Annotated in this window: 55 protein-coding genes and 2 pseudogenes (1 of these 57 running past the window's edge); 29 read left to right on the top strand and 28 right to left on the bottom strand. The window is 71.7% G+C overall.

The annotated features are described in order from the left end of the window. The 6 genes in view from ACFWXC_RS44420 to ACFWXC_RS44395 are tightly spaced (at most 25 nt apart) and all read left to right on the top strand, a layout consistent with a single transcriptional unit that may run on beyond the window. Positions 1-17, top strand: the 3' end of a protein-coding gene (locus ACFWXC_RS44420; RefSeq protein ID WP_384488452.1) for an NAD-dependent succinate-semialdehyde dehydrogenase. 1,432 nt of this gene lie to the left of the window's left edge; only the last 17 of its 1,449 coding nucleotides appear in the window; its start codon lies beyond the left edge, outside the window; its stop codon occupies positions 15-17. Beyond that, a complete protein-coding gene (locus ACFWXC_RS44415; RefSeq protein WP_384488450.1) occupies positions 14-784 on the top strand; it encodes a fumarylacetoacetate hydrolase family protein in 771 nt (256 codons plus the stop codon). Before ACFWXC_RS44420 ends, ACFWXC_RS44415 begins: the two co-directional genes overlap by 4 nt. After that, on the top strand, positions 781-1,152 hold the full coding sequence (locus tag ACFWXC_RS44410; RefSeq protein ID WP_351711210.1) for a VOC family protein: 372 nt from the start codon (positions 781-783) through the stop codon (positions 1,150-1,152). The genes ACFWXC_RS44415 and ACFWXC_RS44410 overlap by 4 nt, the downstream gene beginning before the upstream one ends. Before the next feature lie 25 nt (positions 1,153-1,177). Further along, a complete protein-coding gene (locus ACFWXC_RS44405) occupies positions 1,178-1,963 on the top strand; it encodes an alpha/beta fold hydrolase (RefSeq protein WP_384488447.1) in 786 nt (261 codons plus the stop codon). Continuing rightward, the gene (locus tag ACFWXC_RS44400; protein WP_384488445.1) at positions 1,960-2,418 is read left to right on the top strand and encodes a heme-binding protein; all 459 of its coding nucleotides are present in this window, start codon (positions 1,960-1,962) and stop codon (positions 2,416-2,418) included. The genes ACFWXC_RS44405 and ACFWXC_RS44400 overlap by 4 nt, the downstream gene beginning before the upstream one ends. Before the next feature lie 4 nt (positions 2,419-2,422). After that, positions 2,423-3,427: a methionine synthase II (cobalamin-independent)-like protein gene (locus ACFWXC_RS44395; protein WP_384488443.1), complete on the top strand. Its 1,005-nt coding sequence runs from the start codon at positions 2,423-2,425 to the stop codon at positions 3,425-3,427. Between the two features lie 175 nt (positions 3,428-3,602). Here the strand turns inward: ACFWXC_RS44395 and ACFWXC_RS44390 are convergent, their stop codons facing one another. Then, positions 3,603-3,890: a putative quinol monooxygenase gene (locus ACFWXC_RS44390; protein WP_384488441.1), complete on the bottom strand. Its 288-nt coding sequence runs from the start codon at positions 3,888-3,890 to the stop codon at positions 3,603-3,605. A gap of 180 nt (positions 3,891-4,070) precedes the next feature. Between ACFWXC_RS44390 and ACFWXC_RS44385 the strand changes: the two genes are divergently transcribed. The 9 genes from ACFWXC_RS44385 (at position 4,071) to ACFWXC_RS44345 (ending at position 14,668) form a co-directional block, all read left to right on the top strand. Then, positions 4,071-5,513: an aldehyde dehydrogenase family protein gene (locus ACFWXC_RS44385; protein WP_384488439.1), complete on the top strand. Its 1,443-nt coding sequence runs from the start codon at positions 4,071-4,073 to the stop codon at positions 5,511-5,513. A gap of 26 nt (positions 5,514-5,539) precedes the next feature. Further along, positions 5,540-6,739 (top strand): L-2-hydroxyglutarate oxidase, encoded by a 1,200-nt coding sequence (lhgO, locus tag ACFWXC_RS44380; protein WP_384488437.1) that lies wholly within the window; start codon positions 5,540-5,542, stop codon positions 6,737-6,739. 152 nt (positions 6,740-6,891) lie between these two features. After that, the gene (locus tag ACFWXC_RS44375; RefSeq protein ID WP_384488435.1) at positions 6,892-7,752 is read left to right on the top strand and encodes an amidohydrolase family protein; all 861 of its coding nucleotides are present in this window, start codon (positions 6,892-6,894) and stop codon (positions 7,750-7,752) included. A 13-nt stretch (positions 7,753-7,765) separates the two neighbouring features. Further along, positions 7,766-9,466 carry a thiamine pyrophosphate-dependent enzyme gene (locus ACFWXC_RS44370; protein WP_384488433.1) on the top strand — a complete coding sequence of 567 codons (1,701 nt, stop codon included), beginning with the start codon at positions 7,766-7,768 and terminating at the stop codon, positions 9,464-9,466. 132 nt (positions 9,467-9,598) lie between these two features. Next, complete coding sequence (locus tag ACFWXC_RS44365) at positions 9,599-10,642, top strand: Ldh family oxidoreductase (protein ID WP_384488431.1); 1,044 nt, start codon at positions 9,599-9,601, stop codon at positions 10,640-10,642. A gap of 134 nt (positions 10,643-10,776) precedes the next feature. Then, the gene (locus ACFWXC_RS44360) at positions 10,777-11,298 is read left to right on the top strand and encodes a MarR family winged helix-turn-helix transcriptional regulator (RefSeq protein ID WP_384488429.1); all 522 of its coding nucleotides are present in this window, start codon (positions 10,777-10,779) and stop codon (positions 11,296-11,298) included. A 97-nt stretch (positions 11,299-11,395) separates the two neighbouring features. Beyond that, positions 11,396-11,785, top strand: coding sequence for a DoxX family protein (locus ACFWXC_RS44355; protein WP_384488427.1), 390 nt, complete (start codon positions 11,396-11,398; stop codon positions 11,783-11,785). Then, on the top strand, positions 11,786-12,253 hold the full coding sequence (locus ACFWXC_RS44350) for a peroxiredoxin (RefSeq protein WP_384488425.1): 468 nt from the start codon (positions 11,786-11,788) through the stop codon (positions 12,251-12,253). Positions 12,254-12,307: 54 nt separating this feature from the next. Then, entirely contained in the window at positions 12,308-14,668 is a 2,361-nt protein-coding gene (locus ACFWXC_RS44345; protein ID WP_384488423.1) for a SpoIIE family protein phosphatase, read from the top strand. Between the two features lie 13 nt (positions 14,669-14,681). Here the strand turns inward: ACFWXC_RS44345 and ACFWXC_RS44340 are convergent, their stop codons facing one another. Continuing rightward, positions 14,682-15,116 carry a cupin domain-containing protein gene (locus tag ACFWXC_RS44340; RefSeq protein WP_384488421.1) on the bottom strand — a complete coding sequence of 145 codons (435 nt, stop codon included), beginning with the start codon at positions 15,114-15,116 and terminating at the stop codon, positions 14,682-14,684. 135 nt (positions 15,117-15,251) lie between these two features. After that, a complete protein-coding gene (locus ACFWXC_RS44335) occupies positions 15,252-16,082 on the bottom strand; it encodes an aldo/keto reductase (RefSeq protein WP_384488419.1) in 831 nt (276 codons plus the stop codon). A 157-nt stretch (positions 16,083-16,239) separates the two neighbouring features. Here ACFWXC_RS44335 and ACFWXC_RS44330 point away from each other — a divergent pair, with 157 nt between their 5' ends. Continuing rightward, entirely contained in the window at positions 16,240-17,214 is a 975-nt protein-coding gene (locus tag ACFWXC_RS44330) for a TauD/TfdA dioxygenase family protein (RefSeq protein ID WP_384488417.1), read from the top strand. 1 nt (position 17,215) lies between these two features. Here ACFWXC_RS44330 and ACFWXC_RS44325 read toward each other — a convergent pair whose 3' ends face one another. The 4 genes and pseudogenes from ACFWXC_RS44325 to ACFWXC_RS44310 all read right to left on the bottom strand — a co-directional run bounded on the left by ACFWXC_RS44325 (position 17,216) and on the right by ACFWXC_RS44310 (position 21,809). Beyond that, positions 17,216-18,247 (bottom strand): LLM class flavin-dependent oxidoreductase, encoded by a 1,032-nt coding sequence (locus tag ACFWXC_RS44325; RefSeq protein WP_384488415.1) that lies wholly within the window; start codon positions 18,245-18,247, stop codon positions 17,216-17,218. 66 nt (positions 18,248-18,313) lie between these two features. Then, entirely contained in the window at positions 18,314-19,816 is a 1,503-nt protein-coding gene (locus tag ACFWXC_RS44320) for a metallophosphoesterase family protein (RefSeq protein ID WP_384488413.1), read from the bottom strand. 282 nt (positions 19,817-20,098) lie between these two features. Further along, positions 20,099-20,983: pseudogene (locus tag ACFWXC_RS44315) on the bottom strand (MHYT domain-containing protein); the annotation flags it as partial. A gap of 175 nt (positions 20,984-21,158) precedes the next feature. Continuing rightward, positions 21,159-21,809, bottom strand: a complete 651-nt coding sequence (locus ACFWXC_RS44310; RefSeq protein ID WP_384488411.1) for an NADPH-dependent F420 reductase — start codon at positions 21,807-21,809, stop codon at positions 21,159-21,161. A 172-nt stretch (positions 21,810-21,981) separates the two neighbouring features. On the opposite strand from ACFWXC_RS44310, the gene ACFWXC_RS44305 reads away from it, so the two are divergent. Both ACFWXC_RS44305 and ACFWXC_RS44300 read left to right on the top strand, forming a co-directional pair. Continuing rightward, entirely contained in the window at positions 21,982-22,425 is a 444-nt protein-coding gene (locus ACFWXC_RS44305) for a GNAT family N-acetyltransferase (protein WP_384488409.1), read from the top strand. 257 nt (positions 22,426-22,682) lie between these two features. After that, complete coding sequence (locus tag ACFWXC_RS44300) at positions 22,683-25,085, top strand: M4 family metallopeptidase (RefSeq protein ID WP_384488407.1); 2,403 nt, start codon at positions 22,683-22,685, stop codon at positions 25,083-25,085. 58 nt (positions 25,086-25,143) lie between these two features. Here the strand turns inward: ACFWXC_RS44300 and ACFWXC_RS44295 are convergent, their stop codons facing one another. The 3 genes from ACFWXC_RS44295 to ACFWXC_RS44285 all read right to left on the bottom strand — a co-directional run bounded on the left by ACFWXC_RS44295 (position 25,144) and on the right by ACFWXC_RS44285 (position 27,990). Further along, a complete protein-coding gene (locus tag ACFWXC_RS44295; protein WP_384488405.1) occupies positions 25,144-26,343 on the bottom strand; it encodes a glycoside hydrolase family 64 protein in 1,200 nt (399 codons plus the stop codon). Between the two features lie 158 nt (positions 26,344-26,501). Continuing rightward, complete coding sequence (locus tag ACFWXC_RS44290) at positions 26,502-27,257, bottom strand: dienelactone hydrolase family protein (protein ID WP_384488403.1); 756 nt, start codon at positions 27,255-27,257, stop codon at positions 26,502-26,504. Positions 27,258-27,369: 112 nt separating this feature from the next. Continuing rightward, positions 27,370-27,990: an L-threonylcarbamoyladenylate synthase gene (locus ACFWXC_RS44285; RefSeq protein WP_384488401.1), complete on the bottom strand. Its 621-nt coding sequence runs from the start codon at positions 27,988-27,990 to the stop codon at positions 27,370-27,372. Positions 27,991-28,441: 451 nt separating this feature from the next. Here ACFWXC_RS44285 and ACFWXC_RS44280 point away from each other — a divergent pair, with 451 nt between their 5' ends. Continuing rightward, a complete protein-coding gene (locus tag ACFWXC_RS44280; protein ID WP_384488399.1) occupies positions 28,442-29,971 on the top strand; it encodes a helix-turn-helix domain-containing protein in 1,530 nt (509 codons plus the stop codon). A 147-nt stretch (positions 29,972-30,118) separates the two neighbouring features. Here ACFWXC_RS44280 and ACFWXC_RS44275 read toward each other — a convergent pair whose 3' ends face one another. From ACFWXC_RS44275 to ACFWXC_RS44245, 7 genes are all read right to left on the bottom strand, one after another. Beyond that, positions 30,119-31,351, bottom strand: coding sequence for a cytochrome P450 (locus tag ACFWXC_RS44275; protein WP_384488397.1), 1,233 nt, complete (start codon positions 31,349-31,351; stop codon positions 30,119-30,121). Beyond that, entirely contained in the window at positions 31,348-32,574 is a 1,227-nt protein-coding gene (locus ACFWXC_RS44270) for a cytochrome P450 (RefSeq protein ID WP_384488395.1), read from the bottom strand. Before ACFWXC_RS44270 ends, ACFWXC_RS44275 begins: the two co-directional genes overlap by 4 nt. Beyond that, complete coding sequence (locus ACFWXC_RS44265; RefSeq protein ID WP_384488393.1) at positions 32,571-33,194, bottom strand: ATP/GTP-binding protein; 624 nt, start codon at positions 33,192-33,194, stop codon at positions 32,571-32,573. The genes ACFWXC_RS44270 and ACFWXC_RS44265 overlap by 4 nt, the downstream gene beginning before the upstream one ends. After that, positions 33,166-33,528 (bottom strand): DUF742 domain-containing protein, encoded by a 363-nt coding sequence (locus ACFWXC_RS44260; RefSeq protein WP_384488391.1) that lies wholly within the window; start codon positions 33,526-33,528, stop codon positions 33,166-33,168. The genes ACFWXC_RS44265 and ACFWXC_RS44260 overlap by 29 nt, the downstream gene beginning before the upstream one ends. Beyond that, the gene (locus tag ACFWXC_RS44255; protein ID WP_384488389.1) at positions 33,525-33,947 is read right to left on the bottom strand and encodes a roadblock/LC7 domain-containing protein; all 423 of its coding nucleotides are present in this window, start codon (positions 33,945-33,947) and stop codon (positions 33,525-33,527) included. The genes ACFWXC_RS44260 and ACFWXC_RS44255 overlap by 4 nt, the downstream gene beginning before the upstream one ends. After that, a complete protein-coding gene (locus ACFWXC_RS44250) occupies positions 33,944-35,422 on the bottom strand; it encodes an ATP-binding protein (protein ID WP_384488387.1) in 1,479 nt (492 codons plus the stop codon). Before ACFWXC_RS44250 ends, ACFWXC_RS44255 begins: the two co-directional genes overlap by 4 nt. A gap of 217 nt (positions 35,423-35,639) precedes the next feature. Next, the gene (locus tag ACFWXC_RS44245) at positions 35,640-36,887 is read right to left on the bottom strand and encodes a serine hydrolase domain-containing protein (protein ID WP_384488385.1); all 1,248 of its coding nucleotides are present in this window, start codon (positions 36,885-36,887) and stop codon (positions 35,640-35,642) included. 222 nt (positions 36,888-37,109) lie between these two features. Here ACFWXC_RS44245 and ACFWXC_RS44240 point away from each other — a divergent pair, with 222 nt between their 5' ends. Further along, the gene (locus ACFWXC_RS44240; RefSeq protein WP_384488383.1) at positions 37,110-37,283 is read left to right on the top strand and encodes a hypothetical protein; all 174 of its coding nucleotides are present in this window, start codon (positions 37,110-37,112) and stop codon (positions 37,281-37,283) included. A gap of 5 nt (positions 37,284-37,288) precedes the next feature. Here ACFWXC_RS44240 and ACFWXC_RS44235 read toward each other — a convergent pair whose 3' ends face one another. Further along, the gene (locus ACFWXC_RS44235; protein WP_384488381.1) at positions 37,289-37,756 is read right to left on the bottom strand and encodes a hypothetical protein; all 468 of its coding nucleotides are present in this window, start codon (positions 37,754-37,756) and stop codon (positions 37,289-37,291) included. Between the two features lie 334 nt (positions 37,757-38,090). Here ACFWXC_RS44235 and ACFWXC_RS44230 point away from each other — a divergent pair, with 334 nt between their 5' ends. Together ACFWXC_RS44230 and ACFWXC_RS44225 are read left to right on the top strand one after the other, a co-directional pair. Then, positions 38,091-39,440 carry a transaminase gene (locus ACFWXC_RS44230; protein WP_384488379.1) on the top strand — a complete coding sequence of 450 codons (1,350 nt, stop codon included), beginning with the start codon at positions 38,091-38,093 and terminating at the stop codon, positions 39,438-39,440. Positions 39,441-39,460: 20 nt separating this feature from the next. Further along, complete coding sequence (locus tag ACFWXC_RS44225; protein ID WP_384488476.1) at positions 39,461-39,901, top strand: Lrp/AsnC family transcriptional regulator; 441 nt, start codon at positions 39,461-39,463, stop codon at positions 39,899-39,901. A gap of 21 nt (positions 39,902-39,922) precedes the next feature. On the opposite strand, the gene ACFWXC_RS44220 is transcribed toward ACFWXC_RS44225, so the two are convergent. From ACFWXC_RS44220 to ACFWXC_RS44195, 6 genes are all read right to left on the bottom strand, one after another. Further along, positions 39,923-41,020 (bottom strand): PP2C family protein-serine/threonine phosphatase, encoded by a 1,098-nt coding sequence (locus ACFWXC_RS44220; RefSeq protein WP_384488377.1) that lies wholly within the window; start codon positions 41,018-41,020, stop codon positions 39,923-39,925. A 261-nt stretch (positions 41,021-41,281) separates the two neighbouring features. Further along, positions 41,282-42,169: a Gfo/Idh/MocA family protein gene (locus tag ACFWXC_RS44215; protein ID WP_384488375.1), complete on the bottom strand. Its 888-nt coding sequence runs from the start codon at positions 42,167-42,169 to the stop codon at positions 41,282-41,284. A gap of 47 nt (positions 42,170-42,216) precedes the next feature. After that, entirely contained in the window at positions 42,217-43,200 is a 984-nt protein-coding gene (gene tgmB, locus ACFWXC_RS44210; RefSeq protein ID WP_384488373.1) for an ATP-grasp ribosomal peptide maturase, read from the bottom strand. Positions 43,201-43,215: 15 nt separating this feature from the next. Beyond that, a complete protein-coding gene (tgmA, locus tag ACFWXC_RS44205) occupies positions 43,216-43,407 on the bottom strand; it encodes a putative ATP-grasp-modified RiPP (protein WP_351711126.1) in 192 nt (63 codons plus the stop codon). A gap of 176 nt (positions 43,408-43,583) precedes the next feature. Further along, a complete protein-coding gene (locus ACFWXC_RS44200; RefSeq protein ID WP_384488371.1) occupies positions 43,584-44,450 on the bottom strand; it encodes a fructosamine kinase family protein in 867 nt (288 codons plus the stop codon). A 27-nt stretch (positions 44,451-44,477) separates the two neighbouring features. Beyond that, positions 44,478-44,945, bottom strand: a complete 468-nt coding sequence (locus ACFWXC_RS44195; protein WP_384488369.1) for a hypothetical protein — start codon at positions 44,943-44,945, stop codon at positions 44,478-44,480. Positions 44,946-45,252: 307 nt separating this feature from the next. On the opposite strand from ACFWXC_RS44195, the pseudogene ACFWXC_RS44190 reads away from it, so the two are divergent. The 3 genes and pseudogenes from ACFWXC_RS44190 to ACFWXC_RS44180 all read left to right on the top strand — a co-directional run. Then, positions 45,253-45,897: pseudogene (locus ACFWXC_RS44190) on the top strand (tRNA-dependent cyclodipeptide synthase); the annotation flags it as partial. After that, the gene (locus tag ACFWXC_RS44185; protein ID WP_384488367.1) at positions 45,894-46,370 is read left to right on the top strand and encodes a hypothetical protein; all 477 of its coding nucleotides are present in this window, start codon (positions 45,894-45,896) and stop codon (positions 46,368-46,370) included. The pseudogene ACFWXC_RS44190 and the gene ACFWXC_RS44185, both read left to right, overlap by 4 nt. Then, the gene (locus ACFWXC_RS44180; protein WP_384488365.1) at positions 46,295-46,891 is read left to right on the top strand and encodes a cytochrome P450; all 597 of its coding nucleotides are present in this window, start codon (positions 46,295-46,297) and stop codon (positions 46,889-46,891) included. Before ACFWXC_RS44185 ends, ACFWXC_RS44180 begins: the two co-directional genes overlap by 76 nt. A gap of 213 nt (positions 46,892-47,104) precedes the next feature. Here the strand turns inward: ACFWXC_RS44180 and ACFWXC_RS44175 are convergent, their stop codons facing one another. After that, positions 47,105-47,332 (bottom strand): hypothetical protein, encoded by a 228-nt coding sequence (locus ACFWXC_RS44175; protein ID WP_384488363.1) that lies wholly within the window; start codon positions 47,330-47,332, stop codon positions 47,105-47,107. A 421-nt stretch (positions 47,333-47,753) separates the two neighbouring features. Here ACFWXC_RS44175 and ACFWXC_RS44170 point away from each other — a divergent pair, with 421 nt between their 5' ends. The 4 genes from ACFWXC_RS44170 (at position 47,754) to ACFWXC_RS44155 (ending at position 51,233) form a co-directional block, all read left to right on the top strand. After that, positions 47,754-49,142, top strand: a complete 1,389-nt coding sequence (locus ACFWXC_RS44170) for a glycoside hydrolase family 43 protein (RefSeq protein ID WP_384488361.1) — start codon at positions 47,754-47,756, stop codon at positions 49,140-49,142. A gap of 235 nt (positions 49,143-49,377) precedes the next feature. Continuing rightward, on the top strand, positions 49,378-49,983 hold the full coding sequence (locus ACFWXC_RS44165; protein ID WP_384488359.1) for a hypothetical protein: 606 nt from the start codon (positions 49,378-49,380) through the stop codon (positions 49,981-49,983). 101 nt (positions 49,984-50,084) lie between these two features. Next, positions 50,085-50,774 (top strand): class F sortase, encoded by a 690-nt coding sequence (locus tag ACFWXC_RS44160; protein WP_384488356.1) that lies wholly within the window; start codon positions 50,085-50,087, stop codon positions 50,772-50,774. Between the two features lie 144 nt (positions 50,775-50,918). Next, entirely contained in the window at positions 50,919-51,233 is a 315-nt protein-coding gene (locus ACFWXC_RS44155; RefSeq protein WP_384488354.1) for a cytochrome P450, read from the top strand. Between the two features lie 69 nt (positions 51,234-51,302). On the opposite strand, the gene ACFWXC_RS44150 is transcribed toward ACFWXC_RS44155, so the two are convergent. From ACFWXC_RS44150 to ACFWXC_RS44140, 3 genes are read right to left on the bottom strand one after another with little or no spacing between them, the layout of a single operon-like run. Next, positions 51,303-52,310, bottom strand: a complete 1,008-nt coding sequence (locus ACFWXC_RS44150) for a LacI family DNA-binding transcriptional regulator (protein ID WP_384488352.1) — start codon at positions 52,308-52,310, stop codon at positions 51,303-51,305. 2 nt (positions 52,311-52,312) lie between these two features. Further along, the gene (locus ACFWXC_RS44145; RefSeq protein ID WP_384488350.1) at positions 52,313-53,614 is read right to left on the bottom strand and encodes a glycoside hydrolase family 27 protein; all 1,302 of its coding nucleotides are present in this window, start codon (positions 53,612-53,614) and stop codon (positions 52,313-52,315) included. A 17-nt stretch (positions 53,615-53,631) separates the two neighbouring features. Beyond that, complete coding sequence (locus ACFWXC_RS44140; protein ID WP_384488348.1) at positions 53,632-55,155, bottom strand: alpha-N-arabinofuranosidase; 1,524 nt, start codon at positions 55,153-55,155, stop codon at positions 53,632-53,634. Positions 55,156-55,295 lie beyond the last annotated feature (140 nt).

Genomic DNA, 55,295 nt, shown 5'->3' with positions numbered 1-55,295 from the left:
ACCTGCTGACGCCATGAGGTACGCACGCGTGTCCGTCGACGGCCGGGCGGTGTGGGGCCGGGTGGCGGAGACGGACGTCGAACTCCTCTCCGGCTCGCCGCTGACCGCCGACCCCGATGTCCTCGGCACCGTTCCGATCGCCGAGGCCGTCTGGCTGCCGCCCGTCGTACCCGGCGTGTTCTACGCCGTCGGCCACAACTACCCACGGCACATCGAACACGCCGGCGCCTCGACACCCGACCGCCCCGAGGTCGGCTACCGGGCCAACAACGCCCTCACCGGCCACCGTTCGCCGATCGTCAAGCCGGCCGGGGTGACCGGGCGGTTCGAGGCCGAGCCCGAACTCGTCGCCGTCATCGGCCGTACGCTCCGGTACGCGACCTACGACGACGCCCGGAAGTCGGTCTTCGGCTGGACCGTCGGCAACGACGTGAGCGCCCGCACCTGGCAGCACCAGGACCGCACCTTCTGGCGCAGCAAGAACAGCGACACGTTCAAGCCCATGGGGCCATGGATCGAGACCGACGTCGACGCCCTCGCCCAGACCACCACGCTGCGCGTCAACGGCGAGGTCCGCGCCGCGTTCCCGACCGGGGACATGGTCTTCGACCCCTTCGACCACATCGTCGAGATCACCCGGCACATCACCCTGCACCCCGGTGACGTGCTGTGGATGGGCGCCGAGTCCACCTGCCAGATCGAGCCCGGCGACACCGTGGACGTCGAGATCAGCGGCATCGGCGTGCTGTCCAACCCCGTACACCTGGAAGGGAACCACTCATGAGCGCGGAACCCCGTTACATCCACCACGTCAACTTCCCCACCACCGACCCCGACCGGACCGCCGCCTGGTACACCAAGGTCTTCGGGATGAAGCGCATCATGCCCAAGTCCAACACCCGGGTCGTCCTCATGACGCGGGGCACCTTCGACCTGCACTTCACCCCGGTCGAGGAGATGGAGCGCATGGCGCCCTACCACTTCGCCGTCGAGGTCGACGACTGGGACGAGTTCCTCGCCCACCTCAAGGAGCTGGGCATCCGGCACACCCGGCCGATCGAACGCCCGGAGAACCAGTCCAAGTTCTGCTACATCCACGACCCCGACCACACCATGATCGAGCTGGTCTACCACGCCCGCCGCCCCAACTAGCCGCGCCAGTACGGGAGTTCACCCCATGCCCTTCGCCGACTCCGACGGCACCTCCATCTACTACGAGCGCCACGGCAGCGGCCCGGCGATCCTGTTCGTGCACGGCAGCGGCGGTCACCACGCCGCCTGGTGGCAGCAAGTGGCCGCGCTGCGCGAGGAGTTCACGGTCGTCACCGTGGACCTGCGCGGCTTCGGCAAGTCCGACTCGTCCATGGCAGAGTTCGACGGCCAGGACTTCCCCGGCGACGTCGTAGCCGTCCTCGACCAGGCGGACATCACCGACGCCATGCTGGTCGGCCAGTCCATCGGGTCCGTCGCCGCGCTGCGCGCCGGTCTGCTGCGCCCCGAGCGGGTCTCCTCGGTCGTCCTCGGCCACTCCCTCGGCGGTATCAGCCACCCCGAACTGAAGGAACTGGCCGCCGCCGACCGGGCCGAGGCCGTGAAACTGCCGGTGATCGACCGGCTGCTCACCAAGACGTTCCAGCGGGAGCGGGCCGACCTCACCTTCCTGTTCCAGCAGATGGGCACGTTCAACGTCGCCAGGATGCAGGACCTGCGCAACCTCGACACCGACGGACCCTCCCTGGAGGAGATCCAGGGCTCCGGCGTCAAGGTCGCCTTCCTCGCGGGCGAGAAGGACGCCGTCCTCAGCGTCAAGACCGTCACCCGCGCCCACGAACTGCTGCCCGGCTCGCACCTGGAGATCGTCCCGGGCGCCCCGCACTCCATGTACTGGGAGACGCCCCAGCCGTACAACACGGCCGTCGCCCGGCTCCGCCGCACCCTCACCGCACCGAAGGAAGCAGCATGAGCAGCCTCACCCTGGCCGCCGCCGAGGAGATCATCGACGCCGCCCACCGGCGTGCCCGGGAGATCGGCAAGGCGGTGAGCGTCGCCGTCGTGGACGCCGGCGGCTTCCCGATCGCCATCCGCCGCCCCGACGGCGCCCGCCCGCTCACCCCCGACATCGCCCGCGCCAAGGCCTACACCGCGGCCGTCATGCAGCGCCCCGGCCCCATGCTGAAGAAGTGGCAGGAGAGCCAGCCCGTCTTCTTCTCCCAGCTCTCCCAGCTCCCCGGCGCCGCCCTGCCGATCATGGCCGCCGAGGGCAGCGTCACCGTCAAGAAGGACGGCGAGATCATCGGCGGGCTCGGCATCGCCGGCGGCACCGCGGACGAGGACCAGCGGATCGCCGAGGAAGTCCTCAAGGACCTCGGCTACGAGCTGGAGTTCGCCGCGTGGGGCGTCACCGGCGGAAAGGACTGACACCATGGCCGACACGTTCAACTACCGGATCGACCACCACGGCAGTCTGGTCCGGCCGGCAGGCCTGTCGACCGCCGACCCCGAGGCCGTCGACGCGGCCGTCCGGGAAGCGGTCGCCCAGCAGCGCAAGCTGCGCACCACCGTCGTCACCGACGGCGACTTCCCGCGCGAGGACTTCCGCAGCGCGGTCCTCGACGGCGTGTCGGGCCTCCGCCGTACCGACGAGGCGGGCCCGGACGGCCTGGTGCGCTGGGTCGCCGAGTCGCTGCCCAAGGCCGACGGCCCGCTGCTCGCCGACTGGGCCGCCCGGCTCGCCGAGCTGACGGTGATCGCCCCGAAGGCCGCGCTGCCCTCCCCGGCGTATCTGGCGGCCACCACCTTCCAGCCGGGGCTCGGCGTCTCCTCGGCGCGTGACCTGGGCGAAGCCTTCGCGGAGCTCGTCCGGGCGGAGATCGCGCTACTGGTGTCGCGGGGCGTCCGCCTGATCCAGCTCGACAACCCGCTCCTCCTGGACCAGTTGAGCACCGACCCGGCAGACCCCGGCGCACTCTCCTTCGAGGACGCGCTCGCCGTCGACGCGCTCGCGGTACGCCTGGACGAGCGCCCCGAGGGCGTACGGATCGGCGTGGCTCCCGGCTGGGCGGCCCCGGCCGAGGTGGACCGGGCCCGAGCCGAACGGCTGTACGCCGAGATCGACGCCGACCGCTGGATCCTCCCCTTCGACCAGGGCATACCGGCCGAGCTCGACCTCGTCAAGGCGCTGCCGGACGACCGCGACTTCTGCCTGGGCGTGGTCGACGCGACGACCGCCGAACTGGAGGACATCGACACGGTGATGTCCCGCATCGACGCGGTAGGCGAGTTCAAGGACCTGGAGGACGGGGCCGTATCGCCGTCACGGGGCTTCGCGGACGTGGCGTCGAGGCCACTGCTGACCGTGGAGGACCAGCGCCGCAAGCTCGTATTGGTCGAGACCATCGCCCGGTACTGCTGGGGCAACGAGTTCTGAGCGCTCCGCCGGACGGGCGGCCGTCTGCCGACTGCGGCGCCGTCGTGGCTGGTCGCGCAGTTCCCCGCGCCCCTTCAGGGGCGCGGGGCGGTAGTCGATTTGCGGCTACCGCCGCGTGGGCGCGAGCAACCACAGTCCACCCGCGCCCTCTCCACCCACACCAGCCCGGCAGACGCTAAAGCACCTCAGCGAAAGTCACCGTTCGCTCGGTCAGCAACGGCCACACCACCCCCACGACGACCTCCTTGAAGTGCTCGGCCGCCTTGTGCGCCTCGAACCCCTCCCGGTCCACATACCGCTCGTACAGCAGAAACCCACCCGGCTCGCCCTCCACCACGTGCACCTCGTACATCAGGTTCGCGGGCTCGGCGCGCGTGGCCTCCCGTGCCTTCAACAGCGCGGCGCGCACCGCAGCCTCGTCGGCGGGTGCGCAGCGGTAGTGGGCGACAACTGCGTATGCCATGCGGTTCCTCCAAGAGTCGTGTCCGGTCCGCCGATTCCAGCACGGATCATGCGCCCGCCGACCCGCGCACAGCGCAATCAATGCCTGCCCCCACGGGGCTGGTGAACCCCCTCCCACATGGTGTGTTGTCGCAAACGGCCCGCATGGCCGGCACCGCGGACGACAAAGGAAGTGATCTCCATGCGCACTCTGGAAACCCTCTCCGGCGGGGAGTGGACGAGGACCGGCGAATGGATCGACGTCCACGACCCCGCCGACGTCCGCACCCCGCTCGCCCGGGTCCCGGCCCTGTCCGCCAAGGACGTCACCCGCGCCTACGACCACGCCGAGCGCGGCTTCGCCGCCTGGAAGCGCACCAGCCCCTTCGAACGGGCCCGCGTCTTCACCGAGGCGGCCCGGCTGATCCGGGAGCGGGCCGGGGAGATCGCCGCCGACGTCACCGCCGAGAACGGCAAGACCCTGGCCGAGGCGACCGGCGAGACCCTCAAGGCCGCCGACTTCCTGGAGTACTACGCCGGACTGGCCCGCCAGGGCTACGGCACCCTCCTGCACGACGTACGCCCGCACCACCGTACGCACACCCAGCGCGAGCCGATCGGCGTGATCCTGGTGATCAGCCCCTGGAACGACCCGCTGATCACGCCGGCCCGCAAGCTCGCCCCGCTGCTCGCCACCGGCAACGCGGCCGTGTTCAAGCCCGCCACCGAGACACCGTTGTCGGGCCTGCACTTCGCCCGGGCTCTGCACGACGCGGGCCTGCCCGCCGGGGTCCTCAACGTCGTCACCGGCCGGACCGCCGAGATCGAGGAGGCGCTCCTCGACGACCCCCGGATCGCCGGCATCACCTTCACCGGTTCCAACGCCGTCGGCAACCGCATCCGGCGCCGCCTGGCCGACCGCAACGTCCGCTTCCAGGGCGAACTCGGCGGCAAGAACGCCTCGGTGGTCCTGCGCGACGCCGCCCTGCCGGCCGCCGCGAAGGCCGTCGTGGCCGCCTCCTTCGGCCAGGCCGGGCAACGCTGCACCGCCACCAGCCGGGTGATCGTCGAGCGGCCGGTGTACGACGAGTTCGTCGCGCTGCTGGTCGCGGAGGTGGCGGCGCTGACGGTCGGCCCGGGCAGCGACCCGGCGACCACCCTGTGCCCGCTGTCCAGCCCGAAGCAGCGCGACAGCGTCCTCGCCGACCTGAGCCGGGCGGTCGAACAGGGCGCGACCGTCCTCACCGGCGGCCGGGCGGACACCGGGCGGCCCCACGGCTGCTACGTACAGCCCACCGTCCTCGCCGGTGTCACCCCCGAGATGGCCGTCTGGCGCGAGGAGGTCTTCGGGCCGGTCCTCGCCGTCCGCGCGGTCGACGACTTCGACGCGGCGGTCGACGCGGTCAACGACTCCGCCTTCGGCCTCGCCGCCGCCGTCTTCACCCGGGACCTCGCCGCGGCGTACCGCTTCACCGACGAGGCCGAGTGCGGACAGGTCGGCGTCAACACGACGACCACCGGCTGGGACGTCCACCTGCCGTTCGGCGGATTCCACGACTCCGGCACGGGCTACAAGGAGCAGGGCGAGGAAGTCCTGAGGTTCTCCACGCGCGTCAAGACGGTGGCCGTCCACTTCGGCGCGTGAGCACTGTACGAGAGAGGAGGACGCCGATGGCTGACGAGACGATCGGCGTGGTCGGTGCCGGCATCGTGGGCCTCGCCACGGCCCGTGAGATCGCCCTGCGCCGCCCCGGCACCCGGGTCGTGGTGTTCGAGAAGGAGCAGGAGGTCTCCCGGCACCAGACCGGCCACAACTCCGGTGTGGTGCACGCGGGCATCTACTACACACCGGGCAGCCTCAAGGCCGACCTGTGCGTGCGGGGCGTGGCGCTGCTGCGCGAGTACTGCCAGGACCGGGAGCTGCCGTACCAGGAGATCGGCAAGCTGGTGGTGGCCGTCCGCGAGGACGAGCTGAGCCGGATGGAGAACCTCTACCAGCGGGCCAGGAACAACCACGTGCCGGAGCTGCGGAGGATCTCCCGCGAGGAGATCAAGGAGCTGGAGCCGCACGCCGGTGGCATCGCGGCCCTGCACTCCCCGCGCACCGCGATCACCGACTACCCGGCGGTCGCCAGGGCCTTCGCGACGGACGTCACCGACTCCGGCGGTGAGGTGCGGCTGGGCTTCCCGGTCACCTCGATCACCACCGTGCCCCGCGGCATCGAGGTCGCGTCCGGGCAGGACCGCGTCCGCGTGGACCGGCTGATCCTCTGTGCCGGCCTGCAGTCCGACTCCGTCGCCAGGCTCGCCCAGGACAGGCAGGAGCCCCGGATCATCCCGTTCCGCGGCGAGTACATGCTGCTGAAGCCGGACCGGACGGATCTGGTGCGGGGCCTCATCTACCCGGTGCCGGACCCCCGCTACCCCTTCCTCGGCGTGCACTTCACCCCGCGTGTCGACGGCTCCGTGGAGGTCGGCCCCAACGCCGTCCTCGCCCTCGCCAAGGAGGGATACCGGCGCAGCACGGTCTCGCCCCGGGACCTTCTCGGGCTCGCCGCCTACCCGGGGGTCTGGAAGATGGCCGCCCAGCACTGGCGTACCGGCGTCAAGGAGTACCGCGGTTCCTTCTCCGCCGCCGCCTTCATGAAGGACGCCGGGCTGTACGTCCCCGGAGTCGGCGTCCGTGACGTGGTGCGCGGCGGAGCGGGCGTGCGCGCCCAGGCCCTGGACCGCGACGGCACGCTCGTCGACGACTTCCGCATCCATCGGGTCGGCCGGATCACGGCCGTGCGCAACGCCCCCTCGCCGGCCGCCACGGCCTCCATGGCGATCGCCGAACACATCACCGCGGCCGTGTTCGGCGACTCCTGAACGACCTGTTCCGGCACCTGAGAATGCGCCGCGAACAGCACACTTCCGCGCAACAACAGCTTGCGCTCCGGGATCTCCGCAAGAGCTCACGGGCCGCCTAGCGTTCCTTCCACACCACCCCGAACCCCCCTCCTAGAGAAAGAGTTCGCGCCATGTTCGTCGTCGACACGCAGATCCACATCTGGAAGGAAGAGACCCCGGACCGCCCGTGGGTGCCCGGCGCCCGCGAGCGGATCCGGCTCAACGGCCACCGCGAGGACCCCTTCTCCTACGAGGAGGCCCTGGAGCTGATGGACGAGGCCGGGGTGAACCGGGCGCTGATCCTGCCGCCGTCCTGGGAGGGCGACCGTATCGACTACGCCCTGGAGGCCTGCGAGGCGCACCCGGACCGGTTCGGCATCATGGCCCGCATCCCGCAGAACAAGCCCGAAGAGGGCAAGGCGATGCTCAAGGACTTCGCCCAGAACCCGCATGTGAAGGGCACCCGGCTGACCTTCCACCGGCCGCAGGACCGCAACTGGATGATCGACGGCACCAACGACTGGTACTGGCCTATCGCCGAGGAGCTGCGCATCCCGACCATGGTGCACGCCCCGATCTGGAAGCGTGAGCTGGGCGAGATCGCCGCCAAGCACCCCGAGCTGAAGATCATCATCGATCACATGGGCATCATGGCCCGCTGCGTCGACGACGCGATCGGCTACTGGGTCCAGGAGACCGCCGACCTCCACGTCCACCCGAACATCTACGTCAAGGTGTCCGCGCTGCCGGGCTACTCCACCCAGCCCTTCCCCAACAACAACATCCAGAAGTACGTGCGCGAGATGGTCGACAAGATGGGCCCGCAGCGCTGCTTCTACGGCACCGACATCACCCGGCTGCTCGGCCACGGCATCACCTACACCGACACGGTCGAGCAGTTCACCAAGCACTGGGACTTCACGCCCGAGGAGCTTGAATGGATCCTGGGCCGCGGTATCTCCGAGGTCCTGAACTGGCCGATCGAGGGCTGAGGGAACACCGGCGATGACCAACACTCCAGGAACCGACGGCGGTGACGCCCTCGTCGCCGCCTTCAACGCCGTCGGCGCCGACTACCTCTTCTGCTCCTCGGGCTCCGAGTGGGCCCCGGTGTGGGAGGCGCTGGCCCGCCGCCACCGTGACGGCGAACCCGCGCCGCAGTACCTCGACCTCACGCACGAGACCGTGGCCGCCGGCATGGCCACCGGCTACGGACTGGTCAGGCGCCGTCCGCAGGGCGTGCTGCTGCATGCGGCGCCGGGTCTGCTCCAGGGCTCGACGGCCGTGCACGGGGCGCTGCTGGCCGGCGTGCCCATGGTCGTCGCCTCCTCGGAGTCGACGACCTACGGCGACGCTCCCGGGCACGACCCGGGCGGCCAGTGGTACCGCAACCTCTCGATCGTGGGCGGCCCGCACGGCGTCGCCCAGCCGTTCACCAAGTGGTCGACCCAGGCGGCCAGCGTGCACACGCTGCCGGCCATGATCACCCGGGCGGCCGAGCTGGCCTGGCGGGCTCCGGCCGGACCGGCGTACCTGAACATCCCGCTGGAGATCCTCCTCGAGGAGTGGGACGGCCGCGAGGCCAAGCCCGTCGTCGCACCGGGCTCCACGCACAGCTCGCCCGAAGAGGTCGACTCCGTGGCCCGGTCGATCCGCGAGGCGGCCAACCCGGTGATCGTCACGGAGACGGCGGGGCGCGAGACGGGCGGCTTCGAGGCCCTGGTCGCCTTCGCCGAGGCCTGGAACATCCCGGTGGTCGAGCCCGACTCGGCGGTGTGCGGCAACTTCCCGCGCACCCATCCGCTGCACGCCGGCAGTGACATCGGGCCGTGGATGGACGAGGCCGACCTCATCCTCCTGGTCAACTGCCGGGCCCCCTTCTACCCGCCGTCCCGCCGCCCCGCCAAGGCACAGGTCGTCGTCATCGACGAGGTCCCGCAGCGCCCGCACGTCGTCCATCAAGTGCTGTTCGCCGACAGGTACCTGGAAGGCAACGTCGCCAACACGCTGCGGCAGCTGGCCAAGCGGGCGAAGGATCTCGACGAGCGTGCGGTCGCGGTGCGCCGGGCCGCGCAGGAGGAGCGGCACGCCGCCGAGCAGTCGGCGATCGCCGCGGCCGAGGCCAGGGCCGAGGGGGCCGACGGCGTCGACCCGGTGCTGGTCGCCGCCACCCTGCGCAGGCTGCTGCACGGGCAGGACGCGATCGTCGTGGACGAGACGATCACCCACAGCCGGGTGGTCAGGCGCCACCTGCACATCACCGACCCCGACTCCTACTTCTACGTCCAGGGCGGACTCGGCCAGGGCATCGCCGTCGCCCTCGGCGTCAAACTCGCCGCGAGGGAAAGGCCGGTGGTCCTCACGGTCGGCGACGGCGCCTTCACCTACAACCCGGTGATCCCGTCGTACGACGCCTCGAAGGCGTACGAACTGCCGTTGCTGATCGTGGTGTTCAACAACCGCGTGTACAAGTCGATGAACCTCAACCACCGCCGCTTCTACCCCGAAGGGGCGGCCGCCGACACCGGCGAGTGGCTGGGCACCGACCTGCACCGGCTGCCCCGGCTCGCCGCGTTCGCCGAGCCGTTCGGCATGCACACCGAGACCGTGGACACGACGGAGGCGCTCGCGCCCGCGCTGGAGCGCGCGCTGAAGGCTGTGGCCGAGGGGACGACCGCCGTGGTCGACGTCCTCGTCACCCGATGAGCGCTCCGCGGTAAGCGCCGTTCGACATCCGTCGGCCGTCCGAGGCCGGTCGCGCCCGCGCGGCGGCAGCCGCGGATCGATGCAGTCCCGCGCCCCCGACGGGGCGCCGTAGCCCAGGAGGCTTTCGCCGCCATGCCCGACACACCCCCCAAGATCCTGGTGCCCGCCGAGGACCTGCGCACCTTCTCCGCCGCCCTGCTGGAGAAGGGCGGTCTGAGCGCCGAGCACGCCCGTACCACCGCCGACGTGTTCGTCTGGGCCGCGCAGCGCGGCGTCGACTCGCACGGCACCGCGCGCGTCCCCGCCTACCTGGACCTGCTCGCCAAGGGCGTCGCCAACGCCGACCCGCGGCTCACCGTAGAGTCCACGGCACCGGCCGCCGCCGTCCTCGACGCCGACCGTGCCCCCGGCCCGGTGGCCCTGACAGCCGCCGCCGACGAGGCGGTACGGCGGGCCCGCGAGACCGGCATCGCCTCGGTGGGCGTCCGCCGCACGGTCCACACCGGCGCCATCGGCTACTACGTGTCCCGGATCGCCGACCAGGGCCTGGTGGGGCTCGGGTTCGTGGCCGGCATGCCCAACATGGGCTACACCGGCGTCAAGGGCGCTGCCGTCGCCACCAGCCCCCTCGCCATCGCCGTACCGGCCCGTGAACACGCCCCGCTGCTCCTTGACATGGCCACTGCCACCATCGCCCTCGGCAGGATCCGCCAGGCGAAGGCGAGCGGCACGCCGCTGCCCGAGGGGGCGGCCGCGACGGCGGACGGCACCCCGACGACCGATCCGGACGAGGCGGTCATGCCGCTGCCGCTGGGCGGCGCGAAGGGCTCCGGCATGTCCCTGGCCTTCGAACTCCTGACCAGCGTGCTGGTCGGAGCCCCGATCTTCGCGTCCTTCCACGCGGGCGACCGCGAGCACCGCCAGAACGCCCTGCTCATCGCCCTGGACCCGGCCGCCTTCGGCGACCCGGAGGCCTTCGTGGCGGCGGTCGACGACACCCTGGGCACGCTGCAGGGCCTGCCGGTCGCCGACGGCGCGGACGGGGTGTTCTACCCGGGGGAGCGCAGCGCGGCGGTGGCCGGGGAGCGGGCCGAGAAGGGGGTCCCGGTGGCGCCGAAGGTCTGGCGGGAGCTGACGGAACACGCCGAGCGGCTGGGCGTGGCACTGCCGGTCTGAGCGCGCTCGGGGCCCGCGGAAGACGTCCTGGGACATGACCGCGCGGCCCCGGTCCGCGAACGCTGCGCAGGAGTGTACGTAAACCCACGCAGTAACTTACTTGAGTTACGCAACGATATGGTAAACTGGCCGGTATGTCCACAGAACCCGTGCCAGCCGTCCCCGCCGCCACGCCGGAGGTCATCGAGATCGAGCGTGCGCTGACGCGCATCACCTATCTGAGCACCCGGGCCCGGCAGCACGAGCGGCTGATGGCCCTCGCCGGTGTCCCGCTGGACCGTGCCGCGGTGGCCCTGCTGCGCCAGGTCGCCGATTCCGAGCCGCTGCGCCCGGGGGAGCTCGCCCACCGGCTCGGTGTCGAGGCGTCCCATGTGACGCGCACGGTGCAGCAGCTCCAGAGGTCGGGCTATGTCACCCGGGTCCCCGATCCCGACGACCGCCGCGCCCAGCGGATCGAGCTCACCGACGCCGGACGCGAGGCCGTCGACCGGGTCCGGGACGCCGGGGCGCGCGGGATGCAGCTGGCCCTGGGCGAGTGGAAGCCGGAGGAACTGCGTCAGCTGGCCACGCTGTTCCACCGCATGGTCGACGACTTCCTGATGTACGCGGTCGAGGACGAACCCGGCGAGACGGTACCTTCGGCCCCCACCGTGTGAGGCACCGGCACCGAGCGGGCCGTACGCGCACGCCCCGGCGGGGAGTGGGCCGGTACCGCCCGGTAATATGCGGCGGCAGGTCTTCAGAGGAGGCGGCGTGGCCCGGTCCGAACGTTCACCCCTGCTCCTGGCGGGGCTGCTGGCCGCCGCCGGAGTGACTCACTTCGTGGCGCCGAAGTCGTATGACGCCACGATCCCCAGGGCACTGCCGGGCTCGCCGAGGGCCTGGACGTACGGGAGCGGGGCCGTGGAACTGGCGCTGGCGGCCGGGATCGCCCTGCCGCGCACCCGCAGGACGGCGGCCCGGGCGGCCGCCGCGTTCTTCGTCGGCGTGTTCCCGGCCAATGTGCAGATGGCCGCCGACTGGCAGCAGCGGCCCGAACCGCTCAGGACCGCGGCCCTCGTCCGCCTGCCGCTCCAGATTCCCCTGGTGCTGTGGGCGCGCGGAGTCGCACACAACGTCGCGCGCAACGAGGAGGGCCGATAGATGGCGGGAACCGTAGAGGTCGGAAGCAAGGTCGAGGACTTCGCACTGCCGGACGAGACCGGCACCACGCGGACACTCACGGAACTGCTGGCCGACGGGCCGGTCGTCCTCTTCTTCTATCCGGCCGCCCTGTCGCCGGGCTGCACCACCGAGGCCTGCCACTTCCGCGACTTGGCCGCCGAGTTCGCGGCCGCCGGTGCCCGGCCGGTCGGGATCAGCGGGGACAGCGTCGAGCGGCAGCAGGAGTTCGCCGGGAAGCACACGCTCGGCATGCCGCTGCTCTCCGACGCCGACGGCACGGTCCGCGAGCGGTTCGGCGTCAAGCGCGGCATCGCACTCGCCCCCACCAAGCGGGCCACCTTCGTCATCGCCCAGGACCGCACCGTCCTGGAGGTCGTCCGCAGCGAACTGCGCATGAACACCCACGCCGACCGGGCGCTCGCCGCACTGCGCGGTCAGCAGGGCTGAGACAGTCCGTCTCCGCGCTTGATGCGGTGGGGCATAGGTCCCATCCTGGGGCGTATGGAGCGTGTCGCAGCCGCGGCGATCATCGACGCCCTGGGCAGGGTGACGGGGTGGAGCGAAGGCGCGCGGGTGCTCACCGGACGACCGGCGGAGCAGGTCGTGGGCCGGCCCGCCGCCGACCTGCTCGCCGAGGCGGTCCCCGCGGCGGTGCTCGCCGCCCGCTCCGGGACCGTCGCCCTGCGCCACGCCGACGGACGCCGGACGGAGATCGCCCTGACCGCCTGCCCGGTCCTCGGCCCCGACGGCGAGACCACCGGATACGTCCTCACCGCCGACCCGCCCCGACAGGCCGGGCCCACCCTGGCGGAGCAGGCCTTCCAACAGGCATCCATGTCCATGTCGGTCTTCGACGTTCGCCAGCGCTACCTCCGCGCCAACGACGAGGCCTGCCAGGTCATGGGCGTCCCCGAGGAGGCCCTGCGCGGCCGCTTCTTCCTGAACACCGTCGAGGACGTCCCGAACAACAGGGGCTTCCTGAGCCATCTGCGCCAGGTCGTCGAAACCGGCCGCCCCACCCGCTACGAGAGCTTCACCGCCGCCCCGGCCCTGAACCGGGACCACGCCTGGAGCATCGAGATGTGGCCCCTGCGCGACCCCGACGGCGAGCTGACCGCCGTCGCCCTCGCCTCCTTCGACAGCACTGAGCAGTACCTCGCCCGGCTGCGGCTCGCCCTGCTCAACGAGGCGGCCACCTCCATCGGCACCACCCTGGACGTGGTGCGCACCGCCGAGGAGGTCGTCGAACTCATCGTGCCGCGCTACGCCGACTTCGCCAGCGTCGACCTGCTCGACTGGGTCCTCTCCGCCGAGGAACTGCCCACCGTCCCGGAGGGGGACATCGCGCTGCGGCGCGTCGCCCACGGTTCGGCGAACGAGGGCACCCCCGAGGCGGCCGTACGGCTGGGCGAGACGGAGGTGCATCTGGCGTCGTCACCGCCGGCCCGGGCGCTGCGGGAGGGGCGCGCGGTGGTCAGCCAGGCCGGCGAGCCGGAGTTTCACCGCTGGGTCGCGGAGCGCAACGCCCGCGCGCCCGCGGGCCGCAAGTACCGTCAGGGCGTCCATTCCATGATCGCCGTACCCCTGCGGGCCCGCGGCGTCCTGCTCGGCGTCGCCGTGGGCGTCCGTATGCGCCACCCCGACGACTACGCCATGGACGACACCGTGTTCGCCGAGGAACTCGGCAGCCGCGCCGCCGTCTGCATCGACAACGCCCGCCGCTTCGCCCGCGAGCGCTCCACCGCCCTCACCCTCCAGCACAGCCTGCTGCCCAGCGGCCTGCCCGGCCAGGCCGCCGTCGAGGTGGCCCACCGCTACCTGCCCTGCGGTTCACTGGCCGGCATCGGCGGCGACTGGTTCGATGTGATCCCGCTCTCCGGCAGCCGGGTCGGGCTGGTCGTCGGCGACGTCGTCGGCCACGGCATCCGCTCCTCCGCCACCATGGGCCGGCTGCGGACGGCCGTCCGCACCCTCGCGGACGTCGACCTGCCCCCCGACGAGCTCCTCACCCACCTCGACGACCTGGTCACCCACCTGGCCGCGGACGGCTGCGGCGAGGAGGTCGCCGAACTGGGCGCCACCTGCCTGTACGCGGTCTACGACCCGGTCTCCCGCCACCTCGCCCTCGCGGCCGCCGGACATCCGGCGCCCGCCGTGGTGCTGCCCGGCGGCGAGGCCGAGCTGGTCCCGATGACCGCGGGACCGCCGCTCGGTGTCGGCGGGCTGCCCTTCGAGGCGGCGGAGCTGGACCTGCCCGAGGGCGCCGTCGTCGCCCTCTACACGGACGGCCTGATCGAGGACCGGGACCGGGACGTGGACCGCGCCACCGAGGAGATGTGCCGGGCGCTGAGCGCTCCGGCCGACTCGCTGGAGGACCTCAGCGACAACGTGCTCAAGGCCGTCCTGCCGGAACAGCCCTCCGACGACGTCGCCCTGCTGCTGGTGCGCACCCGCGCCCTCGGCACCGACCGGGTCGCCACCTGGGACGTCCCGCCGGACCCCGCCCAGGTCGCGCACTTCAGGCAGGCGGCCACCGAGCGCCTCACCGCCTGGGGCCTGGACGAGGCAGCGTTCGTCACCGAACTCGTCGTCAGCGAACTCGTCACCAACGCCATCCGCTACGGCGAACCGCCCATCCAGCTGCGCCTCATCCGCGACCGTGCGCTCATCTGCGAGGTCTCCGACGGTAGTTCGACCTCACCGCATCTGCGTCGCGCGCACGCCTACGACGAGGGTGGCCGAGGCCTGCTCCTCGTCGCCCAGCTCACCCAGCGCTGGGGCAGCCGCCAGACCGGCAGCGGCAAGACCATCTGGGCCGAACAGCCGCTGCCCGAAGGGCCGTTGCCGGTCATCGACGCCTGACCGCGCAGCCCGTCTACTCGAAGTCGCAGCCCGGGTTCGGCACCGACTCGGAGTACGGCGAGCCGTGCGGGAGGACGTACAGCACGTCCAGGACGAGGTCGGTGTCGCCCAGGTTCGCGCCCAGATGCACATCGCCCGCCCCGCCCGGCTCGTACACCGTGCCGCCCTGCCGGTAGACGCCGTCCCCCTCGCAGTCCGAGTGGAAGTGGCTCAGCGTGCCCTTCTGGACGTATCCGTAGACCGGGCCGTCGTGGAAGTGCCAGCCGGTGGTCTGGCCGGGCGGGACGGTGATCTCCCGCAGCACGTAGTCCGTGTCGCCGATCGTGGTCTGGCTGATCAGCCGGCCGGTCACACCGGGCCCGGCGGGGGTGGCGTAGGCGGTGCCGCAGGTCAGCAGAGTGCCGGCGGCGACCGCCCCGGCCAGGGCGGTACGGAGCGCGATGCGCATACGGAGGGCCTCCTGAGCCGAAGATCGAGTACCTCCGTGAACATAGGCCCCCACCGGGCCGGCCGGGGCAGGAACGCCGCAATCCCGGTGCACCCCGGCCCTCCGGCTCCCTCCAGGAGGACCAGCCGCGCGCGGCTAGAACTCCTCGTGGCTGTCCGGGTCGCCGCCGAGGCGCTGGTCGGGTCGCTCGGAGACCGCCGCCAGCTGCGCGGCGCTCAGCCGGAAGCCGAAGACGTCCAGGTTCGCCAGCTGCCGCTCGGCGGCCGCCGACTTCGGGATGGCCACGGCGCCGAGCTGGACGTGCCAGCGCAGGATCACCTGCGCGGGCGTCACCCCCAGCGCCTCCGCCACGCCGACGACGGCCGGGTCCCGGAGCAGCCGGCCGTCCTGGCCGAGCGGACTCCAGCTCTCGGTGACGATGCCCTTCACGGCGTGGAACGCGCGTAGCTCCTCCTGCGGGAACAGCGGATGCAGCTCCACCTGGTTCACCGACGGCAGCACCCCGGTCTCCTTCTCCAGCCGCGTGAGGTGCTCCTCGGTGAAGTTGGAGACGCCGATCGAGCGGACGAGACCCTCCTCGCGCAGCTTGGTCATCGCCTTCCAGGAGTCGACGTACTTGCCGACCCGGGGGTTGGGCCAGTGGATCAGATACAGGTCCACGTACTCCACGCCCAGCCGCCGCCGGGACTCCTCGAAGGAGGCGAGGGTCTCCTCGTACCCGTGGTGGCGGCCCGGCAGCTTCGTCGTCACCACGACCTCCTCGCGGGGGACACCGCTGCTCGCGACACCCCGGCCGACCCCGGTCTCGTTGCCGTAGTTCACGGCCGTGTCCACGAGCCGGTAACCGGCCTGGAGCGCATGGCGAACGGCCTGCTCGGCCTGCGTGTCGTCCATCGGCCAGGTGCCCAGGCCGACGGCGGGGATCGCCGTACCGTCGTTGAGCGGGTACGTCGGAATGCTGATCACGATGGGGCCTTCCCTCGACGTTGTCCTCCCCCCACCCTCAGGGATGGAGGGAGCGATGATCAAGCCGTGGCCGACGCGTTCCGTCCCGTCTTCTGCCGAGCGCGCCGGGCTGTCACGATCTTCGGGGAAAGCGGTACCGGCGAGCATCGGAGCACGCATGACGACGGACAGGGGCACGGCGGAGCAGGCGAAGCACGTCGCGGAGGCCGAGGTGCGGCCCGTCGCCGGGCACATCGGGGCCGAGATCACCGGCGTCGACCTCGCCGGGAACCTCGACGACGGTGTGGTCGCGCTGATCCGGGAGGCGGTGCTGCGCTGGAAGGTCGTCTTCTTCCGGGAGCAGCGGCTGGACCACGCCGGCCACATCGCCTTCGCCCGGCGGTTCGGCGAGCCGGTCGTGCTGGGGCGACGGGGGAGTGCCTCGCCCGCCGGCTTCCCCGAGGTGGAGACCACCGCCGACCGGCTGGAGCTGGGCGGACGGTTCGGCATGGAGCACGAGGAGTGGCTTCAGCGGCGCCGGCACACCCTGCTGCGCGGCTGGCACTGCGACCACGGCGCCCGGATCGACCCGCCCGCCGCGACCATCCTGCGCGCCGAGACCGTCCCGCCGTACGGCGGCGACACCACCTGGGCCAACCTGGCCGCCGCCTACGCCGGGCTCTCCGCACCCGTGCGCGCCTTCGTCGACGGACTGCGCGCCGAGCACCGCCTGGGCGTCGGCTACCAGCCCCGGCCCGGCGACGACTCCTACCTCCGCCATCTCCTCGGCCATCAGGTCGCCTCGGTGCACCCGCTGGTGCGCGTCCACCCGGAGACCGGCGAGCGGGTGCTGTACGCCAACGGCTACTACGTCGAGCAGATCACCGACGTCTCCCGCCCGGAGAGCGCCGCGCTCCTGGAGATGCTGCTCGAACAGGCGGTACGGCCCGAGTACACGGTCCGCTTCCGCTGGGAGCCCGGCAGCGTCGCCTTCTGGGACAACCGGGCCACCATCCATCTCGCGCCCAGTGACAACGCCCACCTCGGCTTCCCCCGGGTCATGCACCGGGTGATGCTGCACGGCGAGGTGCCGGTCGGCGTGGACGGCAGGCCGTCGGAGCCGGTGACCGGCACGGAGGCGGGCCGCTGGTGACTCAGGCGCCCGGCCGCGGCCGGCCCAGTGCCGGGCCCAGATGGGTCGCCATGTCGGTCAGGATCTGCACGTAGTCCTCGTGCTCGAACGTGAACGGCAGCGCGAACGCCACCTCGTCGACCTCGCGGAACGCGACGTGCGCGTGCAGCTGTTCGGCGATCTCGGCCGAGGTGCCCACCAGGTCCGGCGCGAACAGCAGCCGCGCCGGACCCTGCGGGACCGTGGTGCGGGGCAGCCGCTGGGCCGCGTACGCCTCGTACTTGGCACGCTGCTCGGGCGTGGCGGAGTCGGTGGGGATGACGACCAGGCCCTGCGAGACCCGGGCCGCGTCGCCGTCCGGGTGGTGGGCGCGGAACTCGCGGATGTGCGAGAGCTGGATCTCCGCGAAGTCGTACGCGTCCTTCGGGTCCCCGGCCCGCACGACACTGCTGGTCAGGAAGTTCATGCCGTGCTCGCCCGCCCAGCGCGCGGAGCCGAGACTGCCGCCGCCGTACCAGAGCCGGTGCCCGAGACCGGGGGAGTGCGGCTGGACCACGTCCGAGAACACCTCGAAGCCCTCGACCCCGCTGAAATCGGTGGCAGGCTTGCCCCGGACGTGGTCCAGCAGCCGCCGTACCCGCTCGTAGCTGAAGTCCTCGGCGTCGGCCGTGTCCGGGTAGAGGGCCTCCCTGACCTGGTCGTAGTGCATGGGCGGGCCCACGCTCACGCCGGGGTTGAGGCGGCCGCCGGACAGGATGTCCACGGTCGCCAGGTCCTCGGCGAGCCGCAGCGGGTTCTCCCAGCCCAGCGGGATCACCGCGGTGCCCAGTTCGATACGGCTGGTGCGCTGCGAGGCCGCCGCGAGGACGGCCACCGGGGACGAGATGCCGTACTGGAGGTGCCGGTGCCGCACCCACGCGCTGTCGAAGCCCAGCCGCTCGCCCAGCTCGATGATCTCCAGCGTGGACTCGTGCCCCTTGCCCGGATCCGCCCCGTCGAACAGGCCGATGGTGAGGAAGCCCAGTCTGCGCAGTGGGCGGGGGGTGGACGGCACGGGTCCTCCAGCGGTCGTACGTCAGTTCTGTGCCGATTCTGACACCCGAACATTGCGGGAGTGTGATCAGGCGAGCGGGATGGTGATCTCGTCCTCGACCGGTGGATCCAGCTCCTGCGTACGGTTCCCGGTCGCGGCGAAGCAGCGCAGCCGTACCGCATCCGGACTCACGTCGAGGCGCAGGAAGCACTTGAAGAAGGGCGGGGTGTAGGTGGCCGAGCCCGGGGAGAACAGCTGGGTGTAGATCTTCTTCACCGGCAGCCGGACGCGGGAGGTGCGGTTCGGGCGGCCGCCGGCGCCGAGCAGGCTCGCCACCAGCCGGGTGCGGCGGGTGACCCGGGTGTCCGGGCCGGGCGCGCGGCCGGGCTTGATGCCGAGGCGCTCGGCGATCACGGCCGTCGCCTCCGCCGCGGTGAGGGTGAAGAACCGGGGCAGGCGCAGCCGGCGGCCGTACAGCCGGCTGTAGAAGGCCAGGGAGTCGCCGCGCAGCGGGTAGCAGCGGAAGTCGTCCTCGCTGACGTTCGCTATGGAGACCCGGGGGATGGTGTGGGTCGCGTGCATGAAGGCACCGCCGCCGCCCGCGACCACGTACTGGATGGTGCGGCCGGCCACGTCGACGGGATAGCGCTGGTAGTTGTGGATGTCGCCGCCGATCGCCGCCACGTAGTGGTGTGCGGGGTCGCGGACGATGTCGTCGACCGTGCCGCCGCCCTCGATCGGGCACGGATGGTGCTCGCCGTCCACGTACAGCGGGGAGCCGGTGACCAGGATCTTCGGGCGCGGCCCCCGCGACACCTCCCGCAGCCACGCGCCCTGTTCGGCGTCGACCGTGCCGAGCAGACCGGTGTCGATGCCGACGATCCGGACCGGGCCGGCGTCGATGGCCCAGTAGGGGCCGGGCTGTACGGCGTGCTGTTCCGGCGTCGGCCGCAACTTCCGCGCCTCCACGAGGAGTTGCTCGTCGGCCGGGCTCGGCCGGTGCCACAGCAGGGTGCGCCACCAGGCGCGGGAGAGGGGGCGCGGCTTCGGCTCGGGCGGGAGCGGCGGGGCGTCGTCGCAGAAGACGCGCATGAACGCGCCGAGGTCCTCGTACCAGTCGTGGTTGCCGGGTATCGCGTATATCGGCGCCGGATAGTCCTGGTACGGGCGGAAGAACTTGGTGCCGTAGTCGTCGGTGGCGCCGACCGGATAGATCACGTCGCTCGCGATCACCGCGAAGTCGGTGTCCTGACTCGCCTTCAGGAAGCCGGGCACGACGGCGTACTGGGAGTCGTCGCCCTCACCGGTGTCGCCGATCACCATGAACGAGAACCGGTCGGCCTCGGCACGCCGGATCACCTTGTCGGCGGCTGCCCCGGCGGCCGCCCGCTGCGCCACCCAGCGGCTTCGGGTACGGCCGGTCGGGTCGCCGAACCAGGACGCCAGCACGCCGTTGCGCGCGGCCCACATGGTCCTGGGGTTGAACCAGAACAGCTTCTCGACATGGCCCGGCATCAGCCGGCGATAGGCACCGCGCTCGGCCTCGCCCCAGCCGGCGCCTTCTGCTGTTTCGCGTGAGGAGTCAGACACGCGGGCACCGTAGCAACGATCAACGAGAGGGTGCGGCGGAGGGGTTGGTGTCCTGTGGGGCCGTCACCATTCGTAGGGGTTCGAGGGGGCGCTGTACGGGTCCTCGGGACGGGCGGGGGTGCCGTACCGGCCGGTGCCGCCTGGCGCCGGGCGGCTCGGGGTGCCATACCGGTCCTGTGCGGCCTGTGCGGCCTGTGCGGCCTGTGCGGCCTGTGCGGCCTGTGCGGCCTGTGCGGCCTGTGCGGCCTGTGCGGTGCGTGCCGCCGTGCCCGGCTGGGCCGCGCCGCCGCCCGGTGCCGGGCGGGCGGGACGGCCGTGCCGCCTGCCGGGCGTGCGTCCGCCGCCCGGTCCCGGTGGCCGTGACCGGGCCGCCCGGGGCGGGGTCACCGGCCTGTCCTTCCCGGCCGCCGCCTGCCGGTTCCAGTCGCCCTCGCCGAGGACCAGCAGCGGGTCGAACATCACCACCACCCCGGCCAGCAGCAGGAAGACGGCCGGGCCCAGCAGCATGGGCAGCAGCAGTGAGGTCGGAGACGCGCTCGACCAGGAGGTGGCGGACGCCGGGTGCACCTCGACGCTCACGGCCGCCATGGCAGTGAAGTGCATGCCGAACACCGCCAGGCCCATCACCAGGCTGGCGCCCAGGCTCGCCATGAAGCCCCGGACCGACACCGCGGCCCACAGGGCGGCCGTCGCCGCCGCGATCGCGATCAGTACCGAGAGGGCGACCGTGACCGGGGCGTAGTGAATCGTTCCGTCAAGGCGGAGCGCGGCCATGCCGAGGTAGTGCATGGCCGCCACGCCGAGACCCGTGATGACGCCCGCCGTCGCCAGCGTTCCGGTGGTCGCGCCCCGGTAGCCGACCGCGAAGACACCGATGCCGACCACCAGGATCGCCACCGCCAGACTGAGCAGGGTCAGGGGCACGTCGTAGCGGATCGTGGTCTCCTGGACATGGAAGCCGATCATCGCGATGAAGTGCATCGTCCAGATGCCGCAGCCGATCGAGGCCGCCCCCAGCGCGAGCCAGCCGGGCTTCCACGACTGCCCGTTGTGGTAGAGCGACCGGACGATGCAGCGCAGCCCCAGGGCTCCGCCCAGACAGGCCATCAGATAGGCCGCCACCGGAGTGACCGCGCCGTAGTGGAACCCGCTTGTCGTGCCGTGCATAAATGTAACTCCCCCCAGAGTCACGGCTGTTGTGGGGAAGGTACTACGCGCCGGGGGCGTGCGCCCCGGCGTTCACCGGGACTTCAGCTGCCGCTCGGGCATCACGGGCCGGCACGGGATCTCCACGGGCCGTTCTCGGTCCGCGCACAGCCGCGACCCGGGGTGCGGCCCCGGCTCAGGGTGTGACGATCTTGATCGCGCTCATCCAGCCGTGCCCCTCGGGGCGCGTCTGCAGGGCCATGTGCAGCAACTGGATGCCCTCCAGTTCGCGGGCGTGGCGCAGTCCGCCGACGACCACCGGGTTGAGCCCGCCGGAGGAGACCAGTTCGGCCACCTGGTCGCGGGCCGCCGCGTCGTCACCCGCGATGAACACGTCCAGCGGCAGCCCGCCGACCTCGCCCGCGACCAGCGCGCCCGCGAACGTGGTGTTGAAGGCCTTCACCACCCGGGCGCCCGGCGCGGCGGCCTCGGCGATCTGCTGGGCGCCGGAGCTGTCCGCGGGCACGGTGAGCGAGTCGAAGGTGGCGAAGTCCACCGGGTTGGAGATGTCGACGACCGTCTTCCCGACGAGGTGGTCCCCGTACTCGGCCACCACCTGCTTGGCCGCGTCGAACGGCACGGCCAGCACCACCACGTCGGCCGAGCCGACGGCGTCCGGCACGGCGGGTGCCACATCGGCGCCGGCCGTCCGCTCGCCCAGGGCGTCGGCGAGGTTGGCGGCCTTCGCCGGATCGGTGCCGACCAGCCGGACCATGTGCCCGCCCGCCAGCGCCCGGGTGGCGATGCCGCCCGCCATGTTGCCTGTGCCGACGATGAAGACCCGCATGGGTGAGCCCTTTCCGTGGGGTGGGAGGTGAATCAGGATAAACAGGATGAATCGTCAAACCCGTCGCGACTCGGGCGGGGTGCGCGATGTTTCGCCGTCACACCCTGGAGTGTGCTCCGTGCGTGCAGGGTGCCGAGGAGCAGCACCGGACCGCTGGGTAGCCTGGTCCGTCGTGGGGGACTGGGAGATGCGGCCGGCGTCGCCGGTGGACGTCGAGGCGGTGGCCGAGTTGCGCGCCGTCGTGCTGCGGGACGATCTGGAGCGGCTCGGGCGGTACGACCCGCGGCGCGTCCGGCAGCGACTGCGGGACGGGTTCGACGCCGCCCACACCTGGGTGATCGAGGCGGGCGGCGCCTTCGCCGGCTGTGTCGCGCTGCGGCCGGCTGCCGACGCCCACTGGCTGGAACACTTCTATCTGGCCCCGCACGTCCAGGGCGCCGGCATCGGTTCGGGCGTGCTGCGCGAGCTGCTGGAGCGGTGCGACCGTGACGGCGTCCGCGTCCGGCTGAACGTCCTGCGCGGCAGTGCGGCCCAACGCCTGTACGAGCGGCACGGGTTCACCGTCGAGACCGAGGATCCGGTGGACGTGTTCATGGTGCGCACGCCGTCCCTGTGAGCCCCGCTCGGCCCCGACCGCCTCACCCGGCATAGGGAAAACCCTTGATTACCTCGGCGTGGCTGACATGAGCGGGTCAAGACTGGAATCCTCGCTCAGCACACGCTTTCTCCATGGCGTGTCCACGGATCACGGACCCCGTATCCCGGTCCCCCGATCCCGGTCCCCGCACAGCTCAGCTCGTCCCGGACAGCACACCCCCGTCTGCCCGGTCTGTCACCGGCCGCGACCCGGCGGCCGCAGCAGGAGGAGTACGAGTGAGACGTCTTCCCCACAGACGCGCCACGGTAGGAGCCGCCCTGGTCTCCACCGTGGCGTTCCTCGCCGTCGGCATCCAGTCGGTCCCGGCGAACGCCAAGCCCGCCGCCCCCCACCCCAGCCCCCTTCGCGCCGGCGGCCTGGAGGCCAAGCTCAGCCCCGCCCAGCACACCGCGCTGATCAAGAGCGCCCGGCAGCAGACCGCCGCGACCGCCCGCACCATCGGCCTCGGCGCCAAGGAGAAGCTCGTCGTCAAGGACGTCGTCAAGGACAACGACGGCACCCTGCACACCCGCTACGAGCGCACCTACGCCGGCCTGCCGGTCCTCGGCGGCGACCTGGTCGTGCACACCCCGCCCGCCTCCCTCGCGGCCGGCACGGTCAGCACCACCTTCAACAGCAAGCGCACCGTCAAGGTCGCCTCCACCACCGCGACCTTCACCAAGACCGCCGCCGCGACCAAGGCGCTCAGGACCGCCAAGGCCCTCGACGCCAAGAAGCCCGCCACCGACAGCGCCCGCAAGGTGATCTGGGCCGGCAACGGCACCCCGAAGCTCGCCTGGGAGACCGTGGTCGGCGGCTTCCAGGACGACGGCACCCCCAGCCAGCTGCATGTCATCACGGACGCCACCACCGGCAAGGAGCTGTACCGCTACCAGGCGGTCAAGTCCGGCACCGGCAACACCCAGTACAGCGGCACGGTGACGCTGAACACGACCCTGTCGGGTTCGACGTACCAGCTGTACGACACCACGCGCGGCGGCCACAAGACGTACAGCCTCAACAACGGCACGTCGGGCACCGGCACCCTGATGACCGACACCGACGACGTCTGGGGCACCGGATCCGGCTCCAACACCCAGACCGCCGGCGCCGACGCGGCCTACGGCGCCCAGACGACCTGGGACTTCTACAAGAACACCTTCGGGCGCAGCGGCATCAAGAACGACGGTGTCGCCGCGTATTCCCGCGTCCACTACAGCACGGCGTACGTCAACGCCTTCTGGGACGACTCCTGCTTCTGCATGACCTACGGCGACGGCACGAGCAGCACCCACGCCCTCACCTCGCTCGACGTGGCCGGCCACGAGATGAGCCACGGCGTCACCTCCAACACCGCGGGCCTCAACTACACCGGTGAGTCCGGCGGGTTGAACGAGGCGACCTCGGACATCTTCGGCACCGGCGTGGAGTTCTACGCCAACAACTCCTCCGACGTCGGTGACTACCTCATCGGCGAGAAGATCGACATCAACGGCGACGGCACCCCGCTGCGCTACATGGACGAGCCCGACAAGGACGGCGGCTCCGCGGACAGCTGGTACTCCGGCGTCGGCAACCTCGACGTGCACTATTCCTCGGGCCCCGCGAACCACATGTTCTACCTGCTCTCCGAGGGCAGCGGCACCAAGACCATCAACGGCGTCACCTACAACAGCCCGACCTCCGACGGCGTCGCCGTCGCCGGCATCGGCCGGGCCGCGGCCCTGCAGATCTGGTACAAGGCGCTGACGACGTACATGACGTCCAGCACCAACTACGCGGCCGCCCGGACCGCCGCGCTCAACGCGGCGACGGCTCTGTACGGCGCGAGCTCCACCCAGTACGCGGGTGTGGCCAACGCCTTCGCGGGCATCAACGTCGGCAGCCACGTCACCCCGCCGACCTCGGGGGTGACGGTCACCAACCCGGGCAGCCAGTCCTCGACCGTGGGCACCGCGGTCAGCCTCCAGGTCTCGGCGAGCAGCACCAACAGCGGCTCGCTGACCTACGCGGCGAGCGGACTGCCGACCGGCCTGTCGATCAGCAGCTCCACCGGCGCCATCACCGGCACCCCGACGACGGCGGGCACCTACAGCACGACCGTCACGGTGACCGACTCCACGGGCGCCACCGGCACCGCCTCCTTCACCTGGACGGTCAGTTCCAGCGGAGGCGGCGGCAGTTGCACCGCCACCCAGCTCCTCGGCAACGCGGGCTTCGAGTCCGGCAACACCACCTGGACCGCCACCAGCGGGGTCATCACCAACGACACCGACCAAGCGGCACACGCGGGCTCGTACAAGGCCTGGCTGGACGGCTACGGCTCGACCCACACCGACACGCTCTCCCAGTCGGTGACGATCCCGAGCGGCTGCACCAGCACCACGTTCACGTTCTACCTGCACATCGACACCGCCGAGACCACCACCAGCACCCAGTACGACAAGCTGACGGTCGCCGCCGGTTCCACCACCCTGGCCACGTACTCCAACCTCAACGCGGCTTCCGGGTATGTGCAGAAGTCCTTCAGCCTCGGGTCCTTCGCGGGCAGCACCGTGACCCTGAAGTTCACCGGCGTCGAGGACTCCTCGCTCCAGACCAGCTTCGTCGTCGACGACACCGCCGTGACGACCGGCTGACGTACGGGAAAGGTGAGCGTCCCGCACCCGGACTCCGGGTGCGGGACGCTCGGCCGTGTCAGCTCAGCGGGTCCAGCGTGAGGTACGCCTGCTGCGGACTGCCGTCGTTGACCAGCGACTCCTGGTTGCCGACGTCGTCGAAGGCGAAGGCGTACGCCTTGCCGTCGGCCATCTGCGCGTGGATCTTGCGCGCGTAGTGGTTGGTGACCGTGTCCAGGTAGAAGTCGGCCGGGTTGTTGTCCGGCTGGTTCGCACTGGTCAGCAGCGTCGACCGGTTGAAGCCCGCGCAGAGTGTGCGCGAAATCGGTCCGCGTACCTGGTCGTTGGGTGCGTCGAGCAGGTTGTGGCAGCCGAAGATGCTGTTCGCGTCCGGCTTCTGGAAGCTCGTCACCACCGCCCCGGCGGAGTTGGTGAAGTTCATGACGTTCCCCGAGACCCGGCCGTAGTACTTGGTGTTCGGCTGGTCGGCGAACGGCGTGACGGTCAGGGTCGAGGTCGCGTACTTCGACCAGACCCGGTTGACGTAGTCGTCCATGACGGTCGACGCAAGCGCCCCGGTCTCCACGCCGTACAGCGGGGAGAGCGCCCGGAGGACCGTGCCGTCGGACCGGGTCTGGATCAGGTTCGCCCAGCCGCCGGGCTGCCCGCGCAGGGCGCTGAAGAACCCGTTGTAGCCGCCCGACTTGAGGTGCCCGGTGCTGGCCGTGCTGCCGTCGGAGCGCTGTACACCGACCGCGTAGGGCACCGAGAACATGTCCACCTGGGTGCTGTTGATCCACAGACCCGAGTCGTTGAGCGTGTACTCGGACCAGTTGAAGAGGATGTTGCGGTTGGGGTCGCTCGGGTTCTGCACGGCGGGCTGCACCAGACCGCCGGTGGTCAGTCTGAAGTCGAGTTTCTGGCCGTAGGAGAAGTAGATCCGGCCGGAGAACTTCGGGATCCGGATCGTCGTCGACTGTCCCGCCGCCGGGCCCGTGATCGAGGCGTCCGGCGCGGGGGTCGGCGGGGTGCCGCCGGCCGGCCAGGCGTGGAAGGTGCCGTTCGCGTCGGCCCAGCCCTGCCGGCCGGTGGAGAGCTGGGTGCCGAGGTCGTAGACGTATACCTGGTCGCCGCGGCCGGAGTTGTTGGTGATCTTGAGCGGGATCGTGTCCGGCACCGCCGCGTCGGCCGGGTGCGGGGTGCCCAGGGTGAGCAACCCGCCGATCAGCGCCGCAGCGGCCGCCAGGGGCAGCGTCCGGCGTGCGAGTCCTGTGCGCACTCTCCACCTCCGTGTGGGGTCGGGGTCGTACGGACATTGGTCCGTACCAGTCTGAGCGCGCTCACACACTGGCGGTGGGGCGAGTGCATGTCAATGAGTGGGGACGGAATCGGGGGCCCGTCGGTCGACGGGCCCCCGATTCCCGGGACGCGGTGGGATCAGAAGGTGCGCTTCAGCAGACCGAGCAGCGCGTCCCAGTGGCGCTCGGCGGCCTCGGCGGAGTACGACGGGGTGTCGGCCTGGGTGTAGCCGTGCTCGGCGCCCCGGTAGATCTCGCAGGTGTTGCGGACCCCGGCGGCGGAGAGCGCCTCCTCGAAGGTGCGGATCTGCTCCGCGGTCATCGACTGGTCCTGGTCGGCGAAGCCGAAGTACACCTCCGCCGTGATCCCGGCGGCCAGCAGGTGCGGGCTGTCCGCCTCCTCGGTGACCAGGCGGCCGCCGTGGAAGCCGCCCACGGCCGCGACCCGGTCCGGGAACGCGGCGGCGGTCCGCACGGCCAGCCGGGCGCCCATGCAGTAGCCGGTGATCGCGACCGGCCCGTCGGCCACCAGCGGGCTCTCGGCGAACCAGTCCAGGTAGGCGGCCGAGTCCCGGTCGATGAACTCGGGCGTCAGCGACATCATGATCGGCATGATCCGCTGCCAGATCGTCGGGTCCGCCGAGGGGTCGATGAACTCGGGGAGGTCGATGACCGGCGTGCGGCCGGTGCGGTAGAAGACGTTGGGGACCAGAACCGTGTAGCCCGCGCCGGCGAGCCGGTCCGCCATCGACTTCAGGTGCGGGCGGATGCCGTAGGCGTCCTGGTAGAAGAGCACGCCGGGGTGCGGGAGTCCGTCGGCGGGGTGGGCCAGGTAGGCGTCGGCGACGCCGTCCTCGGTGGTGATGTCCACGTCGGTTCCCTGTACGGCGGTCATGGCGCAGTGCCTCTCTGTGGAGTCGGCGTCGGGTCGGGGGAGGCCCGGCGCGGCATGTCACGATCATGGTGGCACGCGGAGGTGAGAGGACCGTCGCGCGGGGACCCCGATGTCACTCGAAGCGCGAGGTGTCTCCCGCGCCCCGGCGGACGATCTCCGCCTCGCCGTCGGAGAAGTCGATGACCGTGGTCGGCTCGGTGCCGCAGTCCCCGGAGTCGACCACCGCATCCACCTGGTGGTCGAGCCGGTCCTTGATCTCCCAGCCCTGGGTCAGTGGCTCCTTCTCGTCCGGCAGCAGCAGGGTGCTGGACAGCAGCGGCTCGCCCAGCTCCGCCAGCAGCGCCTGGGTGACCACATGGTCGGGGATGCGCACCCCGACGGTCTTCTTCTTCGGGTGCAGCAGCTTGCGCGGCACCTCCCGGGTCGCCGGGAGGATGAAGGTGTAGCTGCCGGGGGTCGACGCCTTGACGGCCCGGAACACGTCGTTGTCGACGCGCACGAACTGGCCGAGCTGGGCGAAGTCGCGGCACATCAGGGTGAAGTGGTGCCGGTCGTCCAGGTGCCGGATGCCGCGGATCCGGTCGATGCCGTCGCGGCTGCCGAGCTGGCAGCCCAGCGCGTAGCAGGAGTCGGTCGGGTATGCGATGAGTGACCCCGAGCGCACCGCGTCGGCGATCTGGGAGATGCTGCGCGGCTGCGGGTTGTCGGGGTGCACGTCGAAGTACTTCGCCATTCGACGAGCTTATGCCGTACGGGCCCGAACGGCCGCGCGGACCCGGCGGGACGGGTGTGGCCCCGGGCGTTCGCGGACCCGGACGGGTACGCTCCCGGGCTTTCGCGGACCCGGCGGGACGGGTCCGGCCCCGGGGCGGCGCGATGCCCGGCTCCGGCCGGGTCAGGCGCTTCCCGGCGCCGAGTGCGGCCTCTCCCGGGGCCCGACGGAGGGCGCCGGTCCGTCCCGGCCCACGTCCTCGGAATTCGTGTGCATACCCCCCGGATTTCCGGGCACCCGCAGATCAGCCGCCCGAGGGCCCTCCCCCCGGCCCCGGGAGAGGCGATCTCCGCCGGCGGCCCTTCCCCCGAGGGCCGCCGGCGGGGTTGTACCCGGCGGTCGGGATCCGCCCAGGTTCATCGGGTAACGTCCGTAGACCGAGGCGGACACCAGGGACGAGGAGCAGGGCGAGATGGCAGGCCGGGAAGGCGAGGGCTCGCACCCCCCGACACCCCACGGCGACGCCTGGGCCGTGCAGCTCCTCGACCATCTGCGCCCCGGCGCCCGCGACCCCCGCCGCGTGGTCGCCTGGCTCGCCCGCGCGGTGCAGGCGACGGTCTGCCTCCAGGACGCCGACGGCACCCTGCTCGCCGGGGAGCACCTGTCCCTCGACGACGGCCTCGTCGCCGGAGTGGCCACCGGCCGGATCTCCGCCGCCGCCGTCCAGGACGGCGACCGGCACCTCCGGCTGGTCTCCGTCCACGCCCCCGACCCGCGCCCGGCGGTCACCTCCCTGCTCGCCGTGGCCCGCGCCACCCCCTTCGACCGGCGCGCCGCCGAGATCGTCACCCACACCGCCGGCGTCGTCGAACTCCTGCTGCGCGAGCGCGAGTCGACGGCCGCCGCACGCCGGCTCCGGCGGGCCACCGCCGATCTGCGCCTGGCCATCCTGCAACTGCTGATGGTGGAGGACACCGTCTCCGCCCGGCGGGTCGCCGCCGGTCTGTGGCCCGGCCTCCTCGACACCGACAGCGCCTGCGTGTACGTCGTCGAGGGGCGCCCGGCGGAACGCGACGGACTCGCCGAGGACTGCCTCGACATCACCCGCGGCCAGGCCCTGGTCGTGCGCTGCCCCGCCGTCGACGGCCATGTCATCGTCGTCAGCCCCGCGCCCAGGGCGGGTCAGTGGCTGCGCTCGCTGGTCGACGGCCGCCCCGGCACCTTCCTCGGCGGCAGCGTCCGGCAGAGCCTCGCCCGCACCGCCACCGCCTACGGCCAGGCCATCAGCGCCCTCGCCGTCGCGCACTTCCGCTCCGACCAGGCCGCCGTCTACGCCGAACGCACCCACCCGGAACGGCTGATGGACCCGGCCGCGCTGCACGCCTGGTCCACGACCGTGCTCCGGCCGCTGGACACCCTGCCCCACCACACCCGCGCGGAACTCCTCGCCACCACCCGCCTCGGCCTGGAGTTCACCGCCGTCAGCGCGGCCAAGGTCCTCGGCGTCAGCCGCAACACCGTCCGCGCCCGCATGGACCGCGTCGAGGCCCTCCTGGGCGCCGATTTCTCCGACCTCGCCGTGCGCGCCACCGCCCATCTGGCCCTGAACACCCAGGCGGCCCGGACGGAGGACCTCGGCGGTACGGCACCGCAGGCGTCCGGCGCGCGCCTCGGGGACCTGCTGGCGGGGCCCGGGCTGCGTGCCTGGGCGCACGACCTGCTGGACCGGCTGACCCGGGACGGCCGCGACATGCGCGGTACCCTGCGGGCCTGGATCGCCGCCGGCGGCAACGCCGAACGCGCCGCCCAGGACCTGGGAGTGCACGCCCAGACCGTCCGCGAACACGTCCGGGGCGCCGAACCCGTCCTGGAGCGTCAGCTGCTGGCCGTCGGCACCGACCTGTACGAGGTCGTCCTGGCCCACCTCGCCCTCGGGGACCTCACCGCACCCGCCCTGCTCCGGGCGAATCCGGGCCAACCGGACTCATCTGTGCACGGGTGAGTCCTTCAGATGCCCGATCGGGCATCGCTGCGATACCCAACGGCCGGATTCGCACGTAAGTTCACGTTCCGCGGGGGCACGACCGGAACGGGGGACCGGTCGCCGCCCCCGCGACCCCTGGGACTCAGGTCCCCGCGACCGCCGGGCTCACACTCCCAGCCGTACCGGGATCTCCTGCCAGCCGAAGGCGATGAACGACGGCACCTGCCGCAGCTCCTCCGCCCCGACCGCCAGCCGCAGTCCCGGGAAGCGGTCGAACAGGGCGGGCAACGCGGCTAGCGCCTCCGCCCGGGCCAGCGGCGCCCCGATGCAGCGGTGCACCCCGAGCCCGAACGAGAGATGGTCGTCGGCCCCGCGCGCCGCGTCGAACACGTCCGCGTCCGGCCCGTAGCGCTCCGGGTCCAGGCCCGCCGCCGCGTATGTCGTGATGATCGCGTCCCCGGCCGGGACGGTGACGTCCCCGACCTTCAGGTCGGTCACCGCGAACCGCAGCGGCAGCGAGGCGATCGACGGATGCACCCGCAGCGTCTCGTCGATCACCGCGTCCCAGCCGACCGTCCCGGCGCGTACCGCCGCCAGCTGCACCGGATGCGTCAGCAGCGCCACCGTCGCGTTGCCGATCAGGTTGACCGTGGTCTCGAACCCGGCGCCGATCACCAGCAGCAGTGTGTACAGCAGTTCCTCGTCGCTGAGCCGGTCACCGTCCTCGTCGCGGACCCGGATCAGCTCCGTGGTCATGTCGTCGCCCGGATGCGTGGCCTTGTACGCGATCAGCCCGCCGAGGACCGTGCCGATCCGCTCCTGCACGAACACGGCGTGCTCCGGGGTCGGGTCGGAGGTGTCCATGATGGCCGCGATCAGATCACCGGTGTCCGCCCGCATCTCCTCGGGCACCCCGAACAGTTCGCAGATCATCCGCATGGGCAGCGGATGCGCCAGTCCGGCACGGAGATCCACCACCGAGCCGTCGGCACCCGCGGCCGCCACCGTGTCGAGCAGCTCCCCGGCGATGGCCGCGACCCGCGGCAGCATCGCCTCGGTGCGCCGGTGCGTGAAGCTCGGCGCCACCAGCTTGCGCAGCCGTGTGTGGTCGGGGCCGTAGGCGGAGAGCATGTTGACCACGCCGATCCAGCTGACGATCCAGCCCCAGGAGGGGTGTTCGCCGATCTCCGGCCACAACCGCCAGTGCTGGCGCGGGTCCTTGCTGACCCGGGGGTCGAGGATGAGTTCCTTGAGGACGTCGTAGCCGGTGGGCGCCCAGGCGGGTATGCCGCCGGGCAGTTCCACCGGAACGACGGGGCCGAGGGCGCGTAACCGAGCGCTCTCCGCCGCGATGTCGGAGCCGAACGGGTCCAGAGCGATACGGTCGGTGACGGTCACGACGACTCTCCAGGCTGGTCGGGGGAGCGGGGGCTGAACCGGACGGGCAGGGACGTCAGCGAGCGGTGGAACGGGCCGGGCCGCCAGTTGAGCCGCTCGCGGGGCAGGACCGGGTCGAGGTCGGGCAGCCACAGCGTGAGCCGCTCGATCGCCTCGGTCGCGATGAGCAGCGCGTGGTGCCGCACCGGGCAGGCGTGCGGGCCCGCGCCCCACGACAGGTGCGAGGCGTCCCCGGCCCGCCGCCCGGTGGCGACCTCCCGCTCGGCGAACAGCCCCACGGCACCGAAGGAGACGACCACCGGGATCGCCGGCCTGACCCACGCCCCGTGGAAGGAGACGGGCCGGCGGGCGTAGTAGATCCCGTAGTTGGCCAGCGGGGTCTCGTGGTGCAGCACCTCGATCACCGCGTCCATGACCGGGCGGGCGCCGCTGGTCAGCGTGGAGTAGTAGAGGGAGTTGCCGAGGATCCGGGACAGCGCGTTGGACACCAGGTTCGTGGTCGGCTCGTACCCGGCGCCGAGGGTGAGGAAGACCTGCCAGGTGACCTCCTCCGGGGTCAGCCCGGCCGGATGGTCCAGGAGCATGCTCGGCAGGTCCTCGCCGCGCTCGGCGACCTTGGCGGCGACCAGCCGCAGCACGTAGTCGGCGAACTCCGCCTCGCCCTCGGCCGCCTGCGCGCCGCCCTCCATCATCTTCAGGAGGCCCTCGTTGAGCCGGTCGCCCTGGCTGTCCGGCAGCCCGAACAGGTTGTTGAACACCAGCGCCATCAGCGGCCGGGTGAAGTCGGCGACGAGATCCGCCTCGCCGCGCGGCCCGAAACGGTCCACCAGCACCCGTACCGCCCGGTGCACCAGCGCGCGCAGATCATGCGGCTCGATCAGGTCGAACACGTCGATGAGGCTGGTGCGGTAGCGGATGTGGGCGTCGGCATCGGAGAACAGCGCGTTGGGCCGCCAGCGCATCATGCCGAGCAGCGGGGAGTCCTCGGGGACGGTTTCCTCCCAGCCCCGCGGGTCGTGCGAGAAGGTCTCCACGTCCCGCAGCACGTCGAGGGCGGCGTGCCGTTCGGTGATCACGTACGCGGGCGTGCCCGGCGCCAGTTCCGCCCAGCCGACCGGGCCCTGGGCGCGCAGCGCCGCGTAGTAGCCGTGCGGGTTCCGGGCGAAGCCGTCCTCCCACAGGCGCACCGGTCCGGAGACGGTGAAGGACTGCTGCACGGTCATCGGGCCTCCGCCGGCCGGTCGTCGATCAGATGCTGTACGAGGGCGAGCAGCGCGTCGATCGAGGAGCGCGGGTCCCGGGCGTCACAGGTCACCATCGGGGTGCCCGGCTCCAGGTCCAGGGCGGCCCGCAACTGTTCGCTCGTGTGGTGACTCGGCGCGTCGGGAAACGCGTTGAAGGCGACCGCGTACGGCAGCCCCGCCTCCTCCACCAGGCCCAGCACGTCGAAGGAAGCGTCTATCCGCCGGCTGTCCACCAGGACCAGGGCGCCGAGCGCCCCGTAGGAGATGTCGTCCCACAGCGTCCGGAACCGCTGCTGCCCCGGCGTCCCGAACAGATAGAGCACGATGCCGCCGGCCAGGCTGATCCGTCCGAAGTCGATCGCGACGGTCGTCGTCTCCTTCTCCCGCACCCCGTCGAGCTCGTCGACATGTGCGGAGGCCTCGGTGAGGTGCTCCTCGGTGTGCAGCGGGCGGATCTCCGACACCGCGTCGATCAGGGTCGTCTTGCCCACCCCGAACGGCCCGGTGACCAGGATCTTCACCAGGTCGCGGGCGCTGTCGGGGAGATGGGTGCCGCCCGTGCGGGGCAGCTCACTGGTGCTTGAGGGCGCGGAGGCCATCGGCCACTCTCTTCAGCAGGTCGGGGTCGAACCGTTCGGCGGGCGGGATCGGCGCGCGGGCCTGGACCAGGTCCTGGTCGACGAGGTCGGCGGCCAGCACCCGGACGGCGGAGACCGGCAGCCGCAGCAGCGCGGCCGCCTCCACCAGCGTCAGCGCGCCACCGGACAGCAGCTCCAGCAGGGCCTGTTCGGCCGCGGGCAGTCCGGGGGGCAGGGGGGTGCCGTCGCGGGTGAGCACGGTCAGCCGTTCCAGATGCGGACGGCTGGGCCGGGCCACCCCGCCGGTCGACAGATACGCGGGGACCAGGGGACGGCCGCCACGGCGGCCGGTCATGCCGGTGCGCCGCCGTCGGAGCCTCTGGGCGCCGCCGCCATCGCCTTCTCGCCCAGCCGGGCCACCTGCGAGTGCACCCGGTGCGCCAGCAGGTCGAGCCGTACCTCGGGGTCGCCGTAGGCCGCCACGCAGGTGCCGTGGTCGGTCGGCACGATCAGCACGTACCCATGGTTCGACTCGATGACCACCTGCCGTACCTCGGCCCGGTCCCGGTCCGCGAACGCGGCGGCCGCGGCCCGGCAGGCGCCCTGCACGGTACTGGTGATCGCGGCCACCCGCTCGGCGGTCGCCTGGGACAGGGCGTCGGTGTACCCCGTCGCGAGGCCGTCCCGGGTGAGCAGGACGGCGGCCAGTACATGCGGTACCTGCAGGATCGGATCCAGCACCCATGCCGTCTCGCCCGCATCGCGGCTGGTCATCTGGCCGCTCCTCCTTCGTCGTCGGTCCGTTGGGGATCGGGCGCGCCGGCCCGCTTGGGGGTCCGCGCCGCCGCGGTGCCGTACTGCAGGGCCGCGAGCGCGGCGGCCGCCTCCTCGGGGCGCCGGGCGGCCGGCTGCTGCTGCGGTACGCGGGGGGTGTCGGGTCGGGTACGACGCCGTCGCTGCGGCAGACCGCCCAGGTCGCCCGGCTCCTGGTGGCCGGGGGCGCGTTCGTGCTCGGCCGCGGCGGGCGCCGGTGCCGGTACGGCGGGGGCCGGTGCCGGTGCGGCGGGGGCCGGTGCCGGTGCGGCGGGGGCCGGTGCCGGTGCGGCCGGGGACTCGGCCGACGGCGTCTCCTGCGCGGCCGGTTCACGCGCCGGGTCCCGGCGCACCACCGTACGCTCGCGCGTCGAGCGCGGCGCGCTGGCCGAGGGCGGCCGTACATCCGGGTCGATCCGGCCGAGCAGATGGCTGTCGACCCGCAGTACGGCGCGCACCCCGCCGTAGGGAGAGGGGGAGGAGACGTCGACGCTCAGGTCGAACTGCCGGGTGAGCTGACCGACCGCGGCCAGACCCATGCGCGGCGGATCGCCGAGGTCGGTCAGCAGGATCGGGTCGCTGCCCGCCACCAGCCGCTGGCCGCGGGCCCGTTCGTCCTGCGTCATGTCGAGACCGGCGTCGTCGACGGTGACGCACACCCCGTGGTGGACGTGCTCCAGATTGACCACGACGTCGGTGTCCGGCGCCGAGTGGCGCAGCGCGTTGTCGAGGAGTTCGGCGACGATGATGGCGACCGGCTCGACCGCGTGGGACACCAGGGCGGTGCCCGGCTCGAGATGGTTGTGGACCATGACCCGGTGGTAGCCGGCGAGCCGGGCCTGGCCGCCGGTCACGGCGTCCACCACGTGGGACTCCTCGCGGGCCAGCCCCACCCAGGCCCCGCAGACCACCGCGGCCACCTGCGCCCGCCGCAGCGACTGCTCGTTCTCGTGGTCCAGCGCGAACAGCGTCTGCGCCAACTCCGGGTCGTCGTAGCGCTGCTGGAGCCCCCGCAGGGCGTCCTGCAGGCGGTACAGGGCGGCCTGGATCTCCCGGGTGGCGCCCCGCAGACCGGCCTGCGCGGCCGCGTCGATCCGGGTGCGCTGTGCGGTCAACTCCTCCCGCAGCGCCGTGAGTACGTACTCCAGCGCGATCCCCGTGGGGGTCCCGGGCGTGTTCTGCCCGGCCGGACCCGGCACCTTGAGGTGCGGATGCGTGAGCTGTGCGGCGGCCGCAGGCATCCGGCGGGCGGCCAGATGCTCGACCTCGGAGATGAACGTGCCCTCGGCGCCCGCCAGTTGGGCACGCAGCTCCTGCACCTCGGCCCGCAGTGCCGCCTTCTGGCGCCGGGCCCGCAGCAGGCTGCCGCCGAGGGCGAGCGCGGAAAGCGTTCCGGCGGCGAGACCACCGGCCACCAGTTCCGGCAATTCGATCATGGAATCGGTTTCCAGGGGGAGTAGGGCAGCAGTGGGCACGGGGAGCCCAGGGCCCTCCCATGTGGCGCTCGCAGCACAGTACACACCGTCATCGACCGGCCCCGCACGGTGAATCGTTACATCACTTCGAATCTGCTCGGTGAGTGTTCGCTTCTGTGTCAACTGTCGGAAATGCCGTACGCAGAAGGCGAGTTGGAGCCATGTGCGGTTCGTGCCGTCAGCGCGTGGCGGCGGCCGGCGTCGGCAGGTCGAAGACGTGGGCGGGCGAGATGACGCGGGTGATCGCCCGGCCGAACAGGGTGCTGGGCTCGGTGTTTCCCCGGTAGGTGATGTCGGTGTTCAGCAGGACGACCACGGTCGTTCGCGCCGACGGCAGGTAGACGGTCAGGGCCTCGTAGCCCGGCAGCGAGCCGTTGTGCCCGATCCAGCCCTGGACGTCGAAGATGCCGAGGCCGTACCCGGCGCCCGGGATCCCCGTCGGCGGGGTCGTCAGCCGCTGCTTCTGGACGGCCGGGCCGACCATGGCCGTGCCGTCGGGGAAGACCCCGGTGGCCGCCGTGCGCGCCCAGGTGTGCAGGTCGTCCAGATCGGAGATCATCGCGCCGGCCGCCCAGGCCCAGGAGGGGTTCCAGCCGGCGGTCTCCTCGACCTTTCCGGTCGCCGTCTGGTCGGTGTAGCCCTGTGCGTGCGGGCCGGGGAACTCGTTCCCGGCCGGGAACACCGTGTGTTTCATGCCCGCCGGAGCGATGACGTGCTCCTGCAGATAGTCGCCGAGCCGCTGTCCGCTCTCCTTCTCGACGAGCAGGCCGAGCAGGATCAGGTTGGTGTTGGAGTAGGAGAACTTCTGTCCGGGCTGGAACATCACCGGGTGCCTGAAGGAGTAGGCGAGCAACTCCTGCGGGGTGAAGGGGCGTTGCGGATCCGAGGTCAGCGCTTTGAAGAAGCCCTTGTCCTCGGAGTAGTTGAACAGCCCGCTGCGCATCCCGGCCAGGTCCCGCAGGGTGATCCGGTCGCCGTTCGGCACCCCGTCGAGGTACTCGCCGATGGGGTCGTCCAGGCCCACCTTGCCCTGGTCGACCAGTTGCAGCACGGCCGTCACGGTGAACATCTTGGTCTCGCTGCCGATCCGCATGTACAGGTCGGACGACATCTTCTGCCCGGTGTCCTTGTTCGCGACCCCGAACGAGCGAACGTAGTCGGGCCGGCCGGGTGTCCAGACCCCGACGGTCACCCCGGGCACGTCGGCCTCGCGCATGACCTTCCGCACGGCCGCGTCGAGTCGGCCGGCCACGGCCGGGGTCATGTCCCGGACGTCCTGGGTGCCGGACGGCGACGGGGCGGGCGAGGACGCGGCGAACGCGGGCGGTGCGGAGGCGGCCGCCCCGCCGGCCGGCGGCACCGTCAGCGTCCCCAGCGCGACGGCGATCACGGCCCCGCTGCGCAGCATGGCGGACGTGTGCGACATGGGCTGACTCCAAGCACGTGAGAAGGACGTGCGGTGGGGTCGGACGTCAGAACCCTGGCTTCACAGGATACGAGTGCGCGTCCGGCGGTGCCCGTCGACCGGGGGACCCCGGAATGCTTGTAGGACAGGTGGCCGGGTCCGATCGGGGGGCTGTGCTCACCCGACCCGGTGAGCGCGTCGGACGGCGCGTACCACCGGCGCGTTTGCGGGCGTTGCTCCGGCATGGACGGATCCTCACCCACGCCCTGGCGCCCGGCCCGGGAGCCGCGCGCCCTCCGCTCCAGCGAGCCGATCTACGCCCAGCTCCGGCAGGAGTGGCGGGACCAGGGCCGTACCGTGCCGGCCGAACCCGAGGACCGGCGCGCCGTCGTGTTCGTCCCGCCGCCCCGCCGCTGACCTCGCTACTCCCCGCACATCGGGGCCAGCACCGCCAAAGCCCCGTTGGCCTCCCGCAGGGCCAGCTCCAGCGTGCCCGGCGGATGCAGCGCACCACTGCCGTCCGGCGGCACCAGCCACTCCAGGTACCGCGCCGGCCGGTACGGCGGCGGTACGGCGACCCAGGAGCCCTTGGTCGCATAGCGCAGACCGGAGCCGATCCAGCCGCCGGACGGATCGGGCGGCAGGAAGAAACCGACCCGGCCCGCCGCGCTGTCCGCCAGGGTCGGCCCGGGCACCGGCAGCGACGGCCGCCACAGCAGGTCCAGCGTGAGCAGACCGAGCCGGTCCGGGACGCTCAGCACATCCCAGTAGCGGCCCGCCTCCAGCAGGGCGACGCCCTCCCCGTGGTCCCACTCCCGCTTGCAAGCCCGGGGGTCCCCCGAGGCAGCCGCCAGCCATTCCACACCCTGCATCCACATCGCGTTCGTCATGCACTGCTCCGGGGGATCACCGCTCGCCTGTTTCGGGCGCAGGGAACGACCGACACCGGGCACTCGACGCGTTCGCACGCCAACCCGGCATATGCATGCTGGTAGATATTTCTATGTGGCGGAAGGGGTGGCGAACCCTGGCGTTTTGGGGCGAATGTTCGAACAGTGAGCGTCAGTGCGCTTGCTGGGCGGTGCGAGGGACGACTCTCGGGCACGGCGGCACACGAATCCATCGTCGTAGAAATTGATTCGAGCGTCAGGCCTTGAAGAGGCGCTGGTATCGGTCGTACGCTCCCGGTATTCCGTCGCCGCTGCTCCCGACCAGGGGTATTCCATGGACCGCACCCGACTGCACGCCCTGCTGGCCCGGGAGAGCGCCGAGGCCGAGCGGCGCAATCCCCGCTCCCGAGCGGCATATGCGGACGCCGGCCATCTCTTCGGCCGGGTCCCGATGACCTGGATGAACAAGACCGCCGGCGCCTTCCCCCGCTACCTGGCGACCGCGCGCGGCGCCCGGGTCAGCGACATCGACGGGCACACGTACATCGACTTCTGCCTCGGCGACACCGGCGCGATGGCCGGTCACTCGCCGGCCGTCGTGACGGAGGCGGTGCACCGCAGGTTCGCCGAGCTGGGCGGGGCCACCGCGATGCTGCCGACGGAGGACGCGGAGTGGGTGGGCGCGGAGCTGACCCGCCGCTTCGGGCTCGCCCGCTGGAGCTTCTCGCTCACCGCGACGGACGCCAACCGGTGGGCGATCCGGCTCGCCCGGGCCGTCACCGGCCGCCCGAAGATCCTGGTGAACAGCTACAGCTACCACGGCAGCGTCGACGAGTCCCTCATCGTCGTGGGCCCCGACGGCAAGGGCGCACCCCGCCCCGGAAACGTCGGCGCGCCCTGTGACGTCACCCTGACCAGCCGGGTCGCCGAGTTCAACGACCTGGCGCGGCTGGAGCGCGAACTCGCCCACGGCGACGTGGCCGCCGTCCTCATGGAACCCGCGCTCACCAACATCGGCATCGTCCTGCCGGAACCCGGCTACCTGGCCGGCGTGCGCGCCCTGACCAGGCAGTACGGCACGCTGCTGATCAACGACGAGACGCACACCTTCTCCGCCGGTCCCGGCGGCTGCACCGCCGCCTGGGACCTGGAGCCGGACCTGCTGACCATCGGCAAGGCCATCGGCGGCGGCATCCCGGCCGGCGCCTACGGACTCTCCGCCGACCTCGCCGAGCGCCTGCTGGCCCGTGCCGACCTGGACCTGGTCGACATGGGCGGGGTCGGCGGCACCCTCGCCGGCAACGCGCTCTCGGTCGCGGCCACCCGGGCCACCCTGGAGCACGTCCTCACCGACGAGGCGTTCGCCCGCATGGCACGGCTCTCCGAGCGCTTCGAGACCGGCGTCCGGCAGGCCGTGGAGGCGCACGCCCTGCCCTGGTCGGTCAGCCGACTCGGGGCCCGCACCGAGTACCGCTTCGCCGCCCCGGCCCCGCGCACCGGGACCGAGTCCGCGGCCGCCGCCGACCCCGAGCTGGAGGACTTCCTGCACCTCTACCTCGCCAACCGGGGCATCCTCCTCACCCCGTTCCACAACATGGCCCTGATGTGCCCCGACACCACCGAGCAGGACGTCGACACCCACACCGCGGTGTTCGGCGCCGCCCTGCTCGAACTCGTCGGCTGAGGAGGGGAGCCCAGATGCACATGGACGACATCGACCGGGCCATCCTGCGCGAACTGCAGAACGACGGCCGGATCGCCTACGCCGACCTCGGACCCAGAGTCGGCCTGTCCGCCTCCGCGGCCCGGCAGCGGCTCCAGCGCCTGCTGGACTCCCGGGCCGTGCAGGTCGTCGGCGTCACCGACCCGATGGCCATGGGCGGCCAGGCGATGGCGCTGCTCGGCATCGGCGTGGACGGCGACCCCCGCGCCGTCGCCGACGCCCTCGCCGGACACCCCGAAGTGGTCTACTCGGTGTTCACCTCGGGCGGCTTCGATCTGTTCGCGGAGGTGGTCACCCCAGGCCCGAAGGACCTGCTCGACTTCGTCAACGACGTCGTCCGGCCGATCGAGGGCGTGCGCGAGGTCCGCTCGTTCCCGTACTTCGGCATCCACACCCACCGCTTCCTGTGGGACGTGGGCTGAGCCGGGACGCGGGCCGGGACCTCAGGTGATGCCGGGCGCCAGGACGAGCATGGTGGCGTCGTCCCGCACCTCACAGCTCCGGGACAGGTCGGCCCACACCAGTTCGGTGAGCTCGGCCGCCTCCGCACCGGCGAACCCGGCCAGCCGCTCCGGGAGCGGATAGAAGTTCCCGGCCGGGTCGCGCGCCTCCCAGACCCCGTCCGAGGCGATGAACAGCCGGTCGCCGGGCCCCAGCTCGACCGTGACCTCCTTCGGCGGTTCCACCCCCACCAGACCGAGCCCCACCGGTGCCCCCGGCGCGACGGCCAGTTCCTGGGCGCGGCCGTCGCGCAGCAGCACCGGCGCCGGATGACCGCAGGCCACCAGCCGCACCAACCGCAGATCGGCGGAGAACTCCATCAGCAGGGCCGTCGCGAACAGCTCCGCGTGCGGCACGTCGGCCGAGTCCACCGCGAGGCGGCGGTCCATCCGCGCCGCCACCGACTCCAGGTCCGGTTGGTCGAGGACCGCCTCCCGGAACACGCCGAGCAGCGACACCACCGTGGAGACGGCGGCCAGCCCGTGCCCGCGTACGTCCCCCATCACCGCCCGCACGCCGAAGGGCCCCTCCCGCACGTCGAAGAAGTCCCCGCCGACCAGCGTGCCGTGCTGTGCGGCCCGGTACAGCCCGGCACACCCCACCGCCCCGACCCGCTCCGGCAGTGGCGGCAGCACGGCCCGCTGCACCGCCTCGCCCACCGCCCGCTCGGTGACCAGCTGCGCGTCCCGGTGACTGCGCACGTAGGACACGAACACGCTCAGTAGCGCGACGAAGGTGACCGTGAGCAGGTCGGTGTCGCCGGGATGGTTCAGATGGGTGGCGGGCACGTTCAGCAGGACCACGACCAGGCAGCTGAGCACGGCCGTCGCCAGCGGACCGTACGACAGCACGGCGAGCGGCGGGATGGCCCCGAGCAGGAAACCGAAGTCGTGTCCGTCGGGGCTGATCAGTGTCGCCGCGGTCACGACCGCGAGCAGCAGCACGGGCAGCACCCGTACCCAGCGCGGCGGCGGTGCACCCTGCAGCCAGCCACGCCCGTCCCGGTAGTCACGCGACGACCAGCCGCGCACCGAAGTCACATCCCTAAGCTACGCCCGTGCCCGGACACCGGGCCCGTGCGGATCTTGAAATGCCGTGGCGGCGGATTCCGTGCGCGGGCCCGGATCGGGCCCTCTTCCGTGCGGCCGCACGGAAGAGGACCGGACGGAAGGAGACGAGTGTGATGTCCGCCTCACTCATCCCGCGCTCCCTCCCCGTTTCCCGGGCGTGGCCGGTCAGGGCCGACCCGGGAACCGGACGACGGCCGCCGCGCGGTGACATGCCGGCCCCTTGGAAGATCGCTAGCCGACGTCCTTGCCCAGCAGGGTCTCCGCCTCCGTGAGGATCTCGGTGACCCGCAGGGCGAACGCGGCGTCACAGGGGTGCGGGCGGCCCGTGCGGGCGGCGGTGACCAGGGCGTCGGCGGCCCGGGACAGAGCGGGCACGGCTCCTTCCGCACTCCTCGGCAGCAGCGTCACCCCCGCCTCGCCCCGCAGCTCCACATCGGCCCCGGCCGCCGCCGGGGGAGCCGTGAGGCTCAGGGCCACCGTGCTCGACGCACCGCCGGCATGGTCGAGAACCAGATGGACGGTGTCCGCGGGGCCGTGCACGGCGGCCGCCACCCGCTTTGCGCCGCCCAGCACCGGCAGCAGCACGGACAGGGCGTGCGGGCCCACGTCCCACAGCGCGCCCTTCTCCCGCCGCCACGGCGAGGCGGCGAACGGGCTCTCGTCGGTGAACACCGACCCCAGCCACTGCGCCCGCGCCGTGAACCAGCCCGCCGTGCCGGCCTGCTCGCCGATCCACGCCTCCGGTTCGCTCTGGAAGCGGGTGGTGAAGAAGACCACCGAGGCGACATGGGCCCGCTCGGCCGCCTCCACCACCGCCCGCCCCTCGGCGACGTCGAGCGCGAGGGGCTTGTCCAGCAGCAGATGCCGGCCCGCCGCCGCGGCCCGCACCGCCAGTTTCGCCTGGACGGCAGGCGGCAGCGCCACGGCCACCGCGTCGACATCGGCGAACAGCGCGTCCACGTCGTCGTACGCCCGGACCCCGTACTCCCCGGCCAGCTCCGCCGCGGCCTCCGGGCGGCGGCCCCACACCCCGGTGAAGTCCAGCGATCCGTGCCCCGCCAGCGCGGGGGCGTAGGCCGCCCGTGCCCAGGGGCCCGTCCCCAGCAGTCCGATGCGCATCTCCCGTTCCTTTCTCCGTGCCCGGTTCCACCTCGCCGCCCAGACCGTCAAGGCGTCATGCTCCGCCCGCCGTTGACGTACGGCCGGTACTGCTCCGTGCCGTGCGCCAGCCAGCCGGCGATGGTCTCGGCGATCGGCAGACCGGTGTCCATCTCGACGAAACCGAACTGGCCCGACTGGTTGCACTCCAGGAACCACCAGATGCCGTCGGCGTCCTCCGCGAAGTCGAAAGCACCATAGGCCAGCTCGGCGTCCTTCATATACGTGTGAACGGTCTCGGCGACTCGCGGCGGCACCTCCGCCGCCAGCCAGGGAGAGACGGACGGGGCGAACCGGACGTCCACGTCGTCGGGATGCGCGTCCGGGCTCACCGGCTTGCGGGCGGCCAGCAGCCGCTCGCCGACCACCGTCAGCCGGATGTCGGCCCGCTTGGCCACCCGTCGCTGCAACAGCGTCGGCCCGAACGCCACCGCCGCGAAGTCGGTGTCCGGTGCCACCCGGCTGGTCGGCACCGCCCGCGGCGGCTCCTGCGGATGCGCGCCCGACACCGGCTTGACCACCAGGTCCGGGAAGCGCTCCGCGAACTCCCGGGCCGCCTGCGGGAACGTGGTGATCAGCGTCGCGGGCACGGCGAGCCCGCTGCGCTGCGCCAGCCGCAGCTGCCACGGCTTGTGGCGGGCCCGGCGGGCCGCGTCCGGATGGTTCATCCAGCGCGCGTCGGTCCCGCGCAGCATGCCGTACAACGCCTGTTCGGACTCCTCGGTCAGCCAGGTGGACGGCTGGGTGGCCCGGGCGGCCGCCACTCCCGGCCTGCGCACCCATATGGAGCGGAGGCCGTTCATGCTCACCAGGCGCCCGTTCACGGACAGGTGTCCGCGACTGGCGCCCTGCACATACTCGCCCGACAGGGCCACACCGCTGGTCAGATCGGCAGGATCGAGGCGAACGACGGGCACTCCGGTCTCGTGCAGCCGGAGGACCACCATGTCCGCCGTCACGTCCTCGTCACTGGTCAGGATGAGCACAGTCATCGTCGGGGTCCGCGCTCAGTCGTCGAAGTGCGTCTTGGAGCCCGCCGTGGAGGTCGTGGTCCCCAGGGCTCTGAGCATTGCGTGATCGGTGGCTGCGATCCGGCCATCGAGGAGAACGTTCAACTGCAGTCCGGAGTCATACGCGTACGGAGTGGTGACGTCCAACTGCACTGCGGGGCGTGCGTAGTTGAGCGCGAACGGTTGCATGGTCTCTCCCTGTTTCGTTCTTCCATGCACTTATACGATTCGAACGCGTGGTTGGTTTCCTTACTCTGCGTAATCTCAGCCCTAATTAAGGGCTTGTTAAGGAACCATCCGGAAATCAGCGGCGAATCGTTCCCGCCCGTGGCCGATTTCACATGCCCGTCCGGCATGTGACGGCGTCAGATGCCCGCGATGGTCCGGGATGTCTCCAGGGTCCGTTCGGCGTAGCCCCGTCCGAAGAGCACGGTATGCACCAGCAGCGGAAACAACTGATGCACCGCCACGCGCTCCGCCCAGCCGGCAGCCAGGGGGGCCACCTCCTGGTACCCCTCCAGAATCAGGTCAAGGTACGGGCAGCCGAAGAGGCGGAGCATCGCGAGGTCGGTCTCGCGGTGCCCGCCGTGCGCGGCCGGGTCGATCAGCCGGACCGGGCCGTCGGCGCCCCACAGGACATTGCCGTTCCACAGATCTCCGTGCAGCCGGGCGGGCGGCTCGGGCGGCCCCGCCAGCTCCGGGAGCCGCTCGCAGACCCGCTCGACCACCGCGGCCTCGCCGGGCCGCAGGGTCCCCCGGTCGACCGCCGTGCGCAGATACGGCAGCAGGCGGTGCTCGGCGTACCACTGCGGCCAGTCGGTGCCCGGCTCGTTGCGCATCGGGGCGCGGCCGATCCAGGCCTCGCCCGGGCCGTCCGGCGGCGCCGTCCCGAAGGCCGGGGCCCCGGCGGCGTGCAGAGCGGCGAGCGCCTGGCCGAAACGCGTCGCCGCCTCGGCGCGCGGGCGTCCGGTGGGGACGAGTTCGGTCACCAGCCACCGCTCGTCGTGCCCCAGCACCTCAGGTACCGCGACCGCTCGGGCGGCGACCAGCCAGCGCAGCCCGGCCGCCTCGGCCGCTACCGCGCCGGGGTCGTCGCCGCGCTTGACCATGACGGCGCGCCCGCCCGCGAGCGTCACCTCCGCCAGGCTGCCCGACCGTGCCCGCACAGCCGAGACCGGCCGCCCGGTGAGCCGGGCGGCCGCCGCGCCCGGCCCTTCGCCGCAGTCGACCACGGCCATCAGGGTACGGACCGTCCCGGGTCAGGAGCCCCAGGTGCCCTGGTCCACGGCGCAGTTCCACCCTGTGCCGTGCAGGGCGAACTTCACCTTGTAGGTGTGGGTGTTCAGCAGATGCGTCTGCACCTTCACGCCCAGACTGGTCTTCTTCTTCAGCGTCGTCGTGTACACCGACACCGTCTTCGACGTCTTGTGGCTGACCTTGCCGCCCTTGGCCGTGGCGCTGCCGAACCGGATGTTCTTCACGTCCGTCACGGTGAACGTGACCTTCTTGAAGCTCTTGCTCGCGCTGGTGTTCTTCACCGCGAAGTACAGGCCGCCGTCGGTGACCCAGCCGCCCGAGTTCACGTAGAAGCGACTCGGATACACGATGTCGACCGGGCAGCCGGTGCTTCGCGCCGCCCCGGCCTGCGCGGACGCGCCGGTGGCGAGGCCCAGTTGGGCGGCGGTGACGATGCCGGCGGCAGCCAGGACACCGAAAGAAGTGCGCATACGGATCACTGCGGTGATACCTCCCCCTGGGGTATTCATCGGACAGTAGAGGAGGATCCCACCTGTCCGGCCTGAAAGCACCCCCATTTCCACGGGACTTCCACCATTGCTACGACAGGTTCCGGCCAAACCCAGGTGGTAACTACCCGTGTCGATCAGGTACCGCTGGCGTGAGGGCCGCCGCGTCGCCACACCAGGGGCACCGGGCCCCGCCGGGACTAGCGCGCGGCGGAGGGTAACCCCCTTGACCACAGCATCCGTGCTGATGGCCGACGTCTTCGAGGTTCAGCCCTAAACCTCCCACTGCCAAGTCATCCACGACGAGGGTGCGCACGCCGTGATCGGCGTGTCGCCGGGCAACAGCTACTTCTCCGCCCGGCGCCTGCATGACCTCGCCCACTGGGGACTGGACCACTTCGACAGAGTCGACTTCGTCTACACCGATCTGTACGTCGCCGAGATGTACGAGGCATCCGGCTGTCCGCCCGACGGGGCCCGCCGCAAGGCGGTGAAGAACCTGCGCGGGGTGCGGGCCAAGGTCCGCGACGCCGTCACCGAGGCCGATCCGGAGGGCACCCGGCTGCGCTGGCAGCCGATGTCCCACTTCCGTACCAACGCCTCCTACCGGGAGATCCACCGCCGGCTGAAGGAACGGCTGGTCGAGGACGGCGACTTCGGCGCCGTCTGCGACTCCCTGGTCAGCCGCTTCCTGTCGGCCAGAGGAGAGGAGGCGAGCGACCGGCAGCGCGCCGTGTGCCTGGAGTACGTGTGCGCGGAGGCCCCGCTCTTCCTCGACACGCCCGCCATCCTCCAGGTGCCGTCCTCCCTCAACTGCTACCACCAACTGCTCCCGATGGCCGAGCTGTTGTACGCCCGGGGCGCCGGACTGCGCGCCTCCCGCAACCAGGGGCACGCGATCGTCACCCCCGCCGTCGAAGGAGCCGCGGCATGACCACCGCCATGGAGTCACCGACCTTCCCGTTCTCCTGGGACGGCACCCGGGTGCCGGACGAGGTCGGGGAACTGCGCGCCACGACCCCGGTACGGCGGGTGCGCACGATCGCCGGCGACGAGGCCTGGCTGGTGTCGTCGTACCGGCTGTGCCACCAGGTGCTGCGCGACGACCGGTTCTCCCTCAAGGACACCTCGGCGCCGGGCGTGCCCCGCCAGTACGCGCTCACCATCCCGCCCGAGGTCGTGAACAACATGGGCAACATCACCGGCGCCGGGCTGCGCCGGGTCTTGCCGAGTGGCTGCGTGCGGAGGCGCACCGGCTGGTCGACCTGCTCGTCGGGGACGGGCCGACGGCCGATCTGCGGGGCGCGTTCTGCGAGCCCTACTCGGCGGGGATGCACTGCCACATCCTCGGCATCCCGCCGACCGAGGCCCCGGCGTTCCTGCGCAGCCTCGACATCGCGTTCATGAACTCGGCGTGCCCGGTCACCGGCGCCCGGATCAACTGGAACCGGGACATCGCCCGGATGACCGCCCTGCTCGACGACCCGGCCACCCATGGCCTGATGGGCGAGCTCGCCGCACTCCGGGACGGCCCCGACGACGACCGTCCGAGCGACGAGATGCTGGCCACCGTCGGCGTCACCATGTTCGGCGCCGGAACGGTCTCCACCTCCGGCTTCCTCACCATGGCCCTGGTGTACCTGCTCACCCATCCCACGGCACGCGACCTCCTCGGCGACCGCCCGGACCTGATCGGCCCCGGGATCGAGGAACTGCTGCGGGTGAACCTCTCCATCGCCGACGCACTGCCCCGGCTCGCCCTGGCGGACGTCCGGCTCGGCGACACCGACATCCGCGAGGGCGACCTCGTCCTGGTCCTCGTCGAGGGCGCCAACCTGGACCCGGAGAAGTTCCCCGACCCGCACCGCTTCGACGTGCACCGCGACAACACCGCCGACCATCTCTCCTTCGGCGGCGGAGCGCACTAGTGCCCGGCGACCGCGCTGGGCCGGGCGCACGCCCGGATCGCCCTGGAGGTCCTGCTCGACCGGCTGCCGGACCTCGCCCTCGCCGTGCCGCCGGCCCAACTGGTGTGGCGGACCGGCTTCATGAAGCGCATCCCGGAGCGGCTGCCGGTGACCTGGTAGCGCCACTCGAGCCGGCCTCTTCTCGGGCCGGGCTTCTCTTGGGCCGGTCCTCTCTCAGGCCGGCGCGATCCGGCCGATCGCGTTGCCCAGCAGCTCGGTGAACCACACCGTGCCGTCCGGGCCGGCGGCGATCCCGGCGGGGAGGCTGTCGGCGGTGGTGGTGATCGGAAACTCCGTCACATCACCGCCGCCACCGGCGCGGGCGGGGGCCGCGACGGTGGTCACGCCGGTCAGGGCGCCGAGCAGGAGAGCGAGCACACGTCGGGGGAGGCGGCCGGGCATACGGGATCCTGGTCCTTGTCGGACGGACTTTCGGAGTCGGACGGACTTTCGGAGTCGGACGGACTTTCGGAGTCGGACGGACTTTCGGATCGAGGCTGGACGCGGCCGGGCGACCGTACGACCCGACCGGTCCGGACGGGGGAGGTGTCCGTGTCGAACGATGCCTGTGGGGCGGGCAACGGGTACACGGCCGTGCACCGGCCGTCCTGCGCCCTGGGAAACAGCCAGGTCACATGACTCTCACAGGGACGGCTCCCGGAGTGCGTCCCGCGACCCGCACGCTCCCGGTGAAGCGAGCGAAATCCGAGTAACTCCCTTGTTACGCAAGGATTGACGCGCCTCACGCGTCCCTCTAGTTTCTGATCGCCTCTCCGAACCGCGTTCGAAGTATCGGACAGTCCCCTCTTCGTCTGGAGCGCACATGAACGGCACCCCCCTGTCCCGCCGTCACTTCCTCGGCGCGGCCGCGACCGTCCCCCTCGCCGCCACCGGCGCCCTCGCCCTCGGCGCCGGAACCGCCCGGGCCGCCACCAACTCGGCCTATGTGATGTGCTACTTCACCGAGTCCCCGGACATGCTGGCCGCCAACTACGGCCTGCACCTGGCTGTCAGCACCGACGGCCTCCAGTGGACCCCGCTCAACCAGAACGCTCCCGTTGCCACCCCCACCGCGGGCTCCCTCGGCCTGCGCGACCCGTTCATCCTGCGCAAGCAGGACGGCACCTTCGTCGTACTCGCCACCGACCTGTACGGCACCGACTGGACCTACGTCAGCCAGTACATCCACGTCTGGGACTCCACCGACCTGCGCAGCTTCACCGGGTACCGGCGGATGAAGCTGCACGACATGGACACCCATGCCTGGGCGCCCGAGGCCTTCTGGGACGCGGGACGCGGCACGTACGGCGTCATCTACTCCGCCGTCAACGACAGCGGCCACAACGTCATCATGATCAACTACACCGGTGACTTCGTGACCGCCGGCGACCCCCAGGTCTTCTTCGACCCGGGCTACGACGTCATCGACGGCGACCTGGCGGTCGGTGTGAACGGCGTCAACTACCTGTACTTCAAGAAGAACTCGACGCTGGTCGGCGCCCGCTCCGCGTCGCTCGACCCGGGCAGCTTCACCGAGTTCTCCACGGCCGTCTCGCACAACGGCACCGAGGCCCCGACCCTCGTCAAGTCGCTGACGTCGAGCTCGACCTGGTACCTCTGGGGCGACACCTGGGACCCCAACGGCGTCTTCTACGCCTGGGGGACCAGCGCCCTGTCCGCCGGCACCTGGACGGCCCTCGACCAGAAGACCTACACCCAGCCGCTCAACTCCAAGCACTGCGGCATCCAGCCCATCACCTCGACCGAGTACAACAACCTCGTCGCCAAGTGGGGCACCCCCGCCTGGAACCGGCTGAAGTCCTACAACTACCCGTCCCGGTACGTCCGGCACAGCAACTTCGTCGGCCGGATCGACGCGTACGCCTTCGACCCGTACACCGACGGCATGTGGAAGCTGGTTCCGGGCCTCGCCGACAGCAGCGGCGTGTCCTTCCAGTCGGTCAACTACCCGACCCGCTACCTGCGCCACTACAACTACCAGCTGCAGCTCGACGAGAACGGCGGCACGACGTCGTTCGCCCAGGACGCCACGTTCTACCGGACGGCCGGACTCGCCGACTCCTCCTGGTCGTCGTTCCGGTCGTACAACTACCCGACGCGCTACATCCGCCACTCCGACTACGTGCTGCGAATCGACCCCGTCTCCACGAGCACGGAGCAGGCCGACGCCACCTTCTACGTCGGCTACTGACGCCGCGGCGGGCCCGCCGCGGCCGACACGCCGACGACGGGCCCGGGCACCCCCGAATGGACGTGTGCCGCCGGGCGGGATTGACCCAGCCGGGGGGTGTTGGGCGTGTCGTCACCACGGATGGGCGGCCTGGATGGTGCCGGGCGTGGGGCTGGCTGACGGTGGTTCATGTCGGGGCCGGGTCGTTTCAGCCGATGGAGTATCCGCTGCCCGGCCACGGCGGAAGGACATCGAGATGCGTTCTGCCCGCATGATCCTCGCGACGACGGCCGCCACCGCAGCCCTCGCCTTCGCGGCACCCGGCGCTCAGGCCGCGGTCGCGGGGGACTGGGACAACGGAGGCCGTGACGACTCTTCCTACAGCAAGGAGCACAACGACGACACCAGCCACGAAGGGCCGCGTGGCGGGATGTACACGGGCGGCGGTGTACTCGCCGCGGCGAAGCTGAGCGACGTATGGGACTCGGACAGCGGCAGTGACAGCAAGTTCGATCCCGAGACCTACAAGGACAAGGACGAAGGTCAGGGCGGCAAGGGCGACAAGGGGGACAGCGGAGAGAAGGGGGACAGTGGCGACAAGGGGGATAGCGGAGACAAGGGCGATAGTGGCGACAAGGGGGACAGCGGAGACAAGGGTGACAGGGGGAGCGGCGAGGGCCGGGACGAGGGTGGCTCGTGGGGCGACGACGAGGACAGTGAGAAGCCGCACGGCGGTATGCACACCGGTGGCGGCGGCCTCGCGACGCCCGGGGTGACGGCCGGCGGACTGGCCGTCCTCGGTGTGACGGCCGCCGGTGCCTACGCGCTGCGGCGCAGGAAGGTCACCGGGTCCGTGTCCTGACGGGCTTACGCACACGGGAGCCGCGGCCGCCGACCGTCATGGGCGCGGCCGCGGCCCAGTGCCGCCCCTCCCGCTGCCGTGCCCGAGAAAGGTGACCTGCGATGGCAGCCGGCCCCTCCTCCCCGAACCCCGAGAACCCGAACCCCGACGCCCCGGATCCCGAGAACCCGGACGGCACCCGGCGCGCCGGACGGCTGCCCGTGTGGGGCGTGGCCGTCCTCCTCCTGGCCGTGGCGCTGCTCGGCGGCCACGGCAAGGCCTCCGACGCCTCGGGCGACACGCCGGCCGAGAGCGCGGACGCCGCCCCCTCGGGCGATGCGCGCCGGGCCGGCGAGGCGTTGCCCCGGTCCGCGCCGACCCGCCTGCTCATCCCGAAGATCGCTGTCGACGCCCCCTTCACCACCCTTACCCTCGCCCCTTCGGGCCAGCTCCAGCCGCCGCCCGCCGCCGACACCAACCTCGTCGGCTGGTACGCGGAGGGCCCGGCGCCCGGCGAGGCGGGTACCGCGATCATCGCCGGGCACGTCGACACCAAGACCTCGGCGGCCGTCTTCGTCCGGCTGGACGAACTGGAGCCCGGCGACCACTTCACGGTGCTCCGGGCCGACGACACGCAGGCGGACTTCGTGGTCGACAGCGCCGACACCTTCGCCAAGGACGACTTCCCCAGCGAACGCGTCTACGCGGACACCTCCCGTCCAGAGGTACGCCTGATCACCTGCGCCGGCGACTACGACCACAACGTGAAGGACTACATGGAGAATCTGGTCGTGTTCGGCCACCTCGTCTGATTCCGAACGCATGATCGCGTGTCGGGCAGTGCGGATCGGGCCATGGTCAGGGATGGGCAGCCATGAACGAGGTCATGATCGCCGTGAAGGGACATGAGAAGCGCTGCGCCTGCACCACACCGGCTGGCGGTCACCCGCCGGACCATGACCGAGACCCGGCTGGGCGACTGGACCCTGCCGCCCGGCACCGAACTCGCCTACTGCCAGCACGCCCTGCACCGCGACCCGGGCTTCTTCCCCGACCCTCCGGCCTTCGACCCGGACCGCTGGCTGAATGCCGAACAGGCGCTTCCGCAGGGCGCGTTGCTGCCGTTCGGTGCGGGCGAGCACAGGTGCATCGGCGACCGGTTCGCGGTGACCGAGCTGATCACCGCCGTCGCGACCGTGCTCCGGCGGGTACGGCTGGCGCTCGCCACCGGCCGGGGGCCCGGGCGACGGTCCGCTCCCGCACCCTCGTGATGAAGATACGGCGGCGCGCGGAGCGCGAATGAGCGCAGCGCGGGGACCGTCCGCGGGCGGCTGAGTGGGTCAGCCGCCCGTCGACTCCCGTACCACCAGGCGGAAGGGGCCGATGAACTCCTCCCGCTCCGGCCCGGGCCCGGCCGGGTCGATGCGTGCCGCCAGCAGGGCGACCGCGCGTTCGGCCATCAGGTCGTGGTCCGGGTCGACGGTGGACATGGAAGGGACGAGGTAGGCGCTCTCGTCGACGTTGTCGAAGCCGATCACCTTGACCCGCTCCGGCACCCGGAGTCCGGCGTCGGCGAGCGCGCGCAGCACGCCCATGGCCACCGTGTCCGTCACACAGAACACCCCGTCGAAATCGAGGCCGCCGGCCACCTTCTCCCGGATGCCGCGGGCGGCCTCCTCCATGGTGAGCGACTCGGTGGTCACCACCAGTTCCGGGTCGGCCGGCAGCCCCGCGGCCGCCAGCGCCCGCAGATATCCGGCGTGCCGCAGGCTCGACACATCGGCCTCGGTGCCCAGGCGTCCGCACACGAGGGCGATCCGCCGGCAGCCCCGCTCGACGAGATGGCGGGTCGCCGCCTCCGAGGCCGCCTCGTTCGGCATGGCGACATGGTCGACGGGCCCGCCGAAGAGCCGCTCGCCCAGGATCACCACCGGATGGTCGACCTCCAGCGCCCCGGCATCGGCCGGTCCCATCCCGACGGTGCTGAGGATGAGGCCGTCGTAGAGGCGGTTGCGGGACAGGGCGAGGGCCGCCAGCTCGTTCTCCCGGCGGGCGCCGGTCTGCTCGATGCTCACCCCGAGGCCGTGCCGGTCGGCCGCCGTGATGATCGAGGCGGCCAGCCGGCCGTAGTACGGGCGGTTGATCTCGGGGACCGCCAGGCAGATCGTCCCGGTACGGCCCTTGCGCAGATTGCGGGCGGCGACGTTGACCCGGTAGTCGAGCCGGGTCATCGCCTCCAGGACGCGGTCGCGGGTGGCCGGGCGGACGTTGGGGTGGCCGTTGATCACGTTGGAGACGGTCATCGCCGACACTCCGGCCGCCTTCGCCACGTCCTGGATCGTCGCCACGCTCACTCCCGCCTGCTGTCCTCGGCAAGACGATAGAGGGCCGCGCCATGGGCGGGCAGTTCGACGGTCAGCCGTCGGCCGTCGTGGGCGGTGTCGGTGCGGGTCCAGACCTCCCGGACCCGGTCGCGGGGCCCGGCCCCGATCGACCCCAGCGGCACCTCGAAGCGGCGCTCCTCGTCCGCCAGCGAGAACACCGCCGCATACCGGGTGTGCCCGTCGGTGTCCAGGGCGGTCCACAGCACCAGGTCCCGCTCCCGCAGCACCTCCCGGTTGCCGGTGCTGTGCCACAGGACGTCGAGCGCCTCGTCGTTGGTGAGCAGTGCGATGGTCTCGGGCCGGCTGGTGGGCAGGTCGCCGCCCATCATCAGCGGTGAGCGGGAGATCAGCCAGAGGGTGAGCAGACTGGTCTGCTCGGCGTGGGTGAGAGCCGACTGGCGGTCCGCGCCGCGTTCCGCTCGGATGCCGATGTGGCCCAGCGGCAGCATGTCGGCGTCGGCCCAGCCCTGTCGGCCCTGCCAGGGAGCCCAGCGGGCCATCCGCGCGAACTGTGCCTCGACGTCCTCCCAGCGGTCCCACAGGTCGTCGCAGACCCGCCACATGGTGGCGTGCTCCCGCAGGTGGTCGAGGCGCGCGAGGGACATGTCCGTGCCGGGGGAGAGACTCAGCTCGATCGGCCGCCCGCTGCGCTCGACGGCCCGGGCGTAGGCGGCGATCTCCCGCTCGTGGTAGGGGAAGAGCATGTCATCGGCCTTGACGAAGTCGACGCCCCACGCGGCGAATTGGGCCACCTGGCTGTCGTAGTAGGCCTGGGCGCCGGGATGGTCGTGGTCGAGGCCGTAGTTGTCGGAGTTCCAGGGGCACACGGAGTCGGTGTCGGCGACGTCGGCGGCCGTGAACTCCGTCCCGAGCACCGGGAGTTCCGCCTCGACCGCCCGCCGGGGGATGCCCCGCATGATGTGCAGCCCGAACCGCAGGCCCATGCCGTGCACTCGCCCGGCCAGCGGCCCGAACCCGGCCCCGTCCGCGGCGGAGGGGAACCTGTTCGGTGCGGGGAGCTGACGGCCGTGGGCGTCCAGGACGAGCGGGGCGTCCGGGTTGTAGCCGTGCGCCCGGGCGGTGGGCTCGTACCACTGGATGTCCACGACCACGGTGTCCCAGCCGTGCGGCAACAGGTGCTCGCGCATGAACTCCGCGTTGGCGAGGACCTCCTCCTCGGTGACGGTGGTGCCGTAGCAGTCCCAGCTGTTCCAGCCCGCCGGCGGCCGCAGGTGGCGCGGGGGCAGCGGGCGTGGGGATCGGGTCATGTGCGCACTCCTGGGGGTCAGCGCTGGTTCAGCGGGGCCTGGACGGTGACGAACGAGTGCGGCGGGAGGGAGACCCGAAGGCCGTGCGCGACCGCCGTGAGGTCCTCGAACGCCCGCGGAGCTACGGCCGTCGAGGCCTCTGGTGAGTTGTGGGCCTGGAGCTTGTCGGCCGTGAGGACGCGGGCGGTCGGCTCGCCCAGGGTGCCGCCGCGCAGGTCGAGGGTGACGTCGGCGGGTTCCTCGGCGTCGAGGTTGCTCAGCGAGATCAGGACCGTGCCGTCCTTGACGCTGGCGGAGGCGGAGAGGGTGTCGAGTTCGGCGTCCCCGACCCGGCGCCGGGTGCCCTCGCCGCTCAGGTGCACCGGAAGCGACGTCGCGTCCTGGTGGCCCTTGTTCATCTCGAAGACGTGGTAGGTCGGGGTCAGGACCAGGGCGTCGCCGTCGGTGAGCAGCATCGCCTGGAGCACGTTGACGGTCTGGGCGATGTTGGCCATGTGCAGGCGGGCGGCGTGCCGGTGGAAGATGTCGAAGTGGGTGCTCGCCACCAGCGCGTCCCGCAGGGTGTTCTGCTGGAAGAGGAACCCGGGGTTGGTGCCGGGCTCCACGTCCCACCAGGTGCCCCACTCGTCGAGGACCAGGCCGACCGTGCGGCCCGGGTCGTAGACGTCCATCACCGTGGAGTGGCCGGTGAGGATGCGGTCGATGCGGCGGGCGGACAGCATCGTGCGGTAGTAGTCGTCGGCGGTGAACTCGGTGGCGCTGCCCTTGGCCTCCCAGGGGCCGGAGAGCGTGTAGTAGTGCACGGACAGGCCCTGGAAGAAGTTCTTCGGGGTGGCCTCGCAGCCGAAGCAGCTGATCTGCTGCATCAGGGTCTCGGTCCACTTGTAGTCGGCGTCGGAGGCGCCCGAGGCGATGCGGTAGAGCTTGTTGTCGCCGTGGTCGCGGCAGTAGGTGGCGTACTGGCGGGCCAGGTCGGCGGAGTACTCGGCGCGCATGTTGCCGCCGCAGCCCCACGTCTCGTTGCCGATGCCCCAGTACTTCACCCGCCAGGGCTCCTCGCGCCCGTTCTCCTTGCGCAGCCGCACCATCGGGCTGTCGCCGTCCCGGGTGAGGTACTCCACCCACTCGCTCATCTCGCGGACGGTGCCCGAGCCGACGTTGCCGCTGATGTAGGGCTCGGCGCCGAGGAGTTCGCACAGGGCCATGAACTCATGGGTGCCGAAGTGGTTGTTCTCCTCGACGTTGCCCCAGTGCGTGTTGACCATCCGGGGCCGCTGCTCGCGCGGGCCGATGCCGTCCCGCCAGTGGTACTCGTCGGCGAAACAGCCGCCGGGCCAGCGGAGGTTGGGGATGTCCAGGGCGCGCAGTGCTGCCACGACGTCGAGGCGGATGCCGCCCTCGTTGGGGACGGGGGAGTCCTCGCCGACCCAGAAGCCCCCGTAGACGCAGCGGCCGAGGTGCTCGGCGAAGTGCCCGTAGAGGTGGCGGCTGATGGTCGGGCCTGCGATGTCGAGGTTGATGATCGCGTTGGCGGTGGGCACGCGGGTACTCCTGTCCGGGAAAGCCGATGTCCGATATTACGAACGACGTTCGCGGCGTCGTTTGTATCGATAAAAAGCTGCCATCGAGTCGTGAGTGCGTCAAGAGTGCGGACGGCCCGGCCACCCTGTGCGCACAGGGT

It is taken from the genome of Streptomyces sp. NPDC058683, from assembly GCF_042716195.1.
In the GTDB taxonomy this organism is placed as follows: Bacteria; Actinomycetota; Actinomycetes; order Streptomycetales; family Streptomycetaceae; genus Streptomyces.
This window is presented reverse-complemented; position numbering and strand designations above follow the sequence as displayed.

Excerpts from the sequence above, each read along its gene's own strand:
- ACFWXC_RS44415 (WP_384488450.1), top strand. The coding sequence starts at position 14 with ATGAGGTACGCACGCGTGTCCGTCGACGGCCGGGCGGTGTGGGGCCGG.
- ACFWXC_RS44410 (WP_351711210.1), top strand. The coding sequence starts at position 781 with ATGAGCGCGGAACCCCGTTACATCCACCACGTCAACTTCCCCACCACC.
- ACFWXC_RS44405 (WP_384488447.1), top strand. The coding sequence starts at position 1,178 with ATGCCCTTCGCCGACTCCGACGGCACCTCCATCTACTACGAGCGCCAC.
- ACFWXC_RS44400 (WP_384488445.1), top strand. The coding sequence starts at position 1,960 with ATGAGCAGCCTCACCCTGGCCGCCGCCGAGGAGATCATCGACGCCGCC.
- ACFWXC_RS44395 (WP_384488443.1), top strand. The coding sequence starts at position 2,423 with ATGGCCGACACGTTCAACTACCGGATCGACCACCACGGCAGTCTGGTC.
- ACFWXC_RS44390 (WP_384488441.1), bottom strand. The coding sequence starts at position 3,890 with ATGGCATACGCAGTTGTCGCCCACTACCGCTGCGCACCCGCCGACGAG.
- ACFWXC_RS44385 (WP_384488439.1), top strand. The coding sequence starts at position 4,071 with ATGCGCACTCTGGAAACCCTCTCCGGCGGGGAGTGGACGAGGACCGGC.
- lhgO (WP_384488437.1), top strand. The coding sequence starts at position 5,540 with ATGGCTGACGAGACGATCGGCGTGGTCGGTGCCGGCATCGTGGGCCTC.
- ACFWXC_RS44375 (WP_384488435.1), top strand. The coding sequence starts at position 6,892 with ATGTTCGTCGTCGACACGCAGATCCACATCTGGAAGGAAGAGACCCCG.
- ACFWXC_RS44370 (WP_384488433.1), top strand. The coding sequence starts at position 7,766 with ATGACCAACACTCCAGGAACCGACGGCGGTGACGCCCTCGTCGCCGCC.
- ACFWXC_RS44365 (WP_384488431.1), top strand. The coding sequence starts at position 9,599 with ATGCCCGACACACCCCCCAAGATCCTGGTGCCCGCCGAGGACCTGCGC.
- ACFWXC_RS44360 (WP_384488429.1), top strand. The coding sequence starts at position 10,777 with ATGTCCACAGAACCCGTGCCAGCCGTCCCCGCCGCCACGCCGGAGGTC.
- ACFWXC_RS44350 (WP_384488425.1), top strand. The coding sequence starts at position 11,786 with ATGGCGGGAACCGTAGAGGTCGGAAGCAAGGTCGAGGACTTCGCACTG.
- ACFWXC_RS44345 (WP_384488423.1), top strand. The coding sequence starts at position 12,308 with ATGGAGCGTGTCGCAGCCGCGGCGATCATCGACGCCCTGGGCAGGGTG.
- ACFWXC_RS44340 (WP_384488421.1), bottom strand. The coding sequence starts at position 15,116 with ATGCGCATCGCGCTCCGTACCGCCCTGGCCGGGGCGGTCGCCGCCGGC.
- ACFWXC_RS44330 (WP_384488417.1), top strand. The coding sequence starts at position 16,240 with ATGACGACGGACAGGGGCACGGCGGAGCAGGCGAAGCACGTCGCGGAG.
- ACFWXC_RS44310 (WP_384488411.1), bottom strand. The coding sequence starts at position 21,809 with ATGCGGGTCTTCATCGTCGGCACAGGCAACATGGCGGGCGGCATCGCC.
- ACFWXC_RS44290 (WP_384488403.1), bottom strand. The coding sequence starts at position 27,257 with ATGACCGCCGTACAGGGAACCGACGTGGACATCACCACCGAGGACGGC.
- ACFWXC_RS44285 (WP_384488401.1), bottom strand. The coding sequence starts at position 27,990 with ATGGCGAAGTACTTCGACGTGCACCCCGACAACCCGCAGCCGCGCAGC.
- ACFWXC_RS44280 (WP_384488399.1), top strand. The coding sequence starts at position 28,442 with ATGGCAGGCCGGGAAGGCGAGGGCTCGCACCCCCCGACACCCCACGGC.
- ACFWXC_RS44270 (WP_384488395.1), bottom strand. The coding sequence starts at position 32,574 with ATGACCGTGCAGCAGTCCTTCACCGTCTCCGGACCGGTGCGCCTGTGG.
- ACFWXC_RS44265 (WP_384488393.1), bottom strand. The coding sequence starts at position 33,194 with ATGGCCTCCGCGCCCTCAAGCACCAGTGAGCTGCCCCGCACGGGCGGC.
- ACFWXC_RS44260 (WP_384488391.1), bottom strand. The coding sequence starts at position 33,528 with ATGACCGGCCGCCGTGGCGGCCGTCCCCTGGTCCCCGCGTATCTGTCG.
- ACFWXC_RS44255 (WP_384488389.1), bottom strand. The coding sequence starts at position 33,947 with ATGACCAGCCGCGATGCGGGCGAGACGGCATGGGTGCTGGATCCGATC.
- ACFWXC_RS44250 (WP_384488387.1), bottom strand. The coding sequence starts at position 35,422 with ATGATCGAATTGCCGGAACTGGTGGCCGGTGGTCTCGCCGCCGGAACG.
- ACFWXC_RS44245 (WP_384488385.1), bottom strand. The coding sequence starts at position 36,887 with ATGTCGCACACGTCCGCCATGCTGCGCAGCGGGGCCGTGATCGCCGTC.
- ACFWXC_RS44240 (WP_384488383.1), top strand. The coding sequence starts at position 37,110 with ATGGACGGATCCTCACCCACGCCCTGGCGCCCGGCCCGGGAGCCGCGC.
- ACFWXC_RS44235 (WP_384488381.1), bottom strand. The coding sequence starts at position 37,756 with ATGACGAACGCGATGTGGATGCAGGGTGTGGAATGGCTGGCGGCTGCC.
- ACFWXC_RS44230 (WP_384488379.1), top strand. The coding sequence starts at position 38,091 with ATGGACCGCACCCGACTGCACGCCCTGCTGGCCCGGGAGAGCGCCGAG.
- ACFWXC_RS44225 (WP_384488476.1), top strand. The coding sequence starts at position 39,461 with ATGGACGACATCGACCGGGCCATCCTGCGCGAACTGCAGAACGACGGC.
- ACFWXC_RS44215 (WP_384488375.1), bottom strand. The coding sequence starts at position 42,169 with ATGCGCATCGGACTGCTGGGGACGGGCCCCTGGGCACGGGCGGCCTAC.
- tgmB (WP_384488373.1), bottom strand. The coding sequence starts at position 43,200 with ATGACTGTGCTCATCCTGACCAGTGACGAGGACGTGACGGCGGACATG.
- tgmA (WP_351711126.1), bottom strand. The coding sequence starts at position 43,407 with ATGCAACCGTTCGCGCTCAACTACGCACGCCCCGCAGTGCAGTTGGAC.
- ACFWXC_RS44195 (WP_384488369.1), bottom strand. The coding sequence starts at position 44,945 with ATGCGCACTTCTTTCGGTGTCCTGGCTGCCGCCGGCATCGTCACCGCC.
- ACFWXC_RS44185 (WP_384488367.1), top strand. The coding sequence starts at position 45,894 with ATGACCACCGCCATGGAGTCACCGACCTTCCCGTTCTCCTGGGACGGC.
- ACFWXC_RS44180 (WP_384488365.1), top strand. The coding sequence starts at position 46,295 with ATGCACTGCCACATCCTCGGCATCCCGCCGACCGAGGCCCCGGCGTTC.
- ACFWXC_RS44175 (WP_384488363.1), bottom strand. The coding sequence starts at position 47,332 with ATGCCCGGCCGCCTCCCCCGACGTGTGCTCGCTCTCCTGCTCGGCGCC.
- ACFWXC_RS44170 (WP_384488361.1), top strand. The coding sequence starts at position 47,754 with ATGAACGGCACCCCCCTGTCCCGCCGTCACTTCCTCGGCGCGGCCGCG.
- ACFWXC_RS44165 (WP_384488359.1), top strand. The coding sequence starts at position 49,378 with ATGCGTTCTGCCCGCATGATCCTCGCGACGACGGCCGCCACCGCAGCC.
- ACFWXC_RS44160 (WP_384488356.1), top strand. The coding sequence starts at position 50,085 with ATGGCAGCCGGCCCCTCCTCCCCGAACCCCGAGAACCCGAACCCCGAC.
- ACFWXC_RS44155 (WP_384488354.1), top strand. The coding sequence starts at position 50,919 with ATGACCGAGACCCGGCTGGGCGACTGGACCCTGCCGCCCGGCACCGAA.
- ACFWXC_RS44145 (WP_384488350.1), bottom strand. The coding sequence starts at position 53,614 with ATGACCCGATCCCCACGCCCGCTGCCCCCGCGCCACCTGCGGCCGCCG.